Source organism: Streptomyces sp. CT34 (assembly GCF_000805335.1).
Taxonomy (GTDB): domain Bacteria; phylum Actinomycetota; class Actinomycetes; order Streptomycetales; family Streptomycetaceae; genus Streptomyces.
The window spans coordinates 4399603-4455430 of the sequence record NZ_KN708638.1; the positions used below are offsets into that span (position 1 = coordinate 4399603).

A 55828-nucleotide genomic window follows, 5' to 3' on the forward strand; every position below is an offset into this window, starting at 1 on the left:
GCCGACCTGATGCCGACCCATTCGGTGTTCGCGCGCTTCTCGCGGGATGACCGTGGACCCTCAGGGTCTGCTCCGCCCCCTTGGTCACCACGGTCGTGCTCTCGGGCGCCCTGGCGGTGATCTTGGAACCGTCGGCCGCCGGACGTGACCGCGTGATGCCCGGCAGGCATGAGTGAGCATTCCGGTGCCGGTGATTCACCGGCCGGCGGGGAGAACTCGCGAGGCCCGGAAGAAAGTTGGTGGTGCGCCACCCCCGTGCGGTGGCCGCGGCCCTACGCAAACACCCCGTTGACCTGCGTTTCCACAGATCAACGGGGTGTTGATGGCGGTAGCGGAGGGATTTGAACCCTCGGTGACTTGCGCCACACTCGCTTTCGAGGCGAGCTCCTTCGGCCGCTCGGACACGCTACCGAGAGAGAGCTTAGCCCAAGGGGGCCCGTGTGCCGAAATCGGATTGCGGGGAGCGAGCCGGAGCGGGGTCAGCGGTCGCGGAAGAACGCGGTGAGGAGGGCGGCGCAGTCGGATTCGAGGACGCCGGTGATGACCTCGGGGCGGTGGTTGAGGCGGCGGTCGCGGACCACGTCCCAGAGGGAGCCGACGGCGCCGGCCTTGGCGTCGCGGGCGCCGTAGACGACGCGGTCGACGCGGGAGAGGACGATCGCGCCGGCGCACATCGTGCACGGTTCGAGGGTGACGACGAGGGTGCACCCGGTCAGTCGCCATTCCCCGACGGTTCCGGCGGCGGCACGCAGGGCGAGGACTTCGGCGTGGGCGGTGGGGTCGCCGGTGGCCTCGCGCTCGTTGTGGCCGGTGCCCAGGACCGTGCCGTCGGCGGACAGCACGACGGCGCCCACCGGGACGTCACCGGTCCCGGGGGCACGGGTGGCCTCCGCGAGCGCCTGGCGCATCGGCGCGATCCAGGGGGCGCGCAGCGGGTCGGGCGGGGCGGAGGGCAGAGAGGCGGATGGGGGGACGGTCATGTCCCCAGTGTCGGGGACGTGGCCGGGGGCCGGGCCCAGGGGCGGAGCGTGGGCCCGGCTGGGGGCTCCCCCAGCGGGTGGCTGGGGGAGGGTCAGCGCACGGCTTCCAGGAGATCCGTGCAGCCCAGGGCGTCGGCGATCTCGCCGAGCGCGTCGCCGTCGAGGGCGAGCAGTTCCTTCTCGGAGACGCCGAGGTCGCTCAGCAGCCCGGCGTCGCCGAGCGGGCCGCGCACCGCGGCGACCTCGTCGTCGTCATCAACGTCGTTGTCCGCTTCGGGTTCGCCGTCCTCCGTACCGTCCAGGTCGAGGCTGTCGAGGTCGTCGTCCGCGTTGTCCTCGCGGCCGAGGAGCTCGTCGGTCAGCATCGCGCCGTATGAGCTTCTGCCGGCGCTGGCGGCGTTGGAGACGAAGACCCGGGGGTCCTCCTCGCCGTCGACCCGGACGACGCCGAACCAGGCGTCCTCCTGCTCGATGAGGGCCACCACCGTGTTGTCGTCGATCGCCGCCTCTCGGGCCAGGTCGGCCAGATCGGTCAGCGTTTCCACATTGTCGAGCTCCATATCGCTCGCTTCCCACCCGTCTTCGGTGCGCGCGAGCAGTGCGGCGAAGTACACCGTGACTCTCCCACTGGTCATAGGCGTGCCGGGCTGGGCGGGGCGGCGCTGCACGCCATGGTCCCGCCCCTTCGGAATCGTGGCAGAAACATCGCGTTCGCGCGCCGTCTTCAGCGCTGCGTCGTGCGGACGTTGTGAGAGATGTCGCTCACGTGCCGGATTGCCGTGGGTGCACGGCGGGCGCTCGGGCCTTCCGGCTCGGTTACTGTCGATGTCATGCGGATCCACGTCGTCGACCACCCGCTGGTGGCGCACAAACTCACCACTCTGCGCGACAAGCGCACCGATTCCCCGACCTTCCGGCGGCTCGCCGACGAGCTGGTCACCCTGCTCGCCTACGAGGCCACCCGTGATGTGCGCACCGACCAGGTCGACATCGAGACCCCGGTGACGGCGACCACCGGGGTGCGGCTGTCCCACCCGCGGCCCATGGTCGTCCCGATCCTGCGGGCCGGTCTGGGCATGCTGGACGGCATGGTCCGGCTGCTGCCCACCGCCGAGGTCGGCTTCATGGGCATGGTCCGCAACGAGGAGACGTACGAGGCCCACACCTACGCGACGCGGATGCCCGACGACCTGTCGGGGCGGCAGGTGTACGTGGTCGACCCGATGCTGGCCACCGGCGGCACGCTGGTCGCGGCGATCCGGGAGCTGATCAAGCGCGGTGCGGACGATGTCACCGCGATCTGCCTGCTGGCCGCGCCGGAGGGCGTCGAGGTCATGGAGCGGGAGCTGGCCGGTGCGCCGGTGACGGTGGTCACCGCCGCGGTCGACGAGCGGCTGAACGAGGACCGCTACATCGTGCCGGGCCTGGGCGACGCGGGCGACCGGATGTACGGCACGGCCGGCTGAGCACCCCCTTGCGGCTGAGCCCCCACGCTTGAGGCGCGGGGGACCCCCATCGCTCTCGCGGAGGTGGCCGGTCGCCGTCGGTGTTCCTCAAGTGACGTCCGAGGTTCCCGGGACGCGGAGGGCCCCGGCGCGTACGGGCCCGCCGCGAGGGCCCCGCACCACGCCCGGTGCGGGGCCCTCGCGCTGCGCGGTCAGCACTTGGCGGCGGGCTGCTGCGCGGGGTGGGTCAGCCGGTCCAGGGCCTTCGCGGCGTCCTGCTGGGCGGTGAGCTGCGTGAAGGTGCCGCCGACGATCAGGTCGAGATCGGCGGTCTTGCGGTCGTCGGTCTGCTGCTGCGCTCCGGCGAGCTGGGTGGCCAGGACCTTCAGCGGCCCGTCGGCGGCGGCCTTGGGGCCGAGCAGTATCCCGGTGCCGCCCACCTTCTTGTCGTAGGCGGCCGGGGCGTTGCCCACCTTCCCGATCTTGAAGCCGCGCTTCTTGAGCTCGTCGGCGGTGTGCTTGGCGAGTCCGGCCCGCGCGGTGGCGTTGTAGACGTTGACGGTCAGTGCGGCCGGCGCGGGGAACTTGCCGGCGGCGGGCTGCGGGGCGGCGGACCGGCCCGCTGTGCTGTTCTCCGGGCAGTGTCTCCGGTCCTGGGCGGCCTGGGCCGTGCTGCCCTTCCCGCCGAAGACGTCGATGAGCTGCATGGTCCCCCAGCCGGCCAGCCCCAGGACGCAGGCCCCGGCCACGATGCCGAGGATGATGCGGCGACGGTGGCGGGGGCGGCGCATCCGCGGATACCTGTCGCCTGTGATGCGGTACCGCTTACCGCCCATGCCTGGAGGCGTCAGCATGCTCATGGCCGCAGCGTAGTGCGGGCCGTCGGCCGTGCCTACTAAACGATCAACGCGTTGCGTACGGGAGAACCCGAGTGGTCGAATCCGGCCATCGCGGGGGCGCGAGGGGCCGGGGGATATCGGCGGAACGCCCGGAGAAACCGCTGGAAAGCGGGCGGTCAGCCGTCGAGTTCGAGCACCCGGGCGTGCAGCACCTGGCGCTGCTGGAGGGCCGCGCGGACGGCGCGGTGCAGCCCGTCCTCCAGGTAGAGGTCGCCCTCCCATTTGACGACGTGGGCGAAGAGGTCGCCGTAGAACGTCGAGTCCTCGGCGAGCAGCGTTTCGAGGTCGAGCTGCTGCTTGGTGGTCACCAATTGGTCGAGGCGTACCGGGCGCGGGGCGACGTCCGCCCACTGGCGGGTGCTCTCCCGGCCGTGGTCGGGGTACGGCCGCCCATTTCCGATGCGCTTGAAGATCACACGGAAAGCCTACCGGGCATGCGGCACCGGGCGCAGCCAAGCGGCGCCAGTGCAAAGCCGATCAATAGCGGCAAAATTGGATCATTGGTGGGTGATGAGCTGGCCGATACGGCACGAACGGGCTACCGCTCGCTCGTCCGCCCGTGGCACCGCGCGGCGCCCGGTCACCACTTCTCGGCGTCCGCCAGGCTCCGCTGCCAGTACGTGACCCGGGCGGTGTCCGGGTCGACCGGGACCGGGGCGCGGCCGTCTACGCCGACCTGCGCCGGGTCGCTCCGGGCGGCCAGGGTGACACCGAACTGGGAGATCCTTTCGGCCTTGCTGCCCGGGGCGCTCCGGCCGCCCGGCCGATCGGGGGCGGCGGTGGTGACCGTGGCGTACGCGGTCGCGTCGGGGACCAGCTCGACCGGGGTGGGCGGTCTGCTGCGGGTGATGGGCCGGGCGGCGGCCGGGTGGCGGTCGCTCAGGCGCAGCAGGGGGTACGGCTGGCCGGCGAAGGTGCAGGTCCGGGTGGCGATGTTGGTGACGGTCAGCAGCATGTGCCGGGCCGGGTACTGCTCCGCGCCGGCGTGGAACCGCAGCATGTCGGGTGTGCAGGCGACCCGGATGCGGGCGCCGGGGGAGCCCGGTGCGGCCCAGATGCCGGGGTCCGCGGACGGGGAGGCGGCGGGCGAGACGTCGGAGGAGGCCGGTTCGACCTGCTCGGCGCCGCCGGTCCGGCAGGCGGCCAGCGGCAGCACGGCCGTCGCGGCCAGCAACAGAGCCGCGAGCGTGCGGCTGCGGCGGGGGGCGGCGGTGTTCGGGGACGGCATGTACACGATTCTCGACCAGGTGATTGCCGTGCGGTCAATGGAGGGTGAACGCGGTGCGGGCGTCACGTGCCGAATGGGGCGGGGGTGGTGCGGCGTGCGGCCTGCTCGGCGGTTGTGCGGGTCAAGTGCGGGAGGGGCTCGTGGAGTTGGCCGAAAGGTGTGGGGAGGGGGTGGCGGAGGGTGGCGCGGTGGCGGGGCGGGACGGGGTGCTCGGGTGGCCGTTCGTGTGGTCGGCCGCACGGCGCCCCCGGGGGCGCCTTCGGGCAGCACGGGTTTCCGCACCCGGGGACGGGTTGTCAAGCGGTATGACCTGTCAACACCCCGTACGTCGGGGACAGTTGGGTGTCCCGGGCGCGTGCGCATGCTCGCGGGTGGGGGGTGGGGGTGCGCCGGTCAGGAGAGCGGAGGCTGTATGGGAATGGGATGGAAATGGGAGTCGTTTCCAAGTAGGATGCGTGTCGTGCCGGGGTCACGGCGCGCAAACGCCCGGGGCGGCCTGTGGGGGCGGCCCCGGGCGGACGGTGTGCGCCGGCGGCCCCGGAGAGGGCCGGCGCGCCGTGGCTCAGATCGTCGAGGTGTCGATCACGAAGCGGTAGCGGACGTCGCTCGCCAGCACCCGCTCGTACGCGTCGTTGATCTGGTCCGCGCCGATCACCTCGATCTCCGCGGCCAGCCCGTGCCCACCGCAGAAGTCGAGCATCTCCTGGGTCTCGCGGATGCCGCCGATCAGCGATCCGGCGAACGACCGGCGCTGCGTGATCAGCGCGAACGGCGCGATCGGCAGCGGGCTCTCCGGGGCGCCGAGCTGGACCAGGGTGCCGTCGGTGCGCAGCAGGCCGAGGTAGGCGTTGAGGTCCAGGTTGGCCGAGACGGTGTTGACGATCAGGTCGAAGGTGCCGGCCAGAGCCTCGAAGGTGGCCGGGTCGCTCGTCGCGTAGTAGCGGTCCGCGCCCAGCCGCAGGCCGTCGTCCTTCTTGCGCAGGGACTGGCTGAGGACGGTGACCTCCGCGCCCATCGCGTGCGCGATCTTGACGCCCATGTGGCCGAGGCCGCCGAGGCCGACGACGGCGACCTTCTTGCCGGGGCCGGCCTTCCAGTGGGCGAGCGGGGAGTAGAGCGTGATGCCGGCGCACAGCAGCGGGGCCGCGGCGTCCAGCGGAAGGGAGTCGGGGATGCGCAGGGCGTAGTTCTCGTCGACGACGAGGTGGGTGGAGTAGCCGCCGTAGGTGGGCGCGCCGTCCCGCCCGACGGCGTTGTACGTGCCGACGTTGCCGAGCTCGCCGGTGCAGTACTGCTCCTCGCCCGCCCGGCAGTTCTCGCACTCGCGGCAGGAGTCGACGAAGCAGCCGACGCCGACCCGGTCGCCCGCCTTGTGGCGGGTGACCTCGGCGCCGACCTCGGCGACCACGCCGGCGATCTCGTGGCCGGGGACGATCGGGAAGTTCCCGCCGTCGCCCCATTCGGCGCGCACGGTGTGGATGTCGGAGTGGCAGATACCGGCGAACTTGATGTCGATCAGGATGTCGTGGGCACCCAGCTCGCGGCGCGGAATCGTGGTCCGCTCCAGCGGCGCTTTGGGGGCGGGTGCGGCGTACGCGGCGACAGAGGTGTGGGTCATGCCACCGAGATTGCGCCATTCCCTCCGGGCTAACCAGTGCACTCTTGAACATATGCATGGTGTGCCTACTACTGACGGAATCACCCAGCGGCCCGGGGAGCCCCGCGGTGCCGCGGCACGGCCGCGGATCGCGGCGGTGGACCAGCGCACCGAGCTGAGCGAGTTCCTGCGCTCGCGGCGGGCCCGGCTGCGGCCCGGGGACGTCGGGCTGCCGGAGCACGGGCGGCGCCGGGTGCCGGGACTGCGCCGGGAGGAGCTGGCGCAGCTGGCCGGGGTGAGCGTCGCCTACTACATCCGCCTGGAACAAGGCCGTGGCCGGAATGTGTCGGCCGCCGTACTGGAGGCGATCGCCGACGCGCTCCGGCTGACCCCGGCCGAGCGCGACCACCTGAGCCACCTGGTCCGGCCGGTCTCCCGCCGGGGCCGGCCGGCCGACCGGCCGCAGCGGGTACGGCCCGCCCTCCAGGAGCTGCTGGACACCATGGAGCACATCCCCGCCTTCGTCGTCGGCCGGCGGCTGGACATCATCGGCTGGAACCGGCTGGGCCGCGCCGTGTTCGGCGACTTCCCGGCCATGCCTCCCGAGCGGCGCAACATGGCCTGGCAGGTCTTCCTGGACCCGGCGACGCGCGAGCTGTACGTGAACTGGGAGGGCAAGGCGTGTGTGCTGGTCGCCCTGCTGCGGCGGCAGGTCGGACGCCGGCCGGACGATCCGGCGCTGGCCGCGCTGATCGCCGAACTGGCCGACCGCAGCGAGGAGTTCCGGCGGTTCTGGGCCCGGCACGACGTCAAGGACAAGGGCTTCGGCGTGAAGCGGCTGAACCATCCGCTGGTGGGCCCGCTGACCCTCGCCTACGAGTCGCTGGGAGTGCCGGACGACACCGAGCAGATGCTGGTCACCCACCACGCCGCGCCGGGCTCGCCGTCCGCGGAGGCGCTGCGCGCACTGGCGGCGAGGCTGTGGGATGCGGCGGGCCCGGGGGCGTAGGGCCGGTTTGGTGGGTCGTGGCCGGGCCGTCCCCGGAGTGGGTCAGGAGAAGACCACGGAGCGGAGCTTGAGCCGCTCGGAGGCGTGGCCGCCGTTCGGCCGCAGGGTGAAGTGGGCGCCGGTGCAGAAGGGGCCGGTGAAGACGGTGGCGGTGGACGTGGTGTGGTTGCGCGGCGAGTGCGCGGGCGGCAGGTATTCCTGGATCGCCTCGGGGAGGGTGAGGCATTTCCGGCTCGGCGGGTCGGCGAGGACACCCGTCCGCGGTCCGCGGTACGGGTCCTTGTAGACGTAGCGGAAGTCGCCGGTGGCGGCGTGGGCCGATGCGGTGGGCAGGGCCAGGGCCAGGGCCAGCGAACCGGCGGCTGCGGCCGGCGCCCGGCGGAGGCGAGGCATGCGGAACGTCCTTACGGAGCACGGCGGTTGGCATGGTGCTCTGCTTCACTGCCCGTACGGACGTCCGGTGATGTGCGCCGTCACCCGAAGGAGGGGCGCTGTATCGATACGGCGGTGGGGCGGGGTTTCGGCGGTCGCGTACGGGCCCCGCGGAGCGTCCGTGCGGGGCCCGTACGGGGGTCAGTCGGACACCGAGATCGCGGCGGCCGGGCAGATGGCCGCCGCCTCGCGGACCGCGTCGTGCAGTGCGGCGGGCGGCTCCGCGTCGAGGACGACGACGATGCCGTCCTCCTCGCGCTGGTCGAAGACGTCCGGTGCGGCCAGCACACAGCTTCCGGCGCCGCAGCACTTCTCCTGGTCGGCGTGAATGCGCATGGTTCTCCCCAAGGGTGTGGATCAAGGGTGTGGATCAAGAGTGTTGACGAAGGGGGTCGGGTGCGGGCTGCCGCTCGCTACCAGGCGACCGGCAGCGAGTGCACCCCGTAGATGGCCATATCGCCGCGGAACGCGACGTCCTCGAAGGGGATGTCCAGCCGCAGACCGGGCAGCCGGCGGATCAGGGTCTCCACGGCGATCTGGAGTTCCACCCGGGCCAGCGGCTGCCCCAGGCACTGGTGGACGCCGAAGCCGAAGGCGACATGGCGGCGGGCGTCGCGGGTGACGTCGAGGGCGTCGCCGCCGGGGAAGACGTCCGGGTCGCGGTTGGCGGTGTTGATCGTGCACAGCACGCCCTCGCCGGCGCGGATGGTGCGCCCGCCGACCTCGATGTCCTCGGTGGCGACGCGCGGTACGCCGTTGTGGACGATCGTCAGATAGCGCAGCAGCTCCTCGACGGCGCCCTTGACGAGCGACGGCTCGGCGCGCAGCCGTGCCAGCTGGTCGGGATTGCGCAGCAGGGCGAGGGTGGACAGGGCCGTCATGTTGGCGGTCGTCTCATGGCCGGCGACCAGCAACAGCCGCCCCATGGTGGCGATTTCGGAAAAGCTCAGCTCGCCGCGGGCGACCAGGCGGCTGACGATGCCGTCGTCGGGGCGATCCCGCTTGGACTCGGCGAGCCGGGTCAGGTAGTCGACCAGCTCCAGCTGGGCGGTACGCACCTCCTCGGCGGTCGAGCGGAGGCTGAGCAGGATCCGGCTGCGCTCCTGGAAGTACCCGTGGTCCTCGTAGGGGACGCCGAGCAGCAGGCAGATCACCAGCGACGGCAGGGGGAGCGCGAAGTCGGTGACCAGGTCGGCGGAGGTGCGGCCGTCGGTCATCCGGTCGATCAGCTCGTCGGCGAGGCGCTGCACCTCCGGGCGCATCGCCTCGACCTTCTTGACCATGAAGTCGGCGGTGAGCATCCGGCGCAGCCGGGCGTGCTCCGGGTCGTCCTGGCGGATGAACGTGGTGCCGCCGGTGAGGATTTCGCGTCCGCCGGCGGTGAGGAACGGGAAACCGGGGAGGTGTGCGTCGGCGCTGAAGCGCTGGTCGCCGAGTACCTGGCGGACGTCCTGATGCCGGGTCACCAGCCAGCAGGCGGAGCCGTCCCAGAGGGTGGCCCGGGTGACCGGTTCCTCGTGGACCGCGCGGGCGACACCGGGTGCGGGATCGAAGGGGCAGCCCGGGGCGCGGGTGGCCGGGACGGCGAGGGCATCGAGGGAAGCGGTACGTTCTGCGGTCGTCATGCGGGTGGTCCTTCCGCGTTCGTACACGGCAACGGCACTGCGGTGGCTTGCCGGACTGCCGTGGGTTGGCAACTCCCGTACTGGTGACGTAGCCGGGCCGGTGGGCCGCAGGCTGGTACCTAATTACCTAAGTTAAGCAATTAAGTTGTCGTCACGGTAACTCACGCCCGGCAGGGGAGGGAAGGGGTGATCGCGGGGCGGCACGAGGTTGGCTCGAACCGGGCGCGAACCGGACTCAAACCGGGAGGCGTGCCGGGAGTGATACCGGGAGTCATGCAGGGCTCGTGCCTCGCACGGTGTGAACAGGGGGAGTGGCGCCGGCCCCTGCCGTGCTGCCGGCAGGGGTACGGCGAGATCCGGCCACATCCTGGTACGGAGGGCCGCGGATCCGGGGACCGGCGCCCGCTACAGTGCCCCCATGCCGGACCCCGTACGAGACCAGGACTCCCTCGCCGCGCTGCAAAAGGTGCTGGCCACGCTGTCCTATCTGCTCACCCGCTCCCGGGCGCACGAGCGCCAGGCGCTGCAGGCGGGGGTCACGGCCGGGCGCTCCGACCTCTATCTGCTGATGGCCCTGGAGAACAGCGGCGGCGTCAGCCGGGTCGGCGACCTGGCGGCGCAGCTGATGGTCGAACCGCCGCATGTCACCCGGCAGATCGGCCAGTTGGAGTCCCAGGACCTGGTCGAACGCACCCCGGACTCCCTCGACCGCCGCGCCCGCCAGGTCGCCATCACGCCGCACGGCACGGCGGTCCTGCGCAGCTTCCGGCAGGCCAGTCTGGCCGGATTGCGGCAGGCCCTGAGCGACTTCGACGATGCCGAACTCGACACCACGATGGCCGTACTGAACCGGTTGGTGGACTACGTCCGCGAAAGGCACGCGGAGGAGCCACGCCAGCGGGGGCGGGGGGCGTAGGGCCTTACAGGTCTTTCCGGGCCTTTCCGGGCCCGACCCACCGGGCAGACCCTCGACGGTCCCGCCCCCGCCCCTGCCTCGCCCCGCCGGCGGCTCCGCTGTTCGGTCTCTACTCGGTCTCTATTCGATCTCCACGCGACCGCTGTGGCCGGTGCCGTTGCCGGTGCCCGTACCGCTTCCCCGGGTGCCGTTGTTGTCCGCGGTGTTGGCGGAGCCGTCGGGGGTGCCGAGGTTGCGGCGGACCGAGTCGAGGATGGTCAGGCCCTGGCCGACGAGGCCGGCGGCGATCTCGCCGAGGCCGTCGGTGCCGTTGAGGACGTTGACGTTGGCGCCCGCGAGGCCGGCGGAGGCTTCCTTGACGATCTGCGGGAGCTGGTCGATGAGCATCCGGTCGAGCGCGACCCGGTCGTACGAGGCGGCGGCCTCGGCCTGGATCTTCATGCGTTCGGCCTCGGCCAGGGCCAGCAGCCGGATGCGCTCGGCTTCCGCCTCGGCGGGCTTGACGACCTCGGCGACCAGTTCCTGCTGGCGCAGCCTGGCGGCGCGCTCGGCGAGTTCGGTCTGCGCGTCCATCACCTCCTGCCGGGCGTGGGCCTGGGCGAGCGGGCCGGCCTGTGCGGCACGGGCCTGGGCGCGGTCCACCTCGGCGCTGTACTCGGCCTGGACCACGGCGGTCTGCCGCTGGTACTCGGCCTGGTTGCGCGCCGCCTCCTGCTGGGCCTCTACCGATGCCTGGGTGGCCTGGGCCTGGGCGATCTGGGCCTGCTGCTGGATGGCGGCCTTGTGCGGGGCGGACATCGCCTCGATGTAACCGGTGTCGCCGTCGTCGATCGACTGGATCTGGAGCGAGTCGACGATCAGGCCGATCTTGGCCATCTCGGCCTTGGAGGTCTCCAGGACCTCGGTGGCCAGCTTCTGCCGCTCGGTGACGATCTCCTCGACCGTCATCGAGCCGATGATGGACCGCAGATGACCGGCGAAGATCCGGCCGGTGAGCACCGCCATCTGGTCCTGGTCGGACAGGAACCGCTGACCGGCGTTGACGATGCTCTCGGTGTCGTTGCCGACCTTGAACGCGATCACGGCGCGGACCGTGAGTGCGATGCCCTGCCGGGTCACGCACTTCTCGGCGACCTCGGCCTCACACATCGCCAGGGTCAGGAAGCGCACCTTGCGGAAGACCGGCAGCACGAACTTGCCGTGGCCGGTGACCACGCGGAACGGAGCACCGCCCTGGCCACGCCTGCCTCCCGAGATCAGCATGGCTTGATCGGGGGCGGGAACGCGGTAACCGAACATCGTTTGTCTCCTCAACGGGCGTCGCCGGCATCGCCGGGCAACGCGTCCAACGGATCAGCCCACTCCATGACGTCGACCTGGCGATTGCCACGGGACTCGATCACGAGCACGGTCGCCCCTACCGGTAGGGGCTCGGCGGACCACGCGAGGAAGGCTTCGGAGCCCCCGCGGACCCGCACCAGAACCTCACCGGGTCCGGCAGCCCCGCGAGTGCCGATCAGCAGCACTCCGGTACAGCCGATCACGGCATCGTCCTGCGCCATCGACGGCTGCCCTCCCCCCGTTACGTTCCTGGAATCCGACGATAGCGCTCCGGTGAACGGGGGCCTATGGCGGGACGGCGGCGAGTTGATGGGCCGATGAGGTGGCGTGGATCCGCGCTGCGCGGAGGAGTGCGGTCAGGGCGAAACCTCCAGGGTGCCGAGGGCGGCCAGGGTGCCGGCGGGTCCGGCGCGGGCGGTGTGCTCGGCGTCGACGAGGGCCCGGCGGATGATGCCGCCGGGGTCGACGACCTGGGTGGCGGGCAGCGACTGGGTGCGCGGGTGGCCGCCGTCGACCGCGCCGGAGGCGGCTACCCTCGGCGCCGGGCGGTGTCCGGGAGGAAGGGCAGCAGCACCGAAATCAGCATGGCGAGCCCGGCGTTGAACGCGACGGCCAGGGCCAGCGCATGGCCGTAGGCGGCGGTGTCGTGGTGCGGGGCGGTGCCGAGGGCGCCGTAGAAGAGCACGCCGATGAGCGCGACCCCGACCGCGCCGCCCACCTGCTGCCCGGTGGACAGCACCCCGGACGCCATGCCCACCTCCTTCGGGCCGACGTTGGCGAGCACCGCGTTGAGCAGCGGGGTGACCAGCAGGCCGTTGCCGGCACCGACCAGCAGCAGCGAGGGGGTCAGTTCCCCGGAGGTGAGTGTGGGGCCGGCGCCGGCGGCCACGACGACGGTGACGACGAAGCCCAGTCCGCCGATCAGGGCGCCGGCCTGGAGGACGCGGCGGCCGAAGCGGGCGAGCCGGCCGGCGAGCAGGCTGGTGGCGAAGAAGACCACGGCGAACGGCGTATAGGCCAGACCGGCGCCGAGCGGGTCCTTCCCCAGGCCGTCCTGGAGGGTGAGGGACAGGATGAGGAAGAAGGAGTTGATGCCCGCGTAGGTGAGCAGGACCAGGGTCATGCCGATCGCGAACGGGCGCTCACGCAGCAGCCGCAGCCGCACCAGCGGGTCGCCTCCCGAGGTGTCCACCCGCCGTTCCACCAGCGCGAAGGCGGCGAACGCCAGCACGCTCGCGGCCAGGCTGAGCCAGGTCCACAGCGGCCGGCCGGACGAGCGCCCCTCGACCAGCGGGACGACCAGGAGCACCAGGGCGAGCGTGAGCGCGGCGGCGCCGCGCAGGTCCGGGCGGCGGGCCTCCGGGGCGCGCGTCTCGGGGACGTACCGGGCGGCGAGCAGCGAAGTCACCACGCCGACGGGCACATTGACCCAGAAGACCGGGCGCCAGGAGGAGCCGAAGAGATCGGCGGAGATCAGCACGCCGCCGAGCAACTGCCCGGCGACGGTGGCCATTCCGATGACCGCGCCGAGCGCGCCGAACGCCCTGGGGCGCCGCTCCGCCGGGAGCAGCACCTGGATCATCGCGAAGACCTGCGGGAACATCGCCGCCGCGCTCAACCCCTGGACGAACCGGGCGGCGATCAGGGCGCCCGAGTCGGGGGCCAGCGCGCAGCCCACGGAGGACACGGTGAAGAGCCCCGTGCCGAGCAGGAAGACGCGCTTGCGGCCGAAGCGGTCGCCGAGGCGGGCGACGGTGATCAGGGCGACGGCGTAGGTGAGTTGGTAGCCGGCGAGGACCAGCTGGATGTCGGCGGCGGAGGAGTGCAGGTCCGCCTGGATGGCCGGGGCGGCGACCAGCACGATGAAGGTGTCGAGGACGGCCATGAAGGCGCCGGCGAGGACGATGGCGAGGGCCCGTCCGGGGGCGGCCACCGGGGCCTGGCGGCCGGAGCGCCGGGCGGAGTTCGGCCTCCGCTGCGCTGCCGGGGGCGGCACCGCCGCCGTACCCGACGGGCGTGTTGTCTGTGTCATGCCGTAACGATCAAACAGCCCCGAACAGACATACAGAGACCGATTATGCTGGTGTTTCCGCTACCCCCATCGGGAGCCGCCGCCACCGGGAGAGCCGATGACCGACCAGGACCGGCGGCGCGTACTCGCGGAATTCCTGCGCTCGCGCCGGGAGCGGATCACGCCTCGGGACGCGGGCATCGTGGCCGGACCCCGGCGGCGTACGCCGGGGCTGCGGCGCGAGGAGGTCGCCCAGCTCTCCGGTGTCAGTGTGACCTGGTACACCTGGCTGGAGCAGGCGCGCGACATCAGCGTGAGCAGACAGGTCCTGACGAGCCTGGCGCGGGCCCTGATGCTCAGCTCGGTCGAGCTGCGGCATCTGTTCGCGCTGGCCGGGGAGCGGCCCCCGGAACAGCCGCCGGTCCGCGGCCCCGGTCCCGCCTTGCAGCGGCTGGTGGACGCGCTCGCTCCGCATCCGGCGTATCTGCTCGACGCCAACTGGGACCTGGTCGGCTGGAACAGCGCCGAGGCCGGGCTGATCGGCGATCCGGGGGAGCTGGCGCCGGACGAACGCAATCTGCTGTGGCTGGTGTTCACGGACCCGGCGATGCGGACGCTGCTGGCCGACTGGGAGGGGCAGGCGCGGGATCTGGTCGCCCAGTTCCGGGCCGATGCGCGGGAACGGTTCGACGATCCGCGATTCGACCGGCTCACCCGGGAACTCCGGCGGGTGAGCCCGGAGTTCAGTGAGTGGTGGCAGGCGCACGACCTTGCGGACTTCGGCAGCAGCCGCCGGGTGTTCCGGCATCCGCGGGTCGGATCGCTGACATTCGACTATGTGAAGCTGGCGGCACTGGACGCGCCAGGCGTGAAGTTGTTCGTGTGCATGCCGACGGACGAGGAGACGCGGGGCAAGCTGCCCGCCCTCGCCATGGCCTCGAAGAGCGGGTAATGGGAAACGTGTAGTGGAAGACGTGTAGGGGAAAACGTGTAGGGGAAGCTGCCGCCCCGCTCTGCGGCGCGCCACAGTGTGGGGGGCGGGGGCGAGGCCGGAACGGAGGGCCATGGAGCAGTCCGAGCTAGCAACCCTCTTGGGGCGTGCGGCAATTGAGGGGGTCTGTCCACAGGAGCTGGTGACTGCCGTGGAGGGCGGATGTGAGTGCACTTCAGGAGTGGTCGCTAGGGATTCTCTGATCCGCATGTATCAGCGTCGCTTGCGCCGGACGGACGTGGGAACTCGCCTGCATGATCAGACGGCGGCGCTGATCGAATTCTTGATTAACTATTCGGGTTCGGAGTTGACGTTCATCAGCGTCAGGCCGAGTATTGGCGGGTTCCATGCGTTCTTGGCCGATGTCAAACAAACCAGAATTCTTTTCTGGATGGAGATGCTCGATCAACGTCCGCCAGGTAATTAGCTGATTGGTTCCGGCTACGGCTGTAGCGGCAGGGTTTGCTCGAGGCTTGAAATCAAGGTTTCAAACCTGCTCAACCGCCATGGCTGGGACTGTCAACTACGACCTGCTGAAGTGAGGTGTGTCACGGACTTCATCATCGACCCGCCGAATGGAGTTTCCGCACTCCAGATCGGGATGAGCTATGACCGGGCTCTGGAAGTGATCTCTGAATGGGGCTCCCCGAGTGTGTCCGGACCTTTCGCTCATGCATCTACCGTGAAAATCCAGGTGAGTTACCGCAGCATGGATATTGTTGCTCACCTTGAAGACGGAAACACTGTGACGGCTGTTGAGCTGTGGCGCTTTGAAGAGGATGCTCCGGAGGTAAGGGTCCTACTCGACGGCATCAACGTTTTCCATACCCCGGCTCCTGAAGTGTTGCGGCAACAAGCTCAGCGAGATCGCAGGGTTGATGAGACTGACCCGGAGAATCCTGTGATTCCGGCAGTCGCCCTGGCCTTCACCCGCGAAACAGGTCAGGAAGTACCCCGAAACTCCGACGGCCTTCCGCTATAATTCACATCCGTCCTTGTTGCGGGCGTGGACTACTACTGAGAGCACCAGCACTACCGCCGTTGGTTCAGGGTGAGGTTGGCTGCCGCGGTTCTGGCGCCGTTCTCGCTTGGCCCGCTCTATGGGCTCTGCGTTGTTCTCTTCGACCTGTCGTGCGGGGCTGGGTCCTCCGGACCTCCTGGTGCCGGTAGGCGTCCGAGCCTGCTGTCGGCGATGCGGAGGATGTTGTTGAGGGCGGCTGTGGTGCGGATGAGCATCATGCGGAGGAGGAGCGGGCCCGCAGCTTCGTTGCGGAGCGTCGTTTGGGCGTCGGTGAGTACGACGGCGGCGTTGCGCATTTGTTGGGCTTCCATGCGGTCGGCCTTGCGGGAGAGGTAGCCCTGGCCGTTGTCGGTGGGGCGGAGGTAGCAGGGACGGCCGTCCCAGGTTTCCCAGGGGAGCAAGCGGACTTCGGAGCCGGGAAGTTGGGGATTGTCCGGGTCGTACGTCATCGGTGCCTCACCGTGTCATCGGGCGTGGGTCTTTCGTGAACTCCTCACCAGCGTTGCGTGACTGCACGTAGGGTCGCAATGAGCTGAGTGTGACGGTTGGTTCGTCACGAGGGAGTTGCGGACATGGGCAGTACCTATGGGGATTGGCTGCGGCAGCAACGGGAGCTGGCGGGGATGACGCAGCAGCAGTTGGCCGATGCGGCCCTGATGACGCGGTCGCACATCGCCCATATCGAGGCCGGGCGACGGATTCCGTCCCTGGAGGATGCGAGAAGGCTGGATGCTGCGCTGAACACGGGAGATGTGCTCAGTAGCTTCCGGCCGGGGGATGAGCCGACGGTTGCCGAGCGGTTCGCGGATGCGTTGGAGCTGGAACAACAGGCGGAGACGATCTGGGAGTCCGCCAGTGCGTTGGTGCCTGGACTGTTTCAGACGGAGCGGTACGCGCGGGCGGTGATGCGTACGGCCTTCCCGCCGTGGGGTGAGGAGGATTGTGACAGGCTCGTTCGCACACGGCTGGGGCGCGCGAAGATCCTCGAAAGCCCGTCGACTCCTGTTGTTTGGGTGCTGCTGGATGAGGCGGTGCTGCGCCGTCCGGTCGGTGGGCCGGAGGTGATGGCGGAGCAGATCATGCACTTGGCCCGCTTGGTCGAGGGTGGTCGGATTCGGGTGCATGTGTTGCCCGTGGGGCTGGGCGGTCATCCGCTCATGCAGGGGCAGTTGAAGCTCCTGTGGTTCGAGGACCAGCCTCCGGCGGCCTACACGGAGGGCATGTTCGTGAGCCAGCTCCACGATTCCCCGGACATGGTTCGTCAGTTGCAGGGCGTCTACGCTCTCGGACTGAGCGACGCACTGTCGTTGCAGGAGTCACTGTCCCGGATGCGGGCGACAGCGGAGGAGTACGGCCACCATGACTGAGCGTGTCATCCGAATAGTCTCTGCCTCAAGCCGTTGGCGTAAGTCGTCGTACAGCGACAACCAAGGCGCCGACTGCCTCGAAGTCCTCGACGGCCACCCCCGTGCCGTCCCCGTTCGCGACTCCAAGGTTCCGCGCGGGCCGGTGGTGGTGGTCCCGGCGGAGGCTTGGGTGGCGTTCGTGGTGGCCGTCAGGGGTGGGGAGTTCGATGGCAGGGGGTAGCCGGCACAGGTCAGATGCCGTTCACCGTGGCTACCGTGAACGGGATCTGCGGGGTTCCCTGGCCCATGGGGCCGCCCTTGGTGAATTGGGAGCGGGTGACGTAGGGCCGGCCGCGGCTGTGGACGATGCTGGTCGGGGTCTGGAGGGACGGGTCGGTGAGGCGGCGTTCCAGGTGGGCGGTGGCGTCGTCGTCGGAGAGCCGCCAGCGGGTGATGGTGTTGGAGCGGTTGTGCGTTGCCCAGAGGGCGGTGCCGCGTAGTTCCAGGCCGTCGCCGTCGCGTATGTCGCCGCCGTGCAGGGCGACTTGGCGTATCGCGCCCGACGTGATGTCGACGCGGTAGAGGGTACCGGCGGTCATGTCGACGGTGAGGAGGTAGCGGCCGGAGGGGGCGGCTGCGATGCCGTTGAGGGTGTAGACGGCGGTCGGGTCCTTGGGGAGGGTGCCGGACAGGTCGTAGGCCGGGGGGAGGGCGGCGTGGCGGCCGTGGGTGGCGGCGTGGGCCAGTTGGTGGGGGGCGACGCGGTAGATGACGGCGCGGGAGCTGTCGGTGAGGTAGGCGGTGCCGTCCGGGGTGAGGGCCAGGTCGTTGACGAAGGGTTTGGCCGCCCCAGCCCCAGCCCCAGCCCCGGTCCCGGTCCGCGCCACGTCGAAGCGGGCTATCAGGTGGCGGGTGTGGAGGTCGTAGACGGCCACGCCGGTGGTGGAGTTGATGACCCAGAGGCGGCCGGAGCGGTCGACCTTGACGCCGTTGGCGGTGGTGCGGCCGTCGGTGCCGGAGGGCAGGAAGACCTGGGCGGTGTGATGGCCGGGGGTGGCCCGGTAGATCGTGCCGGTGACGTAGGAGCTGATGTAGAGGTCGCCGGTGCGCGGGTCGGCGGTGATGCTCTCGGGGTAGGCGCGGTCGCCGGGGAGGGTGAAGGCGGTGGAGATCGGGGAGCGGTGGTCGAGGGTCTTCAGCGCCTTCTTCGGGGTCGGTGGTGTTGCGTGGGCGGTGACGGTGAGGGGGACGGTGGCGGCGGCCAGGGCGAGGGCGGTCGTGGCCAGGGTGCGGCGCGGGAGTCGTGGCGTGCGTCGTGGCGTGCGTCCGGACATGGGTGGGTGCCTCCCCGTTGGTGGATGCCGCCGGCGGTGGGTGATGTGGGCCGCCAGCGGTCGAGTGTATGCGAACTTAGGTTAGAGTTCTAATGATCGTCAAGGGGCTAATGGTTGTGTGGGTTCGCATGAGTGGGTGAGGGCTTGTCTGGTATACGGCCGTTACGATGCGGAGATGACGTCGTCGATGCCCGTGTCCGAGCGGCTTGGTTCCTCCATCAAGCGCGCCGAGCAGGCCCTGAACAGTGCCAAGCACGCGGCGCTGAAGCCTGCCGGGCTGACCGTCCCGCAGTACGCGGCGCTGCTCTACAGCTCCGAGCAGCCCGGCATCTCGGCCGCCGCGCTGGCGCGGGCGTGCCGGGTGACGCCGCCGACCATGAACACGGTGCTGAAGAACCTCCAGGAGCGGGGCCTCATCGAGCGCACCCCGCACGAGTGGCACAAGAACGTGCTGGAGATCCGGCTCACGGACGAGGGCCGGGCCGTGATGGCGAAGGCGGACGCGCGGGCGGTGCGGGTGGAGCGGGCGCTGGCCGCGGAGTTCACGGACGAGGAAAGGGCGGCGCTGGTCGACCTGCTCGGTCGCTGCGCCGCCCTGCTGGATTCCCTGCGTGAGGAGTGACTGAGTTCGCTGAGTTGACTGAGTTTGCTGAGTTGGCTGAGTCAGCTCAGCTGGTGCAGTACCCGCTTCAGGGCTGCCAGTGCGGTGGTGAGTTCGTCCTCGGTGATGGTCAGGGGCGGGGCGAGGCGGATCGTGGAGCCGTGGGTGTCCTTGACGAGGATGCCCTGGTCCATGAGGTGTTCGCTGAGGGTGCGGCCGGTGCCGAGGGCGGGGTCGATGTCGACGCCGGCCCAGAGGCCGCGGGTGCGGAAGTCGGTGACGCCGTGGCCGAGGAGGTCGGCGAGGCCGGCGTGCAGGACCTTGCCCAACTCCGCGGCGCGGGTCTGGAATTCGCCGGTGGAGAGCAGGTCGATGACGGCGGAGCCGACGGCGGCGGCGAGGGGGTTGCCGCCGAAGGTGGAGCCGTGTTGGCCGGGGCCGAGGACCGACATGATGTCGCGGCGGGCGGCGACCGCGGAGACCGGGACGATGCCGCCGCCGAGGGCCTTGCCGAGGAGGACGACGTCCGGGACGACGTCTTCGTGGTCGACGGCCAGTGTGGTGCCGGTGCGGCCGAGGCCGGACTGGATCTCGTCGGCGATGAAGAGGCAGCCGGCGCGGGTGGTCAGCTCGCGGACGCCGGTGAGGTAGCCGTCGTCGGGGATGAGGACGCCCGCCTCGCCCTGGATGGGCTCGATCAGGACGGCGGCGGTGGTGTCGTCGATGGCGGCTTCGAGGGCGGCGAGGTCGTTGTACGGGACGGTGCGGAAGCCGGGGGTGTACGGGCCGAAGCCGGCGCGGGCCGTCTCGTCGTCGGAGAAGCTGATGACGGTGGTCGTACGGCCGTGGAAGTTGCCGCTCGCGACGACGATGGTGGCCCGGTCGGCGGGGACGCCCTTGACGTCGTACGCCCATTTGCGGGCGACCTTGATGCCGCTCTCGACCGCCTCGGCGCCGGTGTTCATCGGGAGGACCATGTCCTGGCCGGTGAGTTCGGCGAGGTCCTCGGCGAAGGCGGCGAGGCGGTTGTGGTGGAAGGCGCGGGAGGTGAGGGTGAGCTGGTCGAGCTGGCGGTGCGCGGCCTCGACGAGGGCGGGGTGGCGGTGGCCGAAATTCAGTGCCGAGTAGCCCGCCAGCATGTCGAGGTAGCGGCGGCCCTCGACGTCCTCGACCCAGACGCCCTCGGCGCGGGCGATGACGACGGGGAGCGGGTGGTAGTTGTGCGCGAGGACCGGGGCCTCGGCCTGGATGAGGTCGTCCGAGGTGCGTCGGGTACGGGTGGGCGCAGTGGTCATCGGATCTCCTGGGTGCAGCACTTGATGCCGCCGCCGGCCTTGCGGAACTCGGAGAGGTCGACGGGGACGGGGACATAGCCACGGGCGGTGAGCTGGTCGATGAGGCCGGTCGCCTGCGCGGCGACGAAGACATGGCGGTTGTCGGAGACGGAGTTGAGGCCGAAGGCCAGGGCGTCGTCTCGGGTGGCGAGGACGGCGTCGGGGAACAGACGGCGCAGCACCTCGCGGCTGCCGGTGGAGAAGGCGCCGGGGTAGTAGGCGATGGTGGCGGGGCCGGGGCCGGGGCCGGACTCACCGGATTCCCCGCTCGCTTCGGTGCTGCCCCCGGTCGTGCCGTCGTCGAGGACGAAGAGGGCGGTGTCGAGGTGGTAGAAGTACGGGTCGATCAGCTGGAGGCTGATGACCGGGATGCCGAAGTACTCCTGGACCTCGGCGTGGGCGTCGCGGGTGGTGCGGAAGCCGGTGCCGGCGAGGAGGTAGCGGCCGGCCGGTACGAGGTCTCCCTCGCCCTCGCAGCAGGACTCCGGCCGGTAGACGTCGTAGCCGGCGGCCTTGAACCAGATCTCGTACTCGCGTGATTCCGGGCGGCGTTGCGGCGCGTGGAAGCGGGAGCCGAAGACCCGGCCGTCGACGACGAGTGCCGAGTTCGCGGCGAAGACCATGTCCGGCAGGCCGGCGGTGGGTTCCACGGTCTCGACCGTGTGGCCGTGGTCGCGGTAGGCGCGGACCAGGTTCTCCCACTGGCGGGCCGCGAGTGCGGTGTCCACCTCGGCGTCCTCGCGCATCCAGGGGTTGATGGCGTACTGGACGTCGAAGTGCGTGGGTCGGCAGAGCAGATAGCGCCGGGGGACGGCGGTGCGTGGCGCACCGGCCGGACGGGGTGTGGGCACGGAACGGGTCCTCCGCTTCCTGTCGTGACCGACCGTGAGGGATCGTCACTGGGGCATTACACGGTAAGGAGCGGCGGATTCCGGTCACAAGCGACAAGTGCTGCGTCGTGGTGCAGGATTGCTGCGTATGAGTGGTGGTTACTGCCGGTTCGCTGCGTGGTCCGGTGCGGAGGAGCGGCGGGCGCCGGCCTCCGGGCTGTCCGGGATGAGGTGCGAGAGGACCATGTAGCTGATGGTCTTGCGGATGAACGGCTCGGTCCGGATGCGTTCCAGGACCTCCTCGAAGTGCTCGACGTCGGTGGCGCGGACGTGCAGCAGGGCGTCGGCGCCGCCGGTGACGGTCATCGCGGCGGCGATCTCCGGGTGGTTGCGGACGACCTCGGCCAGCCGCCGGGGCGGGGCGGCGCTGTCGCAGTAGACCTCCACGTACGCCTCGGTGAGCCAGCCCAGCGCGGCCGGCCGGACGGTGGCGGAGAAGCCGGTGATGATGTTGTTCTCCCGCATCCGGTCGACGCGGCGTTTGACGGCGGTCGCGGACAGTCCGATGGCCGTGCCGATCTCCGCGAAGCTCGCCCGGCCGTTCTCGATGAGTGCGGCGACGATCTTGCGGTCCAGTGCGTCGAACGGTGCGGCCTTGGTGCCCATGCGCTGGCCCTCTCCATCCTTGTTGGTGCTTGTTGTGCCCATGGTGCTTGTTGTGCTTGTGGTGCTTGTGGTGCCCGTGCTGTCCGCGTTGCGCGTATTGCCTGGGTTGCCTGTGCTGTCCGTAGCGGTGATCGGGCCGCTTCACGGTAGCTGTGTGTCAGGCGACGTACCGATCGCAAACGCCTGTGATCGCCAGGAGCCGCGCCCACGAACCCGTGATCCAAACCCCCGACCCCCAACCCAACCCGAACGAGTGCCAGTTGGGCGGAAGGCGACCGGATGAGCCTAGGGCGGCGGCGCCCGGGGTAGTGCTGCCGCCGTCAACGGGTGTGCTTCGGCGCGCCCTCCTTCCGTACGTCCCGTCCGTACGGAGGGGCATCGGTATCGGGAGAGGCCACCAACGGTGACGCAGTCACAGTCGCAGCCCACAATGCGCCCCACGGCGCGGCCCACAATGCGCCCCACGGCGCAGCCCACAGCGCGGCCCACAGCGCAGCCCTTTGAACTGCCGCAGTTCTACATGCCGCACCCGGCCCGGCTGAACCCCCACTTGGAGGCGGCGCGGGCGCACTCCAAGCAGTGGGCGCGGCGGATGGAGATGCTGGAGGGCTCCGGGATCTGGGAGGAGCGGGACCTCGACTCCCATGACTACGCGCTGCTGTGCGCCTATACCCACCCGGAATGCTCCGAGGAAGCGCTCTCCCTCGTCACCGACTGGTACGTCTGGGTCTTCTTCTTCGACGACCACTTCCTGGAGAAGTTCAAGCGCACGCTCGACCGGGAGGGCGGCAAGGCGTATCTCGACCGGCTGCCGCTCTTCATGCCGATGGACCTGACCACGCCGGTGCCCGAACCGACCAACCCGGTCGAGGCGGGGCTCGCCGACCTGTGGGCGCGCACCGTGCCGAGCATGTCGCCGGGGTGGCGGGCCCGGTTCGCCGAGAGCACCGAGCATCTGCTGAACGAATCGCTCTGGGAACTCTCCAACATCAACATCAACCGGATCCCCAACCCCGTCGAGTACATCGAGATGCGGCGGAAGGTGGGCGGCGCGCCCTGGTCGGCGGGGCTGGTCGAGTACGCGACCGGCGCCGAGATCCCGGCCGCCGTCGCCGACGCGCGGGCACTGCGGGTGCTCAAGGACGCCTTCTCGGACGCGGTGCACCTCCGTAACGACCTGTTCTCCTACCAGCGGGAGACGGAGGAGGAGGGGGAGCTGAGCAACGGCGTCCTCGTCCTGGAGACGTTCCTGAACTGCGGCACGCAGCAGGCCGCGGACTCGGTCAACGACCTGATCACCTCCCGGCTCCAGCAGTTCGAGAACACCGTCTTCACCGAACTGCCCGCGCTCTTCGCGGACAGGGGCCTGGACGCGGTGTCCTGCGCCGCGGTGCTGGCATACGCCAAGGGGCTCCAGGACTGGCAGTCCGGCGGGCACGAGTGGCATCTGCGGTCCAGCCGGTACATGAACGGGGGCGGGGCGGGTGCGGCCGACTCCTCGGCGTCCTGGTCGCCGTTCGCCCTCGGCGGCCTGGGCACCTCCGCCGCCGACCTGAAGGCGGCCCTGTCGGCGGCCGGTGCGCAGGCGACGTCCGGTGCCCTGACGAGGTCCGGTGGCCAGGCGACTGCCGCCGCCCAGGCGACAGCCACCGCCCAGCGTGTGCGCCGCCACACCCACCTCCCCCACCAGAAGGTCGGTCCCTCCCAACTCCCCGACTTCTCCCTGCCGTTCACCACCACCCTCAGCCCGCATCTGGCGGCGGCCCGGCGCAACGTCGTCCCCTGGGCGCATGCCATGGGTCTGCTGCAACCGCAGCCCGGCGTGCCGCACTCCCACATCTGGGACGAGGACGCGCTGGTCCGCTTCGACTTCGCGCTGGCCGCGGCCGGCCTGCACCCGGACGCCACCCCGGAGCAGCTCGACCTCAGCACCCAGTGGCTGACCTGGCGCACGTACGCGGACGACTACTACCCGGCGGTCTTCGGCCGCACCCGGGATGTCGTGGGCGCGCTGGCCACCACCAAGCGCCTCGCCGCCTTCATGCCCGTCGACGCGTCCGGTCCGAGCCCCGATCCGACCCCCGAACCGGCCAACGCCCTCGAACGCGGCCTGGCCGACCTGTGGGCGCGAACGGCGGAGCCGATGACCCCCGACGCACGCGCCACGTTCAAAGCAGCCATCGACTCGATGACCGCGAGCTGGCTCTGGGAACTCGACAACCAGGTGCTGCACCGCATCCCGGACCCGGTCGACTACATCGAGATGCGCCGGGCCACCTCCGGCTCCGGCCTCGCCATGACCCTCAGCCGCCTCGGCCACGGCCGGACCGTTCCGCCGGAGATCCACCGCTCCGGCCCGATGCGTTCCCTGGAGAACGCCGCCGCCGACTACACCGGCCTGCTCAACGACGTCTTCTCGTACCGGAAGGAGATCGAGTACGAGGGCGAGGTGCACAACGGCATCCTCGTCGTGCAGAACTTCTTCGACGTCGACCACCCCACCGCGCTGGCCATCGTCCACGACCTGATGACCTCCCGTATGCGTGAGTTCCAGCACGTAGCGGCCAGCCAACTCCCCATCCTCTACGACGACTTCAACCTCTCCGCCGAGGCCCGCACCGCCCTCGACGGCTACGTACGCGAACTGGAGAACCGGCTCGCCGGCACCCTCACCTGGCACCGCGACTCCCGCCGCTACCGCGAGGAGTACCTGCGACACCGCCCCGGCACCCCGGGGTGGACCGGTGGTCCGACGGGGCTGGGCACGTCGGCGGCTCGGATCGCGGTGGGGGTGGGGGCTGGGGCGGCGTAGCGCGGGCTGGTGCGGGGGTGCGGGGGTGCGGTAGCGCGGACGAGTTGGGATTGCTTACTGCCGTCTACTGCCGTTGGGGGCATACGTATTCGGGCCGGATGTGCTGCGGGCTGCTGTGCTCTGCTCCTCTCCGTTGCGGACTACCCGGTGGATTACTGCTGTTGGGGGCAGCCGTACTCGGGCCGTATGTGGTGTGGGCTGCACGCGACGATGTTGACGGACAGGAAGCGGTTGCCGGTCACCCACCAGCCGCCGACCCGGTCTTCGCCGGCCGCCAGTATCCGTACGGTTTCCCGCCGGTCGGCGGGCGGGGCGTACGTCCCGGCGAAGAGCGCGGCATGCCGGGCGATCTGCGCCGCGTACCAGTGCGCCCCGTCCTCCGGCGTGTGGAACGTGGCCTCGATCCGCGCGGCCGGCTTCAGCAGCCAGTCCGCGCACTCCAGCGGCATGACCTGAGCCGCGCGGAACTCCGGGTGTGTGGGGCGGCGGTGGGCGTCCCCGGGCTTGACGAGAACGTCGCCATGGCCGAGCCACAGGTAGGCGTGGTGGTGGGGGGTGGGGGTCATGGTTCTCCGGGTGGGTGGGCGGCCCCGGGCCCGCCGGGCTCCGGGGCCGGTCGGTGCGTTGCCTGCCGGATCAGCCGCGTCCGCAGCCGTCGCCGTCGCCGCAGCCTCCGCTGGGGTTGGCGTCGCCGCCGTCGTCCTCGTCCCCGCCGCTGTACTTGACCGGGTTGGGTCGGTATCGCATGGTGAACTCCTGGGTGCTGGGCCGGCGCACGGACTGTCCGTGCGCCGTCGTGCACTTGCGAGGGCCCTCCGTGGGCCCACCCGCTCCGGCCGTGTCCTGCCAGGGAGTGACGGCCGGGGCGGGAGTCTTGAGAGCTCGTCCCGAGCGCGCGGAGATGCGCCGTTCTGCGGGACGGATGGGGATGCTTCGTCGCGACCGTAGGGCTGTGGCGTGAGCCACATCCAGTTGTGTGCAGCTTTGTGCACGAGGGCGGGTTGTTGCTTGCCGGGGCTACGCGGGGAGCGCAACGCTGTCTGATGTGCACAGAGGCACCGTGCACATCTCTGCACCGTCTGAGAGGGAGGCCGGTATGGCTTTACGGTTCATCGGGATCGATCCCGAGACTGGGGGTCAGTTCAGTCCGACCGTCTGGATCGACCAAGAGAGGAGGGAACTCGTCTTCCAGGGGTGGAAGCCGAGTACGCAGCTTGAGGCAGAATGCGCCGCGTTCGAGGTTCCGGGACACGCGAAGGGCATCCCGGAGGGCGAGGCAGTCATTCGCATCCCGGCCAGGATGGCGCACATGATCAGGGAGGCGTGCGATGCCGTCGAGCGTCCCGACATTCGATGAACTGATCGCCAACTGTGCTCGTTCTGCTGTTCACTTGGAGATGCGCGACATCTACGGCGTCGACGATGAGAAGGAGCCGTTCGCCGCATGGAAGAACGGCTTCCGAGGCAATCCCGACGACCGGGATTCGTGGTGGAAGCCGTGGCACGACCTGATGCAGGAAACGGTGTCTCGCGGCGTCGTGGTGCGGCGGGCCCGCATCGTCTCCGAGCCCGTCAGTGAGTACACCCGGTTCCTCCACGATGGCACGTTCACCAACGTCGCCGCAGGAGAGCTCGTGCGCTGGCTGCCCCGCCGCCGGGCCTCCGAGATTGCCCTGCCGGGCAACGACTTCTGGCTTTTCGATGATCAGTGGGTCCACTGGCATCACTTCACCGGCGACGGCGGATTGGTCGATGTGGAGGTCACCGACGATCCTGGCTCCGCCAAGCTGTGCGCGGATGCGTTCGACGCCGTATGGTCGCGAGCAGTCCCGCACGACCAGTACCAGATCCGCTAGCAGGAAGCACCGTTCGGCCGGCTCATGCCCATATCACCGTCGTCGTCCGCCCAGGCGGCTCGTGAGATGGTCGCGCGGCGACTACGCGAGCTCCGTAAAAGGGCGGGGCTGACGGTCACCGAGCTGGCCGAGCGGTGCGGCTGGCACCACGCGAAGACGTCCCGTGTCGAGAATGCCCGTACCGCGCCCTCCGCGCAGGACATCCGGGCCTGGTGTCGAGTATGCGAGGCGGCCGACCAAGCCGACGACATCGTTGCTCAGTCGTTGAACGCCGAGTCGATGTACCGCGAGTGGCGCCGGCAGGTCCGAGGGGGACTGAAGAAGCTCCAGGACAGCGTGGTCGATTTCTACCGCCAGACCCAGCTGTTCCGCGTCTACTCCTCCACTCTGGTACCTGGCATGTTGCAGACTGAAGGCTACGCTGCCAGCGTGCTGGGCTACTTCGCCAAACCGTGGGGGATGACCGCTGAAGACGTAGCCGAAGCGGCCGCCGCCCGCGTCGCACGGTCCCGGATCATTCACGAACCCGGTCACCGGTTTGTGCTCCTCATTGAGGAGTCGGTGCTTCGTTATCGGGTCGCAGAGCCGGACGTGATGGCCGGTCAGCTCGGATACCTGATGACCGCAGGCTCACTGCCTGCTGTGTCGCTCGGGATCATTCCCATGGCGACACCGAGGCGGGCGCAGTGGCCCCATGAGACGTTCCACATACACGATGACACCATGGTCGCGGTGGAGACGATCTCGGCCGCGGTGAACATCACCCAGCCCAGCGAAATCGCCCTTTACCTCAAGGCGTTTGAGGACCTACGGAGCATGGCCGTGTACGGCGCCGCGGCGCGGGCACTCATCGTGCGGTCCATCGAGGCGCTGGGCCGATTCTCGCCCACGTGGAGATTGTCCTCTGTAGGCGGGCAAGGATGGCTCATCCGATCACGGAGGTACGCGATGCCGTTGGACAATTCCACACCCGGTGACGGGAATGTCACGTCGGAGCGCACGGAGTGGCGCCACCAGATGCAGAACGGGCTGAAGCCCCTACAGGAGAGCCTTGTTGAGCTGTTCGGCAGGACGAGGCTGTTCCGGATCTACTCGTCCACGCTCGTTCCCGGATTACTCCAGACCGAGGGCTACGCCGCCGCGGTGCTGAACGCGGTCGCCGAGTTCCGGGAACTGCCCGTCAAGGACGTTGCCGAGGCGGCAGCGGCTCGGGTCAAGCGGTCCGGTGTGATCCACGAACCAGGACACCGCTTCGAGCTGCTTGTCGAAGAGGCCGTCCTGCGGTGCCGGATCGGCGACCGTGAAGTGATGGCCGGCCAACTGGACCGTCTGCTGACCGCTGGATCCTCACCGGCCATGTCGTTCGGCGTCATTCCTATGGCGACGCCCCGACAGACGCAGTGGCCACGTGAGACGTTCCACGTCTACGACGACGCGTTGGTCTCCGTGGAGGCCATCTCGGCCCAGGTGAGCATCACCCAGCCCCACGAAATCGCGCTCTATCTCAAGGCGTTCGACCAGCTGCGGGAGATGGCCGTGTACGGCGCGGAGGCGCGGGCGCTCGTCGAGAAGGCGGCGGAGGCGCTGGGCTGAGGGGCGTGGAGGAAGAGTCCCGGGGCGAGCCCAAGGGATCAGGGGGCTCTTCGCTGTTGCCGTTGGCCTGGGCTCAGGCGGACGCGGTCCGTCGTGCTTCAGCGTCTCCACGAACGCAATCCATGCGGATGAGCCGAGGGAGAGGTGACGGCCGGTAGGGGTCTTGCTGTCGGGTATGGATATGGCGTCCGGCCAGTCGTCGGCGACCTCGATGCACTGGCCATTTGCGCTGCTGTAGCTGCTCTTGCGCCATGCAGCCTGGGAGAGGTTGTCTTGCACTTCACACACCTCCTCTCAGTCTCTCGTCCCTGCAACCATAGCCAGCAGGTCAGCACTGTCGTTCGGTCCCAGGGCGACCGCCTGCAGGTGCTCGAACATCGACTTGTACCGGCGGATCTCCGCTTCGGATTCCAGGAAGAGGTCACCGGCCGGTGTGTCCAGGTAGACCAATTCCGGGTCGGCAGGGTCTGGAAAGTCCATGTGGACAAAGCTCCCTGGCATGCCGGCATGTGCCCCTTTGCCGGGGATCACCTGGAACGTGATGTGCGGTGCCTCCGTGAGCTGGAGCAGGTGTCGCACCTGCTCCCGCATCACCGTGGGGCCGCCTACGGTGCGTCGAATGGCCGCCTCGTCAACGATTGCCCAGAGCTGTATCGGCTGGTCTTTGGTGAGCAACGCCTGGCGCTCCATGCGTGCTTGGACACGTTGCTCCATCTCCTTGCCAGTGGCTGCTGCCCATACGCCTTTGATCACCGCGTGGGCATAACTCTCTGTCTGAGCGAGGCCAGGAATGAAGAGCGACTCGTAGTTACGCACTGTGCGAGCCTCCGCCTCGAAGCCGGTGTAGGCGGTGTATTCCTCGGGCAACTCCGAGTGATATGGCCGCAAACAGCCCTGATCCGTGGAGCCACTTTGGACGGCGAGGAGGTCGGACCGGTGTTCCTCTGTCGCTTCGTAGAGGTCCAGCAGGGCGATGAGCGGGTGGGGGCTGTGGCCGCGCTGCAGTCGTGCGGGCTGGCGCTGGAATGCGGTGGGGTGTGGGTGGAGTGGTCGGCTCGGGCGGTGATCGTGCTGTCGGTGGCGAGTCGGCCGGGACCGCGATGCCCGGTGTCCACCGAAATGGACGTCGGATTCGAGGACGGCGGTCGGTTGCCGGGGCTCGCTGGGGATCTCGGAGGCAGGCTGCGCGGCTAGCATCGGTCGTGGGGCGGTCCGGCCCGATCCGATCGAGCGACGTGACGCGACGGACAAGGCGACGAGCACGACGACGTAACAAGGCAACGAGCAACGAGCAAGACAACGAACAAGGCACCGACCATGGATGCAGGTTCCGCGGGTGCGGGGACTCCGAGCGGTGAGGGGATCAGTCTGCGCCAGCTGCTGATGGCGCTGGGGGAGCCGCTGGTGACGTTGCAGGCGGCGCCGGCGGGGCTGGATGTGGTGATCCGGAGTGTGGCGCTGCTGGATCCGGAGGATCCGGCGGTGGCGCGGGCCGGGGAGCTGGTGCTGGCCATCGGGGCGCGCGGGCGGGCGGCGTTTCCGGCGCTGCGGGCCGGGGGGCGGGACGGGGCCGCGGCGGTGGCGGTGAAGCTGGACACGCCGGAGCAGGCGGCGGCGCTGCGGGAGACCGCCGTCGAGGCGGGGGTGGCGCTGCTGTCCGTACGGGGCGAGGCGCGCTGGGACCAGGTGGACGCGCTGGCCCGGGCGGCGCTGGAGGACGTGGCGTCGGGGCGGAACGCGGAGGGCGGGGAAGAGGGGGACCTGTTCGCGCTGGCGCAGACGACGGCGGTGCTGACCGGGGGGATCGTCAGCATCGAGGACGTGGCGAACCGGGTGCTGGCCTACTCCCGGTCGGCCGACTCCGAGGAGGTCGACGATCTGCGGCGGCTGTCGATTCTGGGGTGGCAGGGGCCGGAGCCGTATCTGGCGCGGCTGCGGAAGTGGGGGGTGTTCCAGCGGCTGCGGGCCTCCGACGACGTGATCCAGATCGAGAGCCATCCCGAGCTGGGCATCCGCCGGCGGCTGGCGGTCGCGATCCGGGCCGGGGAGCGGCAGCTGGGGACGATCTGGGTGCAGGAGGGGTCGGCGCCGCTGAGCGAGCGGGCGGAGCAGGCGCTGACCGGGGCGGCGCGGGTGGCGGCGCTGCACCTGGTGCGGCGCCGGCGGGAGCTGTCCGCGGATGTGACGCTGACCCGGACGCTGTCGGCGGGGCTGCTGGACGGGAGCACCGGGCCGCAGCCGCTGGCGGCGCAGGTGGGGCTGGACGTGGCGCGGCCGGCCGTGGTGCTGGGGTTCTCGTACGGGGCCGCCGGGGCGCCCGAGTCGGAGCTGACCCGGGCCGAGGTGAGCAATCTGATCTCGGTGCACACCGCGGCGCGGCACCGCAGCGCCCTGGTGACCCAGGCCGAGGGGCGGATCTATGTGCTGCTGCCGCAGCTGCCGCGGAGCATCGACGTCGGGACGCTGCGCGGGTGGGGGCAGGAGATCGCCGACGCGGCACGGCGCCATCTGGGGCTGGAGTTGCGCGGTTCGGTGGGCTGTGTCGTACCGGTGCTGGGCGAGGTGCCGGAGTCGCGGCGGGAGGCGGACCGAATTCTGGACGCGATGGTGAGCGCGGGGGTCGGCACCACCGTCGCGGCGCTGCCGGACATCCAGGCCGAGGTGCTGGTGAGCGAGGTGCTGGCGCTGATCTCCGCCCATCCGGACCTGCGGGATCCGCGGTTGAGCGGGCTGCTGGCGCACGACCGGCGGCACCAGGGGCGGTTGGCGGAATCGGTGCTCGCGTATCTGAACGCCTTCGGGGACGTGCGGGCGGCGGCCGAGCATCTGCATGTGCACCCGAACACGCTGCGGTACCGGATACGGCGGGCGGAGGCGCTGACCGGGATCGATCTGAGCCGGCCGGATCAGCGGCTGCTGGCGATGCTCCAGCTGCGGCTGCCGGGGGAGGGGTGAACGGTGTCGCGCAGTGGTGCCGGGTGGCCGCCCGTACGCCCTGCTCCGACCCCGTACGCCCCGGCTCGACGGCGCCGGTTCTCCTAGAATGAGCATGGTGTTTGCGCCACTGGGGTAGGCGTTTGCGCCACTGGGGCAACGGTCTGCAACGGGCTGGCGATGAGATGACCTCGGAGACGGACCGGCCGGAGCGGCCGGGCGACGGGGCGGGCGGCACGGTGGGCGACGGCGGGGACCGGGCGGCCTGTGACATAGCCACGGCGGCCGTGGCCGAACTGGACGGGCGGGGGACGGTGGTCTCCTGGACGCGGGCGGCCGAGCGGCTGCTGGGGTATCCCGCGGATGAGGTGCTGGGGCGCGGCGCGGTGGAGCTGCTGGCCGTGGCGGGCGATGCGGCGCGGGTCGCGGCGGTGGCGCGGTGGTGCCGGGCGGGGGACGGCTGGAGCGGGTCGGTGGCGGTGCGCCACCGGGACGGGCGCGCGGTGCAGCTGGCGGTGCAGGTGTCCAGGGTGGTGGGCACGGCGGATGCCGGTACGGCTGGTGGCGGTAGGGCCGGTGCCCGTACGGCCGGTGCCGGTACGGCAGATGACGGAGACGGGAAGGGGCGGCGCGATGGGGGTCCTCCCGGACGGAGTCCGGGGGAGCTTCGTGCCGGGGTGGTGGCGGGCGGCGAGCGGTGGGCGGTGCTGGCGCTGGAGGAGTGGCGGGTGCCCGGGGGCGGGGTGAACCAGCTGATGCTGGAGCCGTTCCTGGCACAGGCGCCGGTCGGGATGGCCGTCCTGGACACCGAGCTGCGCTACGTCTGGGTCAACGACGTACTGGAGCGGCTGATACCGCTGGAGCGGCGGCTGGGGCGGACGGTCGGGGAGGTGCTGCCGCCGGAGGAGGCGGCGGCGTTCGAGGAGCGGATGACGCGGGTGCTGGCCACCGGGCGGCCGGTGATGGACTACGAGTTCCGCAGCCCCACCTACGCGGACCCGACGCAGGAGCGGGCGTATTCCGCGTCGTTCTTCCGGCTGGCCGGCCCGCAGCGCCGGAAGGTCGGCATCTGGTACATGGTCATCGACGTCACCGAGCGCTGGCGGGCCCAGGAGCGGCTGGCGCTGCTGAACGACGCCAGCGCCCGGATCGGCAGCACGCTGGACGTGACGCGGACCGCGCAGGAGCTGGCCGATGTGGCGGTGCCGGCGCTGGCCGACTTCGCCGCCGTCGATCTGCTGGACTCGGTGCTCCGCGGCGAGGAGCCGGTGCCGGGGCCGGTCGACAGCACGCCGACGATGCGGCGGTCGGGGCAGCGGTCGGTCCGCGCGGGGTGCCCGGAGGCGGGGCCGGCGGTGGGGGAGGCGGTGCAGCGGGCGCCGTCGTCGGCGGTGGCGCGCTGTCTGCTGTCGGGGGAGCCGGTGGTGGAGGCGCGGCTGGCCGCCGGCAGCCCCTGGGTGACCGAGGACCCGCAACGGGCCGATGTGGTGCGGGAGTTCGGGTTCCGGTCGATGATGGTGGCGCCGGTGCGGGCCCGGGGCATCACGCTCGGCGCGGCGACCTTCGTCCGGTCCCGGCGGCTGGGGCCGTTCGCGGCGGACGACGTCCGGCTCGCCGAGGAGCTGGTGGCGCGGGCCGCCGTGTGCATCGACAACGCCCGGCGGTTCACCCGGGAGCGCACCGCGGCCCGGATGATGCAGCGCAGTCTGCTGCCGCACGCGCTGGCCGGCGGCGCCGCGCTGGACGTGGCGTCGTGGTACTACCCGGCGGACGCGCCGAGCGGGGTGGGCGGCGACTGGTTCGACGTCATCCCGCTGTCGGGGGCGCGGGTCGCGCTGGTCGTCGGGGACGTGGTCGGGCACGGCATCGACGCCGCGGCCACGATGGGGCGGCTGCGGACGGCCGTGCGGACGCTGGCCAACCTGGACCTGCCGCCCGACGAACTGCTGGCCAGGCTCGACGACTTGGTCATCGGGCTGATGGAGACCCGGCGCGACGGCGGGCCGGCGGCCGGCGACGACGCCACCCCGGCCACCCCGATGGGGTTCATGGGCGCCACCTGCCTCTACGCCGTCTACGACCCGGTCAGCAGGCGCTGCACGATGGCCCGCGCCGGCCATCTGCCGCCCGCGGTCGTCGCCCCGGACGGCACCGTGGCGTTCCCGGACCTGCCCGCCGGGCCGCCGCTCGGCCTGGGCGCGCTGCCCTTCGAGTCGGCCGAACTGGAGCTGGCCGAGGGGAGTTTGCTGGCGCTGTTCACCAACGGCCTGCTGGAGAACGGCGATCGGGACATCGGGGTCGGGATGTCCCGGCTGAGTCGGGCGCTCGCGGTGCCCGGGGCGGCGCTGGAGGAGATCGGCCGGAACGTGGTGGCGGCGCTGCTGACCGGGCCGCCGTCGGATGACGCCGCGCTGCTGCTGGCCCGTACGCGCGCGCTGGGGACCGGCCAGGTCGCCTCGTGGGATCTGGCCACCGACCCGGCGTGGGTCGGCCGGGCCCGCGCGCTGGCCGGGCGGCAGCTGTCGGCGTGGGGGATGGAGCCGCTGGTGTTCACCACCGAGCTGGTGGTCAGCGAGCTGGTCACCAACGCCATCCGGCACGGCAGCGGGCCGATCACACTGCGGCTGATCCGCCAGGACGCGGCCCTCATATGCGAGGTGTCCGACACCGCGAGCACCGCACCGCATCTGCGGCACGCCCGGACCACGGACGAGGGCGGGCGCGGGCTGCTGATCGTCGCGCAGCTGACCCGGCGCTGGGGGACGCGGTACACCGCGAACGGGAAGATCATCTGGGCCGAGCAGGGGCACCGGGACGCGCTGAAGGACGCGGCGGCCGTCGTGGTGTGAGGGCCCGGGGCGGCGGCGCCCGCCCGCGGCCGGGCGGTGTGCATTGGCCGGGCGGACAGCCCTGGCGGCTGAGTTTGTCGACCCGCACAAATACCTCGCCGCGCGGCGCCACATACGCTTGCGCAAATCCATTCCGGACGTGATGCGGCTCTCACCTCCCACAAGGAGGCGGAGCACACGCGCGGGCCACGTGGCCACCGCTTCGCGCGGGGCCAACGCCGGGACCGCGCCGGTATCCGAAGACCGTGGCCCCGAATGCCGCCGTTTTCGCGCCTGGCATGCCCCTCCGACGACTTCATGGATGTCGAGATGACCTCACCTCGCCCTGCCCCCGTGGCGTCTGCGCTCAGCGACGGCACGCACAGCGGCCCGGCCGCACCCGATCCCGGTGCGTCCCCGGGCCTCAAGTCCGGCCTGAAGAACCGCCACCTGTCCATGATCGCCGTCGGCGGGGTGATCGGCGCGGGCCTGTTCGTGGGCTCCGCGTCGGGCATCGCCGCGGCCGGCCCCGGCATCCTGCTGTCGTACGCGCTGGTGGGCATGCTGGTCGTCTTCGTGATGCGGATGCTCGGGGAGATGGCGGCGGCCAACCCGACCTCCGGGTCCTTCTCCGCGTACGCGGACCGGGCGCTGGGGCGCTGGGCCGGTTTCTCGATCGGCTGGCTGTACTGGTTCTTCTGGGTCGTGGTGCTCGCCGTCGAGGCGACCGCCGGCGCGGCGATCCTCACCAGCTGGGTCCCGGCCGTCCCGCAGTGGGCCTGGGCGCTGATCGTGATGGTCGTGCTGACCGCGTCGAACCTGGCCTCGGTCGCCTCGTTCGGTGAGTTCGAGTTCTGGTTCGCGGGCATCAAGGTCGTCGCCATCTGCTGCTTCATCGTGCTGGGCGGGCTGGCGCTCGCCGGGGTGCTGCCCGGCTCGGGCCACGCCGGGACCGGCTTCACCAACCTCACCTCGCACGGCGGCTTCCTGCCGCATGGACCCAGTGCGATCCTCACCGGCGTCCTGATGGTCGTCTTCTCGTTCATGGGCAGCGAGATCGTCACCCTCGCCGCGGGCGAGTCCGAGGACCCGCGGCGGGCGGTCACCAAGGCCACCAAGAGCGTGATCTGGCGGGTCGCCGTCTTCTACCTCGGCTCGATCCTGGTCGTGGTCTCGGTCCTGCCGTGGAACGACCCGTCGATCGCCAAGAAGGGCTCGTACGTCGCGGCCCTCGACGCGATGGGCATCCCGCACGCCGGCCAGTTCATGAACGTCATCGTGCTGACCGCGGTGCTCTCCTGCCTCAACTCCGGCCTCTACACGGCCTCCCGGATGGCGTTCTCGCTCGGGCAGCGCGGCGACGCCCCGCGGGCCTTCGCCCGGACGAACGGCCGCGGCGTCCCGCAGGCGGCGATCCTGGCCTCGGTCGCCTTCGGCTTCCTCGCGGTGGGCTTCAACTACCTGTGGCCGACCACCGTCTTCCAGTTCCTGCTGAACTCGTCGGGCGCGGTCGCGCTCTTCGTCTGGCTCGTCATCTGCTTCTCGCAGCTGCGGATGCGCGGCATCATCCTGCGCGAGAACCCGGAGAAGCTGGTCGTGCGGATGTGGCTGTTCCCGTATCTGACCTGGGCGACGATCGCGATGATCTCGTTCGTGCTGGCGTACATGCTCACCGACGGCAGCGCCGGCGGCGGACGCATCCAGGTGCTGCTGTCGCTGCTGGTGGCGGCGATCGTGGTCGGGATCTCGCTGGTGCGGGACCGGCTGGGCGCCCGCACCGACCGGGACGCCGTCGCCGGCTAGTCACCGGTCGGCCGCCCGCATCCCGTCCCGGTGGAGCCTGCCGCACCACCGGGACGGGGGTGTGCCGGGGGTGCCCACACCGCGTGAACACCCTTCCACGGCAAGTGAATTGTGGCAATCTATGCTTTTGCCTGAATTTTCACATATGGCACTTGTTGGGACTATTTGGGGGACGTAGCCTCGGAGGTGTCGCGGCCGGAAAGATCTCGGATCGCAGACCGGAAACGACCCGGAGGGCCGCGGTGAAGCTCCGATTCACTGGAGGCGGAGATGAGTTTCCGGGTACTCACCCACTGCGGAGGCGGAGGCCGAGGCAGAGGTGACTGGTGGGGCTACGGACGCGGCGGACGCGGAGGTTATGGCGGATTCTTCTTCTTCGGCGGACGCGGCTATGGCGGACGCGGCTATGGCGGCTTCGGCGGTCGTGGCTACGGCGGCCGTGGCGGCTACGGCCGGTTCTGATCGCACCCCAGAGTCAGAGGCAGGCCCGCGTCCTGGCGCGGGTCCGTCTCTTGACCTGGGGCCCGTACCGTCCGTAGTTCCCCGATGACGGATCCGCAGTGAGCCGGTGACGCAGCGGCCATGCGTCTGCGCAGCGCACGCCGAGGTCCAGGGCCGGCGGCGGCCCCTGAACCGCCGACGACGGCCCAGGGACCCGTATACCCGGCACCGGAGGCCGTCCCGCCCGCACCGGAGCCCGTCCCGCCGGTGCCGCGGGCGACGGACCCGGCGGCCGACGTCCCGATCCTGACCCGCCACGTCGGCGCCGCGGAGGCGTTCCGCCGGTTCTGGCCGCTGACGCGGGGCGACCGCAAGTGGATGCTGGCGATCGGCCTGTTCGCCGTCATCGCCGCGCTCGCGGAGACGGTGGCGATCCTGCTCTTCTCCCGGCTCACCGACGGCGCCCTCCAGAAGGGGTCGGTCAGCGCCTTCTGGACCCCGGCGGGCCAGTGGCTCACGGTGGCCGTCTCCGGCGCCCTGGTGGGCTATCTGGGCAACTCCCTCGCCGCCTGGACCGCGGAGCGCTTCCTGCTGCGCCTGCGGGCCCGGGTCTTCGCCCACCTCCAGACGCTGCCGCCGCACTTCTTCCAGCGCAACCGCCGCGGCGACCTCGTCGAGCGGCTGACCGGCGACGTCGACGCCATCGAACGCCTCGTCGTCTCCGGCCTGCTGGGGGCCTCCACGGCCCTGTTCAGCGCCCTCTTCTACGGAGCCGCGGCGCTCTGGCTGCGGTGGGAGCTGGCGCTCGCCACCTTCGTCGCGGCCCCGATCTTCCTCGGCGCCACCCGGCGCTTCACCAACCGGCTGCGCGCGGTCTCCCGCCGGGTGCGGGCGGCGGACGGCGCGGTCACCTCGGTCGTCGAGGAGGCGCTCGGCAACGTCGTGCTCACCCAGGCGTACAACCGGCAGCGCGACGAGGAGGCGCGGCTGGCCCGCGAAGCCGGCCGCTTCCTGCGCGCCTGCGTCACCAGCGCCCGGCTCAACGCGCTCTACGGCCAGGTCATCGAGGTCCTGGAGACGGTCTGTGTGCTGGCCGTCATCGGCCTGGGCGCCTGGGAGATCTCCCGGGGCCGGATGACCCTCGGCCAGCTGCTCGCCTTCGCCGCGTTCATCGGCTACCTCTACCCGCCCATCCGCTCCCTGGGCAGCCTCGGCCTGACCGCCACCGCCGCGACCGCCGCCGCCGACCGGCTGCTGGAGATCCTCGACGCCGACCCCTCCGTCACCGACCCGCCGCCCTGGGCCACCACCCGCCTCGCACACCGCGCACGGGGCGCGCTACAGGCCGACCGGGTCAGCTTCAGCTACCCCAACTCCCTGCACCGCGCCCTCAGTTCGCTCTCCTTCGCCACCGGCCCCGGCGAGTTCCTGGTCATCACCGGGCCCAGCGGCGCCGGCAAGTCCACCCTGGCGGCGCTCCTGCTGCGCTTCTACGACCCGGACGCCGGCACCATCCGCCTCGACGGCGTCCCCGTCAACCGCCTCCCGCTCGCCCAGCTCCGCAGCAACATCACGCTGCTGCCGCAGCAGACCCTGGTCCTCCACGACACCGTGGAACACAACATCGCCTGTGGCCGCGACGACCCCGCCCCGACCCACGACGACGTGATCCGCGCGGCCCGGGCGGCCGACGCCGACTCCTTCATCACCGCCCTCCCCGACGGCTACGACACCGTCATCGCCCCCGCCACCGCCGGCCTCTCCGGCGGCCAGCTGCAACGCATCGCCATCGCCCGCGCGATGCTCCGCGACGCCCCCGTGCTGATCCTCGACGAGCCCACCACCGGCCTCGACATCCTCGCCGCGCAGCGCATCCTGACCCCGCTGCGCCGCCTGGCCGAGGGCCGCACCACCCTCGTCATCACCCACGACCTGGACCTCGCGGCCGACGCCGACCGGGTGCTGGTCCTCAACCACGGCCGCCTCGTCGAATCCGGCACCCACCGCCAACTCCTCGCCCGCAGCGGGCTGTACGCGACGCTGTTCGCGGCCTACCCGCAGACACGGAACGGGGCGGTGCGCTCCCGCTGACCCGTTCCCCGCTGACCCGTTCCCCGGCGACCGGTTTCCGGATGACCGGTTCCCGGGCGACCGGTTCCCGGACAGGTCCCTGACGCGCCGCCCGCCCGGTCCGGGACACGTCCGGGGGCACCACACCGGGGGCACGACACCGGGGCCACAACACCGGTGTCACAACCCGTCCAACCCGCCCTGCTCCAGCGACAGTTCGGCCCAGATGATCTTTCCTTCCGGGGTGTAGCGGGTGCCCCAGTTCTGGGTGAGCTGGGAGACGAGGAAGAGGCCGCGCCCGCCCTCGTCCTCGTCGGCGGCGTAGCGCAGGTGCGGGGAGGTGCTGCTGGTGTCGGAGACCTCGCAGATCAGGGTGCGGTCGTAGAGCAGGCGCACGCGGATCGGGCCGGTGGCGTAGCGGATGGCGTTGGTGATGAGCTCGCTGAGGACCAGTTCGGTGGTGAAGGCGGCCTCCTCCAGGCCCCACACCTCCAGCTGCCGGGTGATCGCGGCCCGCGCGTCCGCGACCGCCGCCGGGTCGGAGGGGACCTCCCAGTTCGCGATGCGGTCCGGTCGCAGGACCCGGGTGCGCGCGACGAGCAGGGCGATGTCGTCGCGCTGGCGGTCCGGGAGCAGGGCGGCGAGCACCGCGTCACAGGTCTCGTCGGGCGTCCGGCCGGGCTGTGCGAGAGCGGTCGCGAGGGTGCTGAGCCCGCCGCTGATGTCCCGGTTGCGGCCCTCGACGAGGCCGTCGGTGTACAGGGCGAGGCTACTGCCCTCGGGCAGCTCCAGGTTCACCGCCTCGAACGGCAGACCGCCCAGGCCGAGCGGAGGTCCGGCGGGCAGTTCGGGGAACTCCACGGTGCCGTCGGGGCGGACCAGCGCCGGCAGCAGGTGGCCCGCGCGGGACATGCTGCACAGCCCGCTGGACGGGTCGTAGATCGCGTACAGGCAGGTGGCGCCGGTGACCACCGCCTCCTCGTTGCCGGTGGCCGCCTCCTGGTCGATGCGGTTGACCAACTCGTCCAGATGGCTGAGGAGTTCATCGGGCGGCAGGTCCAGGGTGGAGAAGTTCTGCACCGCGGTGCGCAGCCGCCCCATCGTCGCGGCGGCGTGCAGCCCGTGGCCGACCACGTCCCCGATGACCAGGGCGACCCGGGCGCCGGGCAGCGGGATGACGTCGAACCAGTCGCCGCCCACCCCGGTCTGCGCCGGCAGGTAGCGGTGGGCCAGGTCGAGGGCGTTCTGCTCGGGCAGGCCGCGCGGCAGCAGGCTGCGCTGGAGGGTGACGGCCATGGCGTGCTCGCGGGCGTAGCGGCGCGCGTTGTCGATGCACACGGCGGCCCGCGCCGCCATCTCCTCGGCCAGCGACAGGTCGCCCTCCTCGAAGCGCGGGGTCTCCTGGGTGCGCCAGAAGTTGGCGATCCCCAGAAGGACGCCGCGCGCCTGGAGCGGGACGGTGATCAGGGACCGGCATCCGTGGTTCATCACCTGCCGCAGGCGCCCGTAATCCTGGGCGAGCCACTCCTCGGCGGCCTCCAGATCGGAGACGAGCACCGGCTGCCCGGTGACGAAACCGGTCGCCATCGGCGTGCTCGCCGGATACCGGTGGAGCTCGCCGGCCCGGTAGAGGGGGTGGTCGTCGCGGATCCCGGCGATCGCCACCCGGCGCAGCTCCGGCGCCTCGCGGTACGCCCCCGGGGGCGGCTCCTCGCCCCTCAGGACGGGCTCCGCGAGGTCGACCGTGGCGTAGTCGGCGAACCAGGTCAGCGCGACCTGGGTGAGTTCCTCGGCGGTGCGCTGCACGTCCAGGGTGGTGCCGATGGCCACGCTCGCCTCGTACAGCAGCCGCAGCCGGCTCTGCGCGGACTCCACCTTTCCCGCGAGGGCGAGGAGCTCGGTGGAGTCGCGCAGGGTGGCCACGCTGCCGGGCGGGCCGCCCCGGCGGTCGGTGGGCCGTTTGTTCACCGCCAGCAGCCGCTCCCCGACCGTCAGCACCTCGTCGTTCGCGGTCCGTGCGGAGACCAGCAGCTCGGTCGTCCGGGGGGCGAGCCCGAGCTCGGCGACCCGGCGGCCCTCCACGTCCGCGGCCAGCCCGAGCAGCCGCCGCGCCTCGTCGTTCGCCAGCACCACCCGCCCGCGCGCGTCGACGATCAGCACCCCCTCGCGCACGGCGTGCAGCACCGCGTCATGGTGCTCGTACATGCGGGTCATCTCCACCGGCCCGAGCCCGTGCGTCTGGCGCCGCAGCCGGCGGCTGGCCAGCGCGGTGCCGGTCGTGGCCAGCGCCAGTGCGGCGGCCCCCGCGGTGAGGACGACCGGCAGCTGCCGGTCGATCGCGCTGCTGACCCGGCTGACCTTGATGCCCGCCGACACCATGCCCACGACCGCGCCCCTGGCGTCCATGACCGGGACCACCACCTGCGCCTCGTGGCCGAGCGGGCCGTACACGCTCTCGGTGGTGATGCGGCCCTTCAGCGACGGCCCGATGGTGCCGACGAAGTGCTTGCCGATCTCCTGCGGCTTGGGGTGCGTGTAGCGGATGCCCTGCCGGTTCATGACGACGATGAAGTCGACCCCGCCCTGCTTGCGCGCGGCCTCGGTCAGCGGCTGGAGTACCGCCGAGGGATCGGGCCCGCGCATGACGTTCACCAGCCCCGGGCTGTGCGCGAACGACTCCGCCGCGGCGAGCGAGCGGTCCCGCGCCCCCTGGAACCGGTCGCTGCGGGACTGCACCAGCAACGTGACCACCGCCGCCACGACGAGCAGCACCACGATGAGGATCTGGAGCACGAACATCTGCCCGGCGACACTGCGGGAGCCCGCCACCGACCGCAGCCGCTGCCCTGCCGGCGACGGCGACCACGAAAAGCGGCCGGATTTACGGGCCATGCCCCATATGTACCCCGTGCACTGTGCGTCCGATACGCACCACGCCGGGATATCGCATGACTGTACGACGGGTCCGGGGCGGCGCACGGAGTCGTTTCCGCCCGAGCGCGCGGAAACGGGGGCTGGATGACCGGTGGGCTCCGGGGATGCCCGCGGGAGTGTGTGCAGGGGCCGGCTGCCGCGGCTCGGTCCATCCGTACTGTCCGGAACCGCGGCGCTACTCCGTGCGCAGGCCGGCCGAGGCGGAGCGGCGGGTGGCCGGGCTCATCGTCGGTGGCTCTGGTCTGTTCGCGGTTTACGTGGCACCCTGCCCGGCGCCCGGCCCTGGTCCTGCGTGCCCTCCTGCGTGCCGCGGGTCGCCAGGGCCGCCGGTGAGCCGGCGACGGGATGTCCCGGCTGACGTGGACGTACCGACCGACAAGGAGACGGCCGTGAGCGAACCCCATGGCGGTGCGCAGCAGACCGCATCACACGAGGAGGCCCTCAGGAGGCAGCACGCGGCCCGCGGCCGGAGCGCCATCGACCGCGCGAGCGCCCTGTGCCGCTTCGTGGGCATCGGGGACGACGACGCGCGAGCGGTGCCGACGAGCCCGACGGCGAAGGCGGCCAGCGCGGTGCGCCTGTCGGCCCAGGCGCTCGCGCACGCGTCGGAGCTTCCCCCCGACCCGGCGGCGGACGCCCGTTGCGCGCGAAATGCCGCCGCGGCGGCGGCCGTTGTCGCCAAGGTCGCACAGTCCCACGCGGGCCCCGGCGGCCTCGCGGACGCCGCCTACCGCGCCGCCGTCAGCGCTTCCCTGGCCGGCGGATACGCGGCGGCGCAGCCGGCGATGGGCCGGGACGAGGCGCTGAACCGCAAGGCGGACGCGGACGAGGCGGCGGCCGTCGCGGCGGCCGAGGCCGCGGGGTGGATGTAGGTCAACCGGTTGAGTTGAGGGGGGCGTTGCCGGCGCCGTGCGCGTGCCGGGCGGTCCAGGCCCTGTCGTCGACGTCCCGCCTGCCGGGCGGACGACGGGAGTTGGACGACGGGGCCTAGAAGAGCGCGGCGTCGAGCGACCAGCATTGCCAGCTCATGGCGAAGAGTGCGGTGGCGGAGATCAGGGCCATCATCAGGTTCTGTCCCTGCTCGGCCCAGTCGTGGATCATCATCACGAGGTAGATCAGGTTCAGGGCGAGGCCGGCCACCAGGGCCACGGGGGTCAGCAGGCCGGCGACCAGGCCGAGTCCCAGGGCCAGTTCCGCGTAGGCGACCACGTATGCCATCAGCCGCGGGCGGGGCTTCACGACGCGGTCGAAGCCCTTGCGGACCACCGGCCAGCGGTGCCGGTCCGCGATGCCCGCGGCCCAGGTGATGCCGCCGCCGGCGAACCAGCTCTTCTTGTCCTTGTGGCGCCAGCTCTCCAGCCACCACAGCCCGAGGCCGATGCGGAGAACTGCGAACCACTCGGCGCCGGTGAGCCAGATCGTGTGCATGGGGCCGTTCCTCTCGGTTCCGGGGCGGGGCGGCGTAGCTGATGGTGTGTCAGTTCAGTGGGAGGGTGCGCGGTTGCGCAAGAGGGTGAGTTGCCGGGCTTCCCTTGTGGTTGTGCGGGCGAGCCCATAGCCTCCGAACCCGAAGTAACTGATGGACCGTCAGATTCCGTCGGTGGGACTCGGCGGCACGGGAGTTGGGGGTACGGCGTGACCAGCGGAAAGAGCGGCAGCGGAGAGCTTCCGAAGATCGTCAGCGTGGACGATCACGTGATCGAGCCGGCGCATCTCTTCGAGACCTGGCTTCCGGCCAAGTACCGCGACCGGGGCCCCAAGCCCTTCACCGCCGGCATCGGCGAGCTGAAGTACGTGGGCGGCAAGTACCGGTTCGCCACGGATCCGGACGGCCAGATCACGGACTGGTGGGAGTACGAGGGGCTGCTCTTCCCGTACAAGCGCATCATCGCGGCCGTCGGCTTCTCGCGCGACGAGATGACCCTCGACGGCATCACCCGGGACCAGATGCGGCGCGGCTGCTGGGACCCCGCGGCGCGGCTGGCGGACATGGACGTCAACCACGTCGAGGCGTCGCTCTGCTTCCCGACCTTCCCGCGCTTCTGCGGTCAGACCTTCGCCGAGGCGGCGGACAAGGAGGTCGGGCTGGCCTGCGTGCGGGCGTACAACGACTGGATGGTGGAGGAGTGGTGCGGGGACAGCGGCGGCCGGCTGATCCCGCTGTGCCTGATCCCGCTGTGGGACGTCGGGCTCGCGGTCGCCGAGATCCGGCGCAACGCGGCACGGGGCGTGCGGGCGGTGACCTTCAGCGAGATCCCCACGTACCTGGGGCTGCCGTCCATCCACTCCGGCTACTGGGACCCGTTCTTCGCGGCCTGCGAGGAGACCGGGACGGTCGTGAACATGCACATCGGGTCGTCGTCGCAGATGCCGGCCGCCTCACCGGACGCCCCGCCGGCGGTGCAGGCGTCGCTCTCCTTCAACAACGCCATGGCCTCGATGATGGACTTCCTCTTCAGCGGGGTGCTGGTGAGGTTCCCGCGGCTGAAGCTCGCCTACAGCGAGGGGCAGATGGGCTGGATCCCGTACGCCCTGGAGCGGGCCGACGACGTCTGGGCGGAGCACCGGGCGTGGGGCGGGGTGCGGGACCTGATCCCGGAACCGCCGTCGACGTACTACTACCGCCAGGTCTTCTGCTGTTTCTTCCGCGACCGGCACGGCGTCGAGGCGATCGAGACGGTGGGGGTCGACAACGCGACCTTCGAGACCGACTACCCGCATGTCGACTCGACCTGGCCGCACACGAAGGACGTGGCAGCCGATCACGTCGGCCGCCTCCCGGAGGACGTGGCCTACAAGCTTCTGCGCGGCAACGCGATTCGTATGCTGGACCTGCCGTTCGACCGTGATCGGGCGGCTGTCTGACCATCGTCCGTGCCGACGTGGGCCGCGATGGGGTGCCGGGGGCGCGGGCCGTCGGCACGGAGGTTGCCGGACCCGCTGAGAGGCGTTGGGATGAGCGACACCATGAGTCAGGCCCTGGTCACCCTCGGCCGCGGTTATCTGCGGGACGCCCCCGGTGTGCTGGGGAAGGTGGCGCTCGCGGAGCGGTACCTGAATCCGCGACTGCGCGACCGTCCGCGCCGACGGGTCGTCCACACCCGCTTCGGCGCCCGGATGGCCGTCGACACGCAGGATCTCATCCAGCGCTACCTCTACCTGTTCGGTGTATGGGAGCCGCACCTGACGCACTGGCTCCGGCGCCGGCTGCGTCCCGGCGACACCTTCGTCGACGTCGGATCCAACATCGGCTACTTCAGCCTGCTCGCCTCCCGGCTGGTCGGCGAGCAGGGCAAGGTCGTCTCGGTCGAGGCCATGCCGGCCTTCCACAGCAGGCTCCTGCAACATGCCGCGCTGAACCGGAGCACCAACATCCGCGCGGTCAACGCCGCCGTCTCCGACGCCCCGGGGACACTGACGTTCATCCTCGCCAGCTCCGACAACATGGGAGCTGCCAGCATCGTCCCCTACGAGGGGCCGGCCGAGGCCACGTTCGACGTCGAGGCGTACCCCCTGCCCGACGTGGTCGATCCGGCGGAGATCGCCACGGCCCGGGTGATCAAGATCGACGTGGAGGGTGCGGAGGGCGCCGTCGTACGGGGCATGAGGCCGATGCTCGACAAGCTCCGCCCGGACGCGGAGATCACAGTGGAGATCAACCCCTGGCGGATGGAGCGGCTGGGGGACTCGGCCGACGAGCTCATGGCGACGATGCGGGAGCACGGCTTCCACGCGTACCGGCTGAAGAACCACTACGCCGTCGCGAGCTACCCGGCGGCGGTGCGCGGGGCGGTGGTCGCCCCGGTGCGCTGGCGGGGGCCGGTCGTCGAGGAGAGCGATCTGGTCTTCTCGCGGGTGGACGCCGAGGAGCTGCCGTAGGGCGACGGGCCGGGCACCGGCGGTCGGCGGCGGCCCGTGTGCCGGTACGCGCCGTGCCATCCGGTACCGGTCCCTCCCCTCGTGGGGACCGGTACCGGAGGGCACAGGCGACGTCGATCCGCGCCGGTGTGGCGTGGATCGCACGGGGCCCGCGATCCGTGGTCGTGGTGAGCGGTCCGTGGGGGGACCGGCTCCACGGATCCCTCGGCCTCAGGGGCGAGACCGTCACCACCGGGGCAGGACTCCGGAGGCGACGGCGAGAACGTGTGGGGGAGTCGTCTCTCCGAGCGCTGAGCCGGTGGCCCTCCGGGTCGTGCCCGGTCGGGTGCCACCGCGCTGCGATCCTGCCAGCAAAGGCCCCGGCCGAGGAGGTTCCGGTCCTGGGCCCCCTGCTCCGTCGCAGGTCAGCCGGTTAAGGTGAGTTTTCCGGTCCGGATGTCCAAGTGCGGGGGAGTAAAGGGGTGGAGACCTTGAGTTCCGACTCAGGGGCACGCACAGCCTTCGCGGAACGTCTTGCGCTGCTCTACAAGGAGGCGGGCAACCCTCCGCTCAAGCAGGTGGCCGAGGCGGTCGTACGGCTTCAGCGGGTCGACGAACGCGGGCGGCCGGTGCGGGTGTCCGTACAGCGGATCAGCGACTGGCGGCGGGCCAGGAACGTGCCCGCGCAGTTCGCCGCCCTCGCCGCGGTGCTGCACATCCTCGTTCCCCAGGCGCGGCGTCTGCGGCCCGTGCCGGTGTCCGCGGGTCTGTACGACCTGGCGCAGTGGCAGCGCCTGTGGGAGCGCGCGGTCGCCGGTCCGGCGGGCGACCGCGCCGCGCCCTCCGGGCAGGAGGAGGAACGCCCGCCGGCCGACGACCCGGCCGTCCCCGGGGTGTGCCCGTACCGGGGGCTGGCCTCGTACCGCCGGCAGGACGCCCGGTGGTTCTTCGGCCGGGAGCGGAGCACGGAGGCGCTCGTCGCCCAGCTGCGCGCCGCGGAGAAGACCGGCGGCCTGGTGATGCTGGTGGGCGCCTCGGGGGCGGGCAAGTCCTCGCTGCTGAATGCCGGACTGGTGCCCGCATTGCAGAACGGTGCTCTCGACGGCGACGGGGGCGACGGGGACGGCCCGGGGGACGACGGGGACCGCCCGGGCAGGGAAGTGCTCCAGCTCGTGCCGGGAGGCGACCCCCTCGCGGAGCTGAGCCGCCGGATACCCGAGCTCGCCTCCGTCGTCACCGCGGCGGCGGAGCGGCCCGGCACCCCGCCCGACCCGTACGCGGTGCGGGAGGCCACCACGGCATGGGCGCGGCGCGACACGCCGTCCGCCGCCCGCCCGGTCGTGATCGTGGACCAGTTCGAGGAGGCGTTCACCCTCTGCTCCGACGAGGCGGTCCGCCGTACGTTCATCCAGCTCCTGCATGCCGCCTGCACGCCCGACGATCCGGGCGACCCGGCCCCGGCGCTCGTCATCCTGGGCATACGGGCCGACTTCTACGAGCGGTGCCTGGGGTATCCCGAACTGGCCGACGCCCTCCAGCACCGGCACATGGTGCTGGGGCCGCTGACCACCGCGGAGCTGCGCGAGGCGGTGACCGGCCCGGCCAAGGCCGTGGGCCTGGAACTCGAACCGGGGCTCGCCGAGCTGATCGCCCGCGAAGTGAGCGCCGACGGCCCCGGCGGGGCGCACGACGCGGGCGTGCTGCCGCTGCTCTCCCACGCCCTGCTCGCCACCTGGCAGCGGCGGAAGGCGGGGCGGCTGACGCTGGCCGGCTACCGCGCGGCGGGTGGCATCCAGGGAGCGGTGGCGGCCACCGCCGAGCGGGCCTGGTCCGGCCTCGACCCGACGGGCCGCACGGCCGCGCGGCTGCTCCTGCTGCGGCTCGTCCGGCTCGGCGAGGACACCCAGGCCACCCGCCGGCGCGGGACGCGGCGCCAGCTCGCGGAGGAGTCCACCGACCCCGGCAAAACGGAGGAATCGCTCGAAGCGCTGGTGCACGCCCGGTTGGTGACGCTCGACGCGGAGGCCGTGGAGATCACCCACGAGGCGCTGCTGCACGCCTGGCCGCGGCTGCGCGACTGGATCGACGAGGACCGCAACGGCAACCTGCTGCGGCAGCGGCTGGAGGAGGACGGCCGGGCCTGGGAGGGCTCGCACCGCGACCCGTCACTGCTCTACCGGGGGTCCCGCCTGGAACAGGCCCGCACCTGGGCGGAGTCCGCCGGCGACACCTTCCTGACCCGCAGCGCGGTGGAGTTCCTCGCCGCCTCGGTCCGGCTGCGCCGGCGCACGGTCCTGCTCAGCCGCGGCGCGGTGGCGGCGCTGGTCGTCATGGCGATGCTGGCCGTCGGCTCGGCCGTGGTCGCGTGGCAGCAGCGGGACGACACCGTCTTCGAGCAGGTGCTCGCCGAAGCCGACCGCGCCCAGTACACCGATCCGTCCCTGTCGGCGCAGCTCGACCTGGTGGCACACCGCCTGCGGCCCGACGACCGGGGGGCCGACAACCGGCTGATCTCGATCGTGAACGCGCCGCTGGCCACGCCGCTGACGGGCCACACCGGCGCCGTCTACCTCACCTCGTTCAGCCCGAACGGCCGGCTCCTGGCCACCGCCAGCTACGACCGGACCGTCCGGCTGTGGGACGTGTCCGACCGGGCGCGCCCCAAACCCCTGGGCAAACCCCTCACCGGCCACACGAGTTGGGTGACCACCGCGGTCTTCAGCCCGGACGGCAAGACCCTCGCCAGCGCCTCCGACGACGGCGCCATCCGGCTCTGGGACGTACGGGACCCGTACCACCCGCACCCGCTCGGCGCCCCGCTGACCGGCCACGACGGCACGATCTACCTGCTCGCCTTCAGCCCGGACGGGCACACGCTGGCCGCCGCCGACGAGGACCACACCGTCCGCCTGTGGGACATGGCCGACCCGCGCCGGCCGGCCCCGCTCGGCGCGCCGCTGACCGGCCCCACCGCCGCGGTGCGCTCGGTGGCGTTCAGCCCCGACGGCCACACGCTGGCGGCCGGTGGCGACGACGGCGCGATCAGGCTGTGGAACACGGCCGACCGCACCGATCCGACGCCGGTCGACACGGTGCTGACCGGCCACACCGCCACCGTGCACTCCGTGGCCTTCAGCCCGGACGGCCGGACGCTGGCCAGCGGCAGCGCGGACAACACCCTCCGCCTCTGGAACACCGCCGACCCCGGTCACCCGGCGGCCCTCGGCGCGCCGCTCACCGCCCACACCGGGCCCCTGTGGTCCGTGGCCTTCAGCCCCGACGGGAACACGCTCGCCGCCGGCAGCGCGGACAGCACCGCGAGCCTGTGGAACGTCAGCGATCCGGCCTACCCGTCGCAGGTCGGCGAGTCCCTCGCGGGCGGCAGCGGCGAGATGTACGCGGTGGGCTTCAGCCCCGACGGGCGGACCCTCGCCACGGGGAGCGGCGACAGCAAGGTGCGGCTGTGGTCGATCCCGCCGTCGAACATGGTCGGCCGGATCGGCGCGTTCCGCCCGGACGGCCGGGTGCTCGCCACCGCCGCCACCGACCGCAAGGTCCGGCTGTGGAACGTGCAGACGCCCAACCGGCCGGTGGCGCTGGGCGAGCCGTTCCTGCCGGGGCGGGCCAACGTGTACAAGCTGGCGTTCTCCCCCGACGGCCGCACCCTCGCGGTGCGCACCGGAAGCCCCCGCCCCGCCGTGCAGTTGTGGAACATCGGCGACCCGGCCCGGCCGGTCCCCTACGGGCCGCCGCTCCCGCTGCCGATCCGCTTCGCGGGCCCCGACACCGTGGCCTTCAGCCCGGACGGCCGCACCCTGGCGACCGCCTACGACGACTACACCGTCCGGTTGTGGAACATCGCCGACCCGGCCCGCCCCCGTCCGCTCGGCCCCCTCCTCACCGGCCACAAGGGCTACGTCAACACCCTCGCCTTCAGTCCGGACGGCCGGACCCTGGCCAGCGGCAGCGCGGACGACATCGTCCGGCTCTGGAACACCGCCGACCCGGCGCACGCCACCCTGCTCGGGGCGCCGCTCACCGGCCACACGGGATCCGTCAACGTGCTCGCCTTCAGTCCGGACGGCCGGACGCTGGCCAGCGGCAGCGCGGACGACACCGTCCGCCTCTGGAACACCGCCGACCCCGGCAGGACGACCCAGCAGGGCAAGCCCCTCACCGGCCACACCGAAGAGGTCGTGTCCCTGACGTTCAGCCCGGACGGCCACACCCTGGCGAGCGGCGGCAACGACAACACGGTCCGGTTCTGGAACGTCGCGGCCCCCGGCCGGGCCACTCCCATCGGCCAGTCCACCGGCCCCCACGCCAAGACGGGCAACTTCCTGTCGTTCAGCCCCCGGAGCCACATGCTGGGGGTGTCGAGCGGCGCGGGCACCGTCCGGCTGTGGAGCCTGGACACCGACACGGCGATCCGCCGTATCTGCTCCACCACGCGGGGCGTGCTGACGCCGGACAAGTGGCACGAGTATCTGCCGCATCTCCCGTACGAGACCCCGTGCGAAGAGTGATGAATCCGGGGTCCGGCCCGGGGTGGAGTTGTGACCCCGGTCACAACTCCACCCCGTAATGCGGCAGCTGACTCCCGCCGCGCGGGCAGCCTTGCTACGCTTGATCACAGCCCGATCGCTGGTGCATCCCCCGTCGCCAGCGATCGGGCGTTTTCGCGCCCGGGCCTGCCCGATGCACCCCTCGCCACCGGCCGTGAGCCCGTGGCCGATCCGCCCCTCTCAAGCGGACTTCTCCGGGCGTTTCGGGTCAATCCACCCCGGGATAGCGCCAGTTGAGGTCGGTGAGCCGGCGCGCCCGCGCCTCCACGACCGCCATACGGGCAGCGCGCTCGGCGGTGTCGGTATGGGACGCCTGCCCGGTCACCTGCCCGGGCCACTTCCGGTAGAGGAGGCCCACCTCGGCGGAGAACCAGCCGCGGCTGACGGCGTTCAGCGCCAGGAGCAGCCCGGTGTCCTCGGAAGCGGGGAGGGCCATCCAGCCGCCGAGGGCGAGAAGCAGGTCACGGCGGACGAAGAGGGTCGCCGGATGGACCTGGGCGAGGAAGTCGTGCGCCGTCCAGAAGTCGAGGACCGCGCCGCGCTCGATCGGGCCGGGCTCCGGGTCGCCGTCGAAGCCGGCGGTGGAGCCGTCGGGCAGGAGGTCGAGGGCGCGGGAGGTCGCCCAGCCGATACCGCGGTCGCCTTCGAGCGCCGCCAGGTCCCGGGCCAGCGTGCCGGGCGGCAACTGGTCGTCCGCGTCCAGGACCTTGACGTACTCGCCGTCCGCCTGCGCGAGGGCGATGGTGCGCGCGACGCCCGGACCGCCGGGGCGGCCCTGCCGGAACGTCACCCGTGCGTCGTCCGGGACGTACGGGGCGACCTCGTCGCTGGTGCCGTCCTCCTGGATCACCCAGTGCCACTCCCACCCGTCGGGGAGTTCCTGCCGGCACAGCGAGGCGTGGGCGTCCGGCAGAAACCGCGCGGAGGGCGGGTGGACGGCGGTGACGATGATGATGCGCCGGCGCACGGCTCACCACCTTTCCAGGGGAGTGGTGAACAGCAGTTCCGTACGGTCGCCGGGCAGGATGACGTCGGTGACGTCCACGACGCGGCCGTCGGTGGCGTACGAGACCTTCCGGAGCACCAGCACGGACGTCCCGGGCGGCAGCTCCAGCTCCTCGGCCTCCTCGGGCGTCGGCGGGCGGGCGGTGACGCGCTCCTCGACGCGGTCCAGCTCGATTCCGACCGAATGGAACTGGCTCTGCGTGCCACCGGGCCACGGCTCCTTGGTCTCGTCCAGGAGATCGGGGTTCGGTGCGATCATGTCGCGCACCAGGTAGGAGGTCACCAGGCCGAAGGGCGCGCTCTCCGAGGCGTGCCGGGTCCGGTAGCTCCGTTCGAGCAGCGCCGCCCCCTCGTGCACGCCGAGCGCCGCGGCGATCTCGGCACGCGCCGGTATCTCGCGATAACGGGCCCGGAAGACAAGGTCGTTGACCTTCAGCCCGGTGTCGTGCTCGGTGGCACCGGTCAGCGCCCGCCGCGCCACCGGCTCGCGGGCCCGGTCCTTCTCCCACTGGTGCCGGAGGTTGGTCCGCCGCGCGGGGGTGCGCTCCCGGCGGACGAAGTTGCCGACCCCGTGCCGCTTCTCGATGAGGCCCTCGTCCCGCAGCGTACGCAGCGCCTCCCGGACGGTCGGCACACTGCGCCCGAACCGCTCGGCGAGCTTCGTCTCCGCCGGCAGCCGGTCACCGGGCCCGAGCCGACCCGCGCGGATGGCGGTGCGCAGCTCGTCCGCGATCCGCTCGTACGCCACTGCCATGAGAACTCACCGTTCCGCTGAATACCTCCAGGTTACGAGTCCTCATGAGGAGTTGCCGACCCGGGGGCCCGCCCCTCCGGGAGAGTTCGCCCCTCCTGGAGAGCTCGCCCCTCCGGGAGAGGGAGCGCGACGACGAAGTGGGCTCCGGCGGCCGGTGCGGTCTCGCCGAGGGTGAGGGTGCCGTGGTGGTTGTGGGCGATTTCGCGCGCGATGGCCAGGCCGAGGCCGGTACCGCCGCTGGTGCGGTTGCGGGAGGCGTCGAGGCGGGTGAACCGCTCGAAGATCTTCTCGTGGTGCTCGGCCGGGATGCCGGGGCCGTCGTCGCGGACTTCGACCAGGGCGGTGGCGGTGGCGGCGTCGGCGGAGACGGTGACCAGGACGCGACCGCGGGCGTGCCGCACGGCGTTGTCGAGGAGGTTGCGCAGCAGCCGTGCCAACTGCCGTGGATCGCCGTGGACGGTGACGCCGCCGCCCGCCGGGCAGTCGACGCGGACGGAGACGGAGACGGAGACGGAGTCGGGGGCGTGCCGGCGCGCCTGTGCGGCAGCCTTCCGGGCCAGGGCCGCCAGGTCGACGGGCTGGGCGGTCGACGGTGACCGGTTGTCGAGATCGGCGAGCAGCAGCAGGTCTTCGATGAGCTGCTCAAGGCGTTCGGTGTCGCCGAGGGCGCCGCGGACGACGTCGGGCCAGTCGGTGCGGTCGGGGTAGTGCAGGGCCACTTCGAGGTCGGCTCGCAGCGCGGCAAGCGGGGTGCGCAGCTCGTGGGAGGCGTCGGCGGTGAAACGCCGCTGCTGCTCGGCGGCTTGTTCCAGCCGGTCCAGGGTGTCGTTGGTGGTGGCGGCCAGGCGGGCGATCTCGTCCTGGCGGGGCGGGACGGGGACGCGCAGGCTCAGGTCACGGCTGGTGATCGTGCGCAGGCGCTGCTGGATGACCTCCACCGGGTGCAGGGCCCGTGAGGTGGTGGTCCAGACGATCAGGGCGACCAGGAGGACGGCCGCGGGCAGGCCGGCGTACAGCACGTGGTCGACGGTGGCGACGGCCTCCTCGGCGTCCTGGGGGGTGACGAGGATGTGCAGGGTGAGGTTCTCGACGGGGGCGGTCGGCCTGCCGTCGAGCAGGCCAGGGGCGTGGAAGGCCGAGGTCACCACCCTGAGTTCGCGGCCGGCGAGTTGTTTGCTGCCGGACCGGGCATCGCCGCTCACGCTGCCCATGCGCAGGTCCTGCTCGATGGGGACGGTCGGTCCCGGCCTCTCAGGGAGCCCGTACAGCGGATCGGGTACGAAAGGCGCCAGGTCGGGGTCGCCTTCGACGAACCGGCCCGCGGGGTCGACGATCACCCAGGTGTCGGGGCTCTGAAAGAGGGCCTGGGTGTTGCCGTGCTGGTAGCGCTGCTCGATGAGGTCCAGGCTGGCTCTGGCCCGGTTGCGGGTGTCGCCCATCTTCGACGCGTAGACCTCGTTGCGCAGCCACAGGGCGCCGGCGGTGAAGGCCACGGCGGCGGTGAGGGCCGCGGCCAGGGCGGCGCGGAGGCGGATCGGCAGGCGCTTACCGAGCATCGTCGACCAGCCGGTAGCCGACGCCGCGCACCGTGTGGATGGTGGAGCGGCCGAAGGGGATGTCGATCTTGCGGCGCAGTGCCCTGATGTGGACGTCGATGATGTTGCTGGCGGCCCGCTGATGGGCGTCCCAGACCTGTTCCAGCAGGTCGGCGCGGCTCACCACTTCTCCGGCCCGGAGTCCGAGGTAGGCGAGGACGGCGAACTCCTTGGCCGTCAGCTCGATCTCGGTCCCGCCGCGGCGGCACCGGCGGGTGGCCGGGTCGAGGTGCAGGTCTCCGATCTGGACGGCCGGCTGGCGCACCGGGCCGCCGCGCCGGATCAGAGCCCGTAGCCGGGCCAGCAGCACCACGTAGGAGAACGGCTTGGCCAGGTAGTCGTCGGCTCCGGTGTCCAGGGCCTCCGCCTCGTCGTACTCGCCGTTCTTGGCGGTGAGCATCAGGATCGGGGTGCGGATGTCCTCGCGTCGCAGCCGGTCGCAGACCCGGTACCCGTCCAGGCCGGGGAGCATGATGTCCAGGATGATCGCCTGGTAGGGCTGCTGCCGGGCCATCCAGAGGCCGTGGCGGCCGTCATGGCAGACATCGACGGCGTAGCCCTCGCTCTCCAGGCCGCGGCGGAGCACGGAAGCCAGCCGCTCCTCGTCCTCGACCACCAGCACGCGCATGCCGCAATCGTGCCACGGGCGCGTATCCCCACATGAAGATCGCTTCATGCGGCTTCATCGCCGCTTCATGACGGCCGGACGACGGTGGACGCCCCTGTCCGCGTCCCGCAGGAGTGCCCGGTGTCCTCCCCCGCCCCGTCCCGCCCTCGCCCCCGCCCGTACGCGGACCCGGCGCCGCCCCGCGGCGCGGCGGCCCACCGGCGACGCCCCGGCCGCCCCCACCTGCTCGCGGCACTGTTCTTCGCCGCCTACACCGCGCTGTCGGTCACCAAGCACCTCCAGCTCCGTTCCACCGGCTACGACCTGGGCATCTTCGAGCAGGCCGTCCGCGCCTACGCCCAGCTGCGCGCCCCCGTCTCCGAACTCAAGGGCGCCGGCTACAACCTCCTCGGCGACCACTTCCACCCGATCCTGGCCACCCTCGCCCCGCTCTACCGGCTCTTCCCGACCCCGCTGACCCTGCTCACCGCCCAGGCCGCGCTGCTCGCCCTGTCCGTCGTCCCGGTCACCCGGCTGGCGATCCGCACCACCACCCCACGGCTCGGCACCGCGATCGGCATCGCCTACGGCCTGTCCTGGGGCCTGCAGAAAGCCGTCGCCTTCGACTTCCACGAGATAGCCTTCGCGGTCCCGCTGCTCGCCTTCTGCCTGGAGAGCCTGGCGCTGCGCCGCTGGCGCACCGCCGCGGCCTGGGCGCTGCCGCTGGTCCTGGTCAAGGAAGACCTACCGCTGACCGTCACCGCGATCGGCCTGTACCTCCTGCTGTCCGGCCGCCGCCGACTGGGCACGGCCGTACTGACCTACGGCGTGCTGTCCGGCCTGCTGATCGTGCTGGTCGTCATCCCGGCCTTCAACCCCGACGGCCACTACGCCTACCTCCACACCGCCACCCAGGCCGCCGGCGATCCGCTCACCCGGCTGCTCCTGCCGCCGCAGAAACTCGGCACGCTGCTCGCACTGCTCGCCCCGACGGCGTTCCTGGCGCTGCGCTCGCCGCTGATCCTCCTCGCGCTGCCCACGCTCGCCTGGCGCTTCTGGTCGACGAACCCGGCCTATTGGGGGCTGGACTACCACTACAGCGCCCTCCTGATGCCCCTCGTCTTCCTCGCCTTCGCCGACGCACTGGGCAGGCTGCGCCGACCCCGGCTGGTCACGCGGGCGGTGGCCGTCAGCGTCGCAGCAAGCCTGCTGGCGGTTCCCTTCCTTCCCCTGCGGGATCTGGCCGGTCCCGCATGGCGGCCCAGCCCCTGGGCTGTCGCGGCCCGCGAGGTCATGGCCGCCGTACCGGACGGCGCGGAGATCGGAGCCGTCAACTACCTCGCACCGCAGCTCACTTCGCGGGCCCACGTCTACCGGTTCCCGCAGGTCTTGGACAGCGGCACCAAGCCGGAGTGGCTGCTGGTCAGCGACCCCGCCCGAGGCGGCATGCCCGACTTCGCATGGGAGTTGCCCCGTCTACCGGAGATTTCTTCACTTGGCTACCGACTGGTCAGGGAGCGATCCGGCATCCAGCTCTACCGGCTCGCCGACCGATGACGGTCGGTTCGCGTGGCGACGGACCCGGGACGCCGCTCCCCATGACACGGACCACAGGGCCAACGCGGCGGGCACGACCGGCACTTGGCGCCGCCCTCCGGACACCAGGGACACCCCTCGTCGAAACGCGCGGCACAGCCGGCGGACCCGGCGCCGGGAGGCACGGAGGGGCAGGTCGGTTCCGGCCGTGCAGCCGTCGAGGATGAAGCCGCGTCGGTCGTCGCCGTGAGCCGGAAGGAGCGACGCGCGGCGGGGCACCGGCCGCAGCGGATGAGGGCGGGGACAACGGGCGCGCCGGTAAGTCCCCACAAGACGGCCGCCGGCCTTCCGGGCGCCTGTGTGGATGAAGTGCTCGTCCAGGACGCGCTGTTCGATGGCTTCGCGCTCCGAGGCCAGGCCGGACGGGGCGACGTCCGGATCGGTAACCAGGACGATACGGGGCCGGGCGAGCACGGCGGCGCGGATGGTTTCGGGCCCGGCCTCGATGCCGTCCAGGGCGCCGGAGGACACGGCGTCCTCGGCGAGGACGAGATCGTGAAGTCCGGTGAAAGCGGAAGGGTTTACGGACGCCGTATCGCGGCGGGCGGCGGGGAGGGAGAGCGCGCCGTCGCCGGGGTGGGCGACCGCGGCGACCGGTGCATCCCCGCGCGCGAGGGCGGGCGGCGCTGCCGGGCGATCCCGGTCCCGGCCCGGAGCCGACCGGATCGCGACGGGCCGGCGGTGTTCGTACGGGCCCCGGGCGGCGCGGCAGCCTTGTTCGGTAAGCCGGTGAGAAGCATATGTCGACGAGCGGCATATACTGCTCGCATGTCTGATCGTTCTGATCGTGCCCTGCAGGAACCCACCCTGCTTCTCCTCACCGCCCTCGCGGACGAGCCCCGCCATGGATACGCGATCCTTCAGGAGGTCAAGAAGATCTCCGGGGGGCGCGTCACGCTGCGCACCGGCACTCTCTACAGCGCACTGGAACGCCTGCTCAACGAGGGGCAGATCCAGGTCCACCGAGAGGA

Annotated in this window: 48 protein-coding genes, 1 tRNA gene and 3 pseudogenes (1 of these 52 cut by a window edge); 25 read left to right on the forward strand and 27 right to left on the reverse strand. The window is 71.4% G+C overall.

Features of this window, described 5'->3' with window-relative positions; translation table 11 throughout:
- Nucleotides 1–323: 323 nt before the first annotated feature.
- The 3 genes from RZ84_RS19230 to RZ84_RS19240 all read right to left on the reverse strand — a co-directional run bounded on the left by RZ84_RS19230 (nucleotide 324) and on the right by RZ84_RS19240 (nucleotide 1594).
- Nucleotides 324–411 (reverse strand) — tRNA-Ser (locus RZ84_RS19230).
- Nucleotides 412–479: 68 nt separating this feature from the next.
- Complete coding sequence (gene tadA / locus RZ84_RS19235; RefSeq protein ID WP_078893961.1) at nucleotides 480–980, reverse strand: tRNA adenosine(34) deaminase TadA; 501 nt, start codon at nucleotides 978–980, stop codon at nucleotides 480–482.
- Nucleotides 981–1072: 92 nt separating this feature from the next.
- Nucleotides 1073–1594 (reverse strand): tRNA adenosine deaminase-associated protein, encoded by a 522-nt coding sequence (locus tag RZ84_RS19240; RefSeq protein ID WP_043265331.1) that lies wholly within the window; start codon nucleotides 1592–1594, stop codon nucleotides 1073–1075.
- 216 nt (nucleotides 1595–1810) lie between these two features.
- Between RZ84_RS19240 and upp the strand changes: the two genes are divergently transcribed.
- Nucleotides 1811–2446 carry a uracil phosphoribosyltransferase gene (gene upp / locus RZ84_RS19245; RefSeq protein WP_043265332.1) on the forward strand — a complete coding sequence of 212 codons (636 nt, stop codon included), beginning with the start codon at nucleotides 1811–1813 and terminating at the stop codon, nucleotides 2444–2446.
- A 191-nt stretch (nucleotides 2447–2637) separates the two neighbouring features.
- Here the strand turns inward: upp and RZ84_RS19250 are convergent, their stop codons facing one another.
- The 4 genes from RZ84_RS19250 to RZ84_RS19265 form a co-directional block, all read right to left on the reverse strand.
- Nucleotides 2638–3285: a LytR C-terminal domain-containing protein gene (locus RZ84_RS19250; RefSeq protein WP_078893962.1), complete on the reverse strand. Its 648-nt coding sequence runs from the start codon at nucleotides 3283–3285 to the stop codon at nucleotides 2638–2640.
- Between the two features lie 155 nt (nucleotides 3286–3440).
- Nucleotides 3441–3740: a type II toxin-antitoxin system VapB family antitoxin gene (locus RZ84_RS19255; RefSeq protein ID WP_043265334.1), complete on the reverse strand. Its 300-nt coding sequence runs from the start codon at nucleotides 3738–3740 to the stop codon at nucleotides 3441–3443.
- A gap of 164 nt (nucleotides 3741–3904) precedes the next feature.
- Nucleotides 3905–4552, reverse strand: a complete 648-nt coding sequence (locus RZ84_RS19260; RefSeq protein WP_043265335.1) for a DUF4232 domain-containing protein — start codon at nucleotides 4550–4552, stop codon at nucleotides 3905–3907.
- A gap of 562 nt (nucleotides 4553–5114) precedes the next feature.
- Entirely contained in the window at nucleotides 5115–6170 is a 1056-nt protein-coding gene (locus tag RZ84_RS19265; protein ID WP_043265336.1) for an NAD(P)-dependent alcohol dehydrogenase, read from the reverse strand.
- Nucleotides 6171–6306: 136 nt separating this feature from the next.
- On the opposite strand from RZ84_RS19265, the gene RZ84_RS19270 reads away from it, so the two are divergent.
- Complete coding sequence (locus RZ84_RS19270; protein ID WP_043265337.1) at nucleotides 6307–7158, forward strand: helix-turn-helix domain-containing protein; 852 nt, start codon at nucleotides 6307–6309, stop codon at nucleotides 7156–7158.
- Between the two features lie 42 nt (nucleotides 7159–7200).
- Here the strand turns inward: RZ84_RS19270 and RZ84_RS19275 are convergent, their stop codons facing one another.
- From RZ84_RS19275 to RZ84_RS19285, 3 genes are all read right to left on the reverse strand, one after another.
- A complete protein-coding gene (locus RZ84_RS19275; protein ID WP_043265338.1) occupies nucleotides 7201–7551 on the reverse strand; it encodes a hypothetical protein in 351 nt (116 codons plus the stop codon).
- A gap of 180 nt (nucleotides 7552–7731) precedes the next feature.
- Nucleotides 7732–7926, reverse strand: a complete 195-nt coding sequence (locus RZ84_RS19280; RefSeq protein ID WP_043265339.1) for a ferredoxin — start codon at nucleotides 7924–7926, stop codon at nucleotides 7732–7734.
- A 77-nt stretch (nucleotides 7927–8003) separates the two neighbouring features.
- A complete protein-coding gene (locus tag RZ84_RS19285; protein WP_043265340.1) occupies nucleotides 8004–9215 on the reverse strand; it encodes a cytochrome P450 in 1212 nt (403 codons plus the stop codon).
- A 418-nt stretch (nucleotides 9216–9633) separates the two neighbouring features.
- On the opposite strand from RZ84_RS19285, the gene RZ84_RS19290 reads away from it, so the two are divergent.
- Nucleotides 9634–10131 carry a MarR family winged helix-turn-helix transcriptional regulator gene (locus tag RZ84_RS19290; RefSeq protein WP_043265341.1) on the forward strand — a complete coding sequence of 166 codons (498 nt, stop codon included), beginning with the start codon at nucleotides 9634–9636 and terminating at the stop codon, nucleotides 10129–10131.
- Nucleotides 10132–10251: 120 nt separating this feature from the next.
- Here the strand turns inward: RZ84_RS19290 and RZ84_RS19295 are convergent, their stop codons facing one another.
- The 3 genes from RZ84_RS19295 to RZ84_RS19305 form a co-directional block, all read right to left on the reverse strand.
- Nucleotides 10252–11430 (reverse strand): SPFH domain-containing protein, encoded by a 1179-nt coding sequence (locus RZ84_RS19295; protein ID WP_043265342.1) that lies wholly within the window; start codon nucleotides 11428–11430, stop codon nucleotides 10252–10254.
- Between the two features lie 11 nt (nucleotides 11431–11441).
- Entirely contained in the window at nucleotides 11442–11693 is a 252-nt protein-coding gene (locus tag RZ84_RS19300) for a hypothetical protein (RefSeq protein ID WP_043265343.1), read from the reverse strand.
- A 308-nt stretch (nucleotides 11694–12001) separates the two neighbouring features.
- A complete protein-coding gene (locus RZ84_RS19305) occupies nucleotides 12002–13504 on the reverse strand; it encodes an MFS transporter (RefSeq protein ID WP_043265344.1) in 1503 nt (500 codons plus the stop codon).
- A 97-nt stretch (nucleotides 13505–13601) separates the two neighbouring features.
- Here RZ84_RS19305 and RZ84_RS19310 point away from each other — a divergent pair, with 97 nt between their 5' ends.
- The 3 genes from RZ84_RS19310 to RZ84_RS39065 all read left to right on the forward strand — a co-directional run bounded on the left by RZ84_RS19310 (nucleotide 13602) and on the right by RZ84_RS39065 (nucleotide 15456).
- The gene (locus RZ84_RS19310) at nucleotides 13602–14435 is read left to right on the forward strand and encodes a helix-turn-helix transcriptional regulator (RefSeq protein ID WP_043265345.1); all 834 of its coding nucleotides are present in this window, start codon (nucleotides 13602–13604) and stop codon (nucleotides 14433–14435) included.
- Between the two features lie 112 nt (nucleotides 14436–14547).
- The gene (locus tag RZ84_RS19315; protein WP_043265346.1) at nucleotides 14548–14901 is read left to right on the forward strand and encodes a hypothetical protein; all 354 of its coding nucleotides are present in this window, start codon (nucleotides 14548–14550) and stop codon (nucleotides 14899–14901) included.
- 255 nt (nucleotides 14902–15156) lie between these two features.
- A complete protein-coding gene (locus RZ84_RS39065; protein WP_157878857.1) occupies nucleotides 15157–15456 on the forward strand; it encodes a hypothetical protein in 300 nt (99 codons plus the stop codon).
- 116 nt (nucleotides 15457–15572) lie between these two features.
- On the opposite strand, the gene RZ84_RS19320 is transcribed toward RZ84_RS39065, so the two are convergent.
- Nucleotides 15573–15944, reverse strand: a complete 372-nt coding sequence (locus tag RZ84_RS19320) for a hypothetical protein (RefSeq protein WP_052230024.1) — start codon at nucleotides 15942–15944, stop codon at nucleotides 15573–15575.
- A 123-nt stretch (nucleotides 15945–16067) separates the two neighbouring features.
- On the opposite strand from RZ84_RS19320, the gene RZ84_RS19325 reads away from it, so the two are divergent.
- A complete protein-coding gene (locus tag RZ84_RS19325; RefSeq protein ID WP_043265347.1) occupies nucleotides 16068–16862 on the forward strand; it encodes a helix-turn-helix domain-containing protein in 795 nt (264 codons plus the stop codon).
- Nucleotides 16855–17082 (forward strand): DUF397 domain-containing protein, encoded by a 228-nt coding sequence (locus tag RZ84_RS19330; RefSeq protein WP_043265348.1) that lies wholly within the window; start codon nucleotides 16855–16857, stop codon nucleotides 17080–17082. Before RZ84_RS19325 ends, RZ84_RS19330 begins: the two co-directional genes overlap by 8 nt.
- A 10-nt stretch (nucleotides 17083–17092) precedes the next feature.
- On the opposite strand, the gene RZ84_RS19335 is transcribed toward RZ84_RS19330, so the two are convergent.
- Complete coding sequence (locus RZ84_RS19335) at nucleotides 17093–18175, reverse strand: SMP-30/gluconolactonase/LRE family protein (RefSeq protein ID WP_052230025.1); 1083 nt, start codon at nucleotides 18173–18175, stop codon at nucleotides 17093–17095.
- 175 nt (nucleotides 18176–18350) lie between these two features.
- Here RZ84_RS19335 and RZ84_RS19340 point away from each other — a divergent pair, with 175 nt between their 5' ends.
- The gene (locus RZ84_RS19340) at nucleotides 18351–18797 is read left to right on the forward strand and encodes a MarR family winged helix-turn-helix transcriptional regulator (protein ID WP_241777767.1); all 447 of its coding nucleotides are present in this window, start codon (nucleotides 18351–18353) and stop codon (nucleotides 18795–18797) included.
- Between the two features lie 41 nt (nucleotides 18798–18838).
- On the opposite strand, the gene rocD is transcribed toward RZ84_RS19340, so the two are convergent.
- The 3 genes from rocD to RZ84_RS19355 all read right to left on the reverse strand — a co-directional run bounded on the left by rocD (nucleotide 18839) and on the right by RZ84_RS19355 (nucleotide 21606).
- On the reverse strand, nucleotides 18839–20071 hold the full coding sequence (gene rocD / locus RZ84_RS19345) for an ornithine--oxo-acid transaminase (RefSeq protein WP_043265350.1): 1233 nt from the start codon (nucleotides 20069–20071) through the stop codon (nucleotides 18839–18841).
- A complete protein-coding gene (gene ddaH, locus RZ84_RS19350) occupies nucleotides 20068–20961 on the reverse strand; it encodes a dimethylargininase (protein ID WP_043265351.1) in 894 nt (297 codons plus the stop codon). Before ddaH ends, rocD begins: the two co-directional genes overlap by 4 nt.
- A gap of 138 nt (nucleotides 20962–21099) precedes the next feature.
- The gene (locus RZ84_RS19355; RefSeq protein WP_043265352.1) at nucleotides 21100–21606 is read right to left on the reverse strand and encodes an Lrp/AsnC family transcriptional regulator; all 507 of its coding nucleotides are present in this window, start codon (nucleotides 21604–21606) and stop codon (nucleotides 21100–21102) included.
- 520 nt (nucleotides 21607–22126) lie between these two features.
- Here RZ84_RS19355 and RZ84_RS19360 point away from each other — a divergent pair.
- Nucleotides 22127–24418, forward strand: coding sequence for a terpene synthase family protein (locus tag RZ84_RS19360; protein ID WP_043265353.1), 2292 nt, complete (start codon nucleotides 22127–22129; stop codon nucleotides 24416–24418).
- A 152-nt stretch (nucleotides 24419–24570) separates the two neighbouring features.
- Here RZ84_RS19360 and RZ84_RS19365 read toward each other — a convergent pair whose 3' ends face one another.
- Nucleotides 24571–24984 carry a hypothetical protein gene (locus tag RZ84_RS19365; protein ID WP_043265354.1) on the reverse strand — a complete coding sequence of 138 codons (414 nt, stop codon included), beginning with the start codon at nucleotides 24982–24984 and terminating at the stop codon, nucleotides 24571–24573.
- Between the two features lie 530 nt (nucleotides 24985–25514).
- Between RZ84_RS19365 and RZ84_RS19370 the strand changes: the two genes are divergently transcribed.
- The 4 genes and pseudogenes from RZ84_RS19370 to RZ84_RS41410 form a co-directional block, all read left to right on the forward strand.
- Nucleotides 25515–25775 (forward strand): hypothetical protein, encoded by a 261-nt coding sequence (locus tag RZ84_RS19370; RefSeq protein WP_043265355.1) that lies wholly within the window; start codon nucleotides 25515–25517, stop codon nucleotides 25773–25775.
- On the forward strand, nucleotides 25747–26274 hold the full coding sequence (locus RZ84_RS19375) for a DUF6879 family protein (RefSeq protein ID WP_043265356.1): 528 nt from the start codon (nucleotides 25747–25749) through the stop codon (nucleotides 26272–26274). The genes RZ84_RS19370 and RZ84_RS19375 overlap by 29 nt, the downstream gene beginning before the upstream one ends.
- 24 nt (nucleotides 26275–26298) lie before the next feature.
- Nucleotides 26299–27147 (forward strand): annotated as a pseudogene (locus RZ84_RS19380) (helix-turn-helix transcriptional regulator); the annotation flags it as partial.
- 129 nt (nucleotides 27148–27276) lie between these two features.
- A pseudogene (locus RZ84_RS41410) lies at nucleotides 27277–27867 on the forward strand (DUF5753 domain-containing protein); the annotation flags it as partial.
- 108 nt (nucleotides 27868–27975) lie between these two features.
- Here the strand turns inward: RZ84_RS41410 and RZ84_RS36780 are convergent.
- Both RZ84_RS36780 and RZ84_RS19385 read right to left on the reverse strand, forming a co-directional pair.
- Nucleotides 27976–28155: pseudogene (locus tag RZ84_RS36780) on the reverse strand (DUF397 domain-containing protein); the annotation flags it as partial.
- A gap of 6 nt (nucleotides 28156–28161) precedes the next feature.
- Nucleotides 28162–28734: a DUF5753 domain-containing protein gene (locus RZ84_RS19385; protein WP_157878858.1), complete on the reverse strand. Its 573-nt coding sequence runs from the start codon at nucleotides 28732–28734 to the stop codon at nucleotides 28162–28164.
- A gap of 45 nt (nucleotides 28735–28779) precedes the next feature.
- Between RZ84_RS19385 and RZ84_RS35105 the strand changes: the two genes are divergently transcribed.
- The 5 genes from RZ84_RS35105 (at nucleotide 28780) to RZ84_RS19405 (ending at nucleotide 37964) form a co-directional block, all read left to right on the forward strand.
- The gene (locus tag RZ84_RS35105; RefSeq protein ID WP_157878859.1) at nucleotides 28780–29061 is read left to right on the forward strand and encodes a hypothetical protein; all 282 of its coding nucleotides are present in this window, start codon (nucleotides 28780–28782) and stop codon (nucleotides 29059–29061) included.
- A gap of 123 nt (nucleotides 29062–29184) precedes the next feature.
- On the forward strand, nucleotides 29185–30822 hold the full coding sequence (locus RZ84_RS19390) for a helix-turn-helix domain-containing protein (RefSeq protein WP_052230028.1): 1638 nt from the start codon (nucleotides 29185–29187) through the stop codon (nucleotides 30820–30822).
- A gap of 164 nt (nucleotides 30823–30986) precedes the next feature.
- Nucleotides 30987–33650, forward strand: a complete 2664-nt coding sequence (locus tag RZ84_RS19395; RefSeq protein ID WP_078893968.1) for a SpoIIE family protein phosphatase — start codon at nucleotides 30987–30989, stop codon at nucleotides 33648–33650.
- 333 nt (nucleotides 33651–33983) lie between these two features.
- Entirely contained in the window at nucleotides 33984–35432 is a 1449-nt protein-coding gene (locus tag RZ84_RS19400; protein ID WP_052230029.1) for an amino acid permease, read from the forward strand.
- Nucleotides 35433–36251: 819 nt separating this feature from the next.
- Nucleotides 36252–37964: an ABC transporter ATP-binding protein gene (locus tag RZ84_RS19405; RefSeq protein ID WP_052230513.1), complete on the forward strand. Its 1713-nt coding sequence runs from the start codon at nucleotides 36252–36254 to the stop codon at nucleotides 37962–37964.
- A 159-nt stretch (nucleotides 37965–38123) separates the two neighbouring features.
- Here RZ84_RS19405 and RZ84_RS19410 read toward each other — a convergent pair whose 3' ends face one another.
- Nucleotides 38124–40742, reverse strand: a complete 2619-nt coding sequence (locus RZ84_RS19410; RefSeq protein ID WP_052230514.1) for a SpoIIE family protein phosphatase — start codon at nucleotides 40740–40742, stop codon at nucleotides 38124–38126.
- Between the two features lie 524 nt (nucleotides 40743–41266).
- Here RZ84_RS19410 and RZ84_RS39070 point away from each other — a divergent pair.
- Nucleotides 41267–41749 (forward strand): hypothetical protein, encoded by a 483-nt coding sequence (locus RZ84_RS39070; protein WP_157878860.1) that lies wholly within the window; start codon nucleotides 41267–41269, stop codon nucleotides 41747–41749.
- Nucleotides 41750–41864: 115 nt separating this feature from the next.
- Here RZ84_RS39070 and RZ84_RS19420 read toward each other — a convergent pair whose 3' ends face one another.
- Nucleotides 41865–42305 (reverse strand): DoxX family membrane protein, encoded by a 441-nt coding sequence (locus tag RZ84_RS19420; RefSeq protein ID WP_043265358.1) that lies wholly within the window; start codon nucleotides 42303–42305, stop codon nucleotides 41865–41867.
- A gap of 207 nt (nucleotides 42306–42512) precedes the next feature.
- Here RZ84_RS19420 and RZ84_RS19425 point away from each other — a divergent pair, with 207 nt between their 5' ends.
- From RZ84_RS19425 to RZ84_RS19435, 3 genes are all read left to right on the forward strand, one after another.
- Nucleotides 42513–43742 (forward strand): amidohydrolase family protein, encoded by a 1230-nt coding sequence (locus RZ84_RS19425; protein ID WP_043265359.1) that lies wholly within the window; start codon nucleotides 42513–42515, stop codon nucleotides 43740–43742.
- Between the two features lie 90 nt (nucleotides 43743–43832).
- Nucleotides 43833–44756 (forward strand): FkbM family methyltransferase, encoded by a 924-nt coding sequence (locus RZ84_RS19430; protein ID WP_107068140.1) that lies wholly within the window; start codon nucleotides 43833–43835, stop codon nucleotides 44754–44756.
- Nucleotides 44757–45217: 461 nt separating this feature from the next.
- Nucleotides 45218–49261, forward strand: coding sequence for an nSTAND1 domain-containing NTPase (locus RZ84_RS19435; protein WP_043265360.1), 4044 nt, complete (start codon nucleotides 45218–45220; stop codon nucleotides 49259–49261).
- A 247-nt stretch (nucleotides 49262–49508) separates the two neighbouring features.
- Here the strand turns inward: RZ84_RS19435 and RZ84_RS19440 are convergent, their stop codons facing one another.
- From RZ84_RS19440 to RZ84_RS19455, 4 genes are read right to left on the reverse strand one after another with little or no spacing between them, the layout of a single operon-like run.
- On the reverse strand, nucleotides 49509–50267 hold the full coding sequence (locus RZ84_RS19440; RefSeq protein WP_043265361.1) for a glycosyltransferase family 2 protein: 759 nt from the start codon (nucleotides 50265–50267) through the stop codon (nucleotides 49509–49511).
- A 3-nt stretch (nucleotides 50268–50270) separates the two neighbouring features.
- A complete protein-coding gene (locus RZ84_RS19445; protein ID WP_043265362.1) occupies nucleotides 50271–51059 on the reverse strand; it encodes a GntR family transcriptional regulator in 789 nt (262 codons plus the stop codon).
- 32 nt (nucleotides 51060–51091) lie between these two features.
- Nucleotides 51092–52615 carry a sensor histidine kinase gene (locus tag RZ84_RS19450; protein ID WP_052230030.1) on the reverse strand — a complete coding sequence of 508 codons (1524 nt, stop codon included), beginning with the start codon at nucleotides 52613–52615 and terminating at the stop codon, nucleotides 51092–51094.
- Entirely contained in the window at nucleotides 52605–53282 is a 678-nt protein-coding gene (locus tag RZ84_RS19455) for a response regulator transcription factor (RefSeq protein ID WP_043265363.1), read from the reverse strand. Before RZ84_RS19455 ends, RZ84_RS19450 begins: the two co-directional genes overlap by 11 nt.
- Nucleotides 53283–53402: 120 nt before the next feature.
- Between RZ84_RS19455 and RZ84_RS19460 the strand changes: the two genes are divergently transcribed.
- Nucleotides 53403–54818, forward strand: coding sequence for a DUF2079 domain-containing protein (locus RZ84_RS19460; RefSeq protein ID WP_052230031.1), 1416 nt, complete (start codon nucleotides 53403–53405; stop codon nucleotides 54816–54818).
- A gap of 807 nt (nucleotides 54819–55625) precedes the next feature.
- A protein-coding gene (locus RZ84_RS19465; RefSeq protein ID WP_043270330.1) for a PadR family transcriptional regulator crosses the window boundary here: on the forward strand, nucleotides 55626–55828 show its 5' portion. Its footprint extends 154 nt past the window's final position; 203 of the gene's 357 nt are visible here — the first part of the coding sequence; the start codon lies at nucleotides 55626–55628; the stop codon falls past the right edge of the window.

Coding starts and splice junctions, on each gene's coding strand:
- RZ84_RS19410 (WP_052230514.1), bottom strand. CDS start 40,742: ATGTTCGTGCTCCAGATCCTCATCGTGGTGCTGCTCGTCGTGGCGGCG.
- RZ84_RS19445 (WP_043265362.1), bottom strand. CDS start 51,059: ATGGCAGTGGCGTACGAGCGGATCGCGGACGAGCTGCGCACCGCCATC.
- RZ84_RS19310 (WP_043265345.1), top strand. CDS start 13,602: ATGACCGACCAGGACCGGCGGCGCGTACTCGCGGAATTCCTGCGCTCG.
- RZ84_RS19330 (WP_043265348.1), top strand. CDS start 16,855: ATGACTGAGCGTGTCATCCGAATAGTCTCTGCCTCAAGCCGTTGGCGT.
- RZ84_RS19265 (WP_043265336.1), bottom strand. CDS start 6,170: ATGACCCACACCTCTGTCGCCGCGTACGCCGCACCCGCCCCCAAAGCG.
- RZ84_RS19340 (WP_241777767.1), top strand. CDS start 18,351: ATGACGTCGTCGATGCCCGTGTCCGAGCGGCTTGGTTCCTCCATCAAG.
- RZ84_RS19395 (WP_078893968.1), top strand. CDS start 30,987: ATGACCTCGGAGACGGACCGGCCGGAGCGGCCGGGCGACGGGGCGGGC.
- RZ84_RS19250 (WP_078893962.1), bottom strand. CDS start 3,285: ATGAGCATGCTGACGCCTCCAGGCATGGGCGGTAAGCGGTACCGCATC.
- RZ84_RS19450 (WP_052230030.1), bottom strand. CDS start 52,615: ATGCTCGGTAAGCGCCTGCCGATCCGCCTCCGCGCCGCCCTGGCCGCG.
- RZ84_RS19355 (WP_043265352.1), bottom strand. CDS start 21,606: ATGGGCACCAAGGCCGCACCGTTCGACGCACTGGACCGCAAGATCGTC.
- RZ84_RS19285 (WP_043265340.1), bottom strand. CDS start 9,215: ATGACGACCGCAGAACGTACCGCTTCCCTCGATGCCCTCGCCGTCCCG.
- RZ84_RS19320 (WP_052230024.1), bottom strand. CDS start 15,944: ATGACGTACGACCCGGACAATCCCCAACTTCCCGGCTCCGAAGTCCGC.
- RZ84_RS19430 (WP_107068140.1), top strand. CDS start 43,833: ATGAGCGACACCATGAGTCAGGCCCTGGTCACCCTCGGCCGCGGTTAT.
- RZ84_RS19360 (WP_043265353.1), top strand. CDS start 22,127: ATGCCGCACCCGGCCCGGCTGAACCCCCACTTGGAGGCGGCGCGGGCG.
- RZ84_RS19370 (WP_043265355.1), top strand. CDS start 25,515: ATGGCTTTACGGTTCATCGGGATCGATCCCGAGACTGGGGGTCAGTTC.
- tadA (WP_078893961.1), bottom strand. CDS start 980: ATGACCGTCCCCCCATCCGCCTCTCTGCCCTCCGCCCCGCCCGACCCG.
- RZ84_RS19315 (WP_043265346.1), top strand. CDS start 14,548: ATGGAGCAGTCCGAGCTAGCAACCCTCTTGGGGCGTGCGGCAATTGAG.
- RZ84_RS19275 (WP_043265338.1), bottom strand. CDS start 7,551: ATGCCTCGCCTCCGCCGGGCGCCGGCCGCAGCCGCCGGTTCGCTGGCC.
- RZ84_RS19290 (WP_043265341.1), top strand. CDS start 9,634: ATGCCGGACCCCGTACGAGACCAGGACTCCCTCGCCGCGCTGCAAAAG.
- RZ84_RS19375 (WP_043265356.1), top strand. CDS start 25,747: ATGCCGTCGAGCGTCCCGACATTCGATGAACTGATCGCCAACTGTGCT.
- upp (WP_043265332.1), top strand. CDS start 1,811: ATGCGGATCCACGTCGTCGACCACCCGCTGGTGGCGCACAAACTCACC.
- RZ84_RS19305 (WP_043265344.1), bottom strand. CDS start 13,504: ATGACACAGACAACACGCCCGTCGGGTACGGCGGCGGTGCCGCCCCCG.
- RZ84_RS19420 (WP_043265358.1), bottom strand. CDS start 42,305: ATGCACACGATCTGGCTCACCGGCGCCGAGTGGTTCGCAGTTCTCCGC.
- RZ84_RS19325 (WP_043265347.1), top strand. CDS start 16,068: ATGGGCAGTACCTATGGGGATTGGCTGCGGCAGCAACGGGAGCTGGCG.
- rocD (WP_043265350.1), bottom strand. CDS start 20,071: ATGACCACTGCGCCCACCCGTACCCGACGCACCTCGGACGACCTCATC.
- RZ84_RS19365 (WP_043265354.1), bottom strand. CDS start 24,984: ATGACCCCCACCCCCCACCACCACGCCTACCTGTGGCTCGGCCATGGC.
- RZ84_RS19390 (WP_052230028.1), top strand. CDS start 29,185: ATGGATGCAGGTTCCGCGGGTGCGGGGACTCCGAGCGGTGAGGGGATC.
- RZ84_RS19455 (WP_043265363.1), bottom strand. CDS start 53,282: ATGCGCGTGCTGGTGGTCGAGGACGAGGAGCGGCTGGCTTCCGTGCTC.
- RZ84_RS19405 (WP_052230513.1), top strand. CDS start 36,252: ATGCTGGCGATCGGCCTGTTCGCCGTCATCGCCGCGCTCGCGGAGACG.
- RZ84_RS19335 (WP_052230025.1), bottom strand. CDS start 18,175: ATGTCCGGACGCACGCCACGACGCACGCCACGACTCCCGCGCCGCACC.
- RZ84_RS19295 (WP_043265342.1), bottom strand. CDS start 11,430: ATGTTCGGTTACCGCGTTCCCGCCCCCGATCAAGCCATGCTGATCTCG.
- RZ84_RS19280 (WP_043265339.1), bottom strand. CDS start 7,926: ATGCGCATTCACGCCGACCAGGAGAAGTGCTGCGGCGCCGGAAGCTGT.
- RZ84_RS19300 (WP_043265343.1), bottom strand. CDS start 11,693: ATGGCGCAGGACGATGCCGTGATCGGCTGTACCGGAGTGCTGCTGATC.
- RZ84_RS19260 (WP_043265335.1), bottom strand. CDS start 4,552: ATGCCGTCCCCGAACACCGCCGCCCCCCGCCGCAGCCGCACGCTCGCG.